The following is a 56,874-nucleotide window of genomic DNA, read 5'->3' as shown; positions in this document are numbered from 1 at the left end:
GCCGCTGGCCATCGTGGTGATCGGCGGCCTGGTCAGTTCGACGCTGCTCACCCTGGTGCTGGTGCCGACGCTGTACACCATGGTGGAGAACCGCAAGGAGAAGTCGCGGGCCAAGCGGGAGCGTCGCCGGCTGCGCAAGGCGGCCCGCGCCCAGGGTGACTCGCCGCGGCACGCGGCCCACGAGGACGGCACCCCGGCCGAGCCGGTGACCGTGCCGGACTCCAGCGGCGGCGCGCACGAGGCTCCGGCCGACTCCCTGCGGTCCGAGGCGTACCCGTCGTCGGGGGCGCTGCGCGGATACACCGACCAGTTCGAGGTGCTGCGGATGCCGCGCCGTCCGTCGCCGCCGCCGGGGGGCACGCCCGCCTGACCGGGGCCGCGAATCCTGTGCCATAGAACACCGTGCCGCGTCGGTGGGCGACCACCGGCGCGGCACATAGTCTCTTCTCGTGGCGTGGTCGGGTCGGGTGCTCCTGCACAACCGGGACTTCCGCCGACTGTTCGCCGCGGAACTGGTCGTCTTCGGCTCCGACTGGTTCGTGATGGTGCCGCTGCTGGTGCTGTTGCCCGAGCTGACCGGCAGTGGCGTGTGGGGCGCGCTGGTCCTGGCCGTCGACACCGGTCTCAACGCGCTGATGCTGCCCTACAGCGGCATCCTCGCCGACCGGCTCGACCGGCGGAAGATCCTCATCTCGGCGAACCTCCTGGCCTTGGCCGCGGCCCTGCTGCTGTTCGTGGTCCGGTCCGCCGCCACCGTTCCGCTCGCCTTGGTCGCCGTCGGCGTCATGGCGCTGGCGAAGGCGTTCTACTCGCCCGCCGCCTCGGCCGCCCTGCCCAACGTGGTGGACCCCGCAGACCTCGCCGCGGCCAACGCGGTCGCCGGCTCGGCGTGGGGCACCATGACCGTGGTCGGCGCCTCGCTCGGCGGCGTGGTCAGCAGCGTGCTCGGCCCGTACGCGAGCTTCGGGGTGACCGTGGCCTGCCTCGCGCTGGCGGCGGTCCTCACCGCCTCGATCCGCCGCCCGATGCAGGCGCCGCGCGAGTCCGCCTCGGCCGGACCACCGCGGGCCTGGCACGCGCTTGTCGAGGGGCTGCGCTACGTCGTCGCCCGGCCTCGGGTGCGGGCGCTGGTCACGGTGAAGTCGGCGGCGGGACTGGGCAACGGCGTCCTCACCGTGTTCCCGCTCCTCGCTGGCCGGTACGGCGTCGGTGCCCTGGGTGCCGGGCTGCTGTTCGCCGTGCGTGGCGCGGGGGCGCTGACCGGCCCGCTGGTGCTGCGACCCCTGGTCAGCCGCGCCGCATGGCTGCTGCCGGGGCTGGCGGTCTCGATGGGTCTGTACGGGTTGGGCTATCTCGGCGCGGCTGTCGCACCGTGGTTCCCGCTGCTGCTGGCGCTGGTGTTCGTGGCCCACTTCGCCGGCGGCACCAACTGGGTGATGTCGAACTTCGCCCTGCAACAGGCGGTGCCCGACCAGCTCCGCGGCCGGGTGTTCGCCACCGACATGATGCTGGCCACCATGGCGATCTCGGTGAGCCAGCTCGCGGTCGCGTTGGTCGTGGATCGCGTCGACGAGCGGCTGGTGCTGGCCGGCTGCGGTCTCGTCACCCTCACCTATGCGGTCGTGTGGCGCATCGCGACCCGCGGGCTCGCGTCCTCCGGGTCGGCCGGCGACCGGTCGGCGATCACGTCCTAGCATGACCGGATGGGCCTGACCTTCGTCTCCGAGCCGGTGCACGTGCGCACCCCGGCGACCAGCGCCAACCTCGGTCCCGGTTTCGACGCGCTGGGCCTGGCACTGGCCCGGTACGACGAGCTGACCGCGCGGATCACCGCGGGCGGGCACCGCGTTGCGGTCACCGGCGAGGGCGCCGGAGAGTTGCCGGCGGACGCCGAGCATCTGGTCGTCCAGGCCATGCTGGCGACCTTCGACGAGCTCGGTGCGCGGCCGCCGGGGCTGGCGGTGGAGTGCGCCAACACCATTGCGCAGGCCCGCGGACTGGGGTCCAGCTCGGCGGCCATCGTGGGCGGCGTGCAGTTGGCGCGGGCCCTGGTCGTCGACGGCTTCCAGCGACTGGACGACGCGGGCGCACTGCGGGTCGCGGCACGCCTGGAGGGACACCCGGACAACGTCGCGCCGTGCCTGCTCGGCGGGTTCACCATCGCCTGGGTGGAGGGCTCCGGCGCGCGTGCGGTGCGGATGAGCACCCACGAGCGCGTACGACCGACGGTCTTCGTGCCCGCGGAGCGTGGCTACACGGCGACCGCCCGCGCGGCGTTGCCGTCCGACGTGCCGCACGGTGACGCTGCGTTCAACGCCGGTCGCGCGGCCCTGCTGGTGCACGCGCTCACCCGGGATCCAGATCTGCTGATGCCGGCCACCGCGGACCGGCTGCACCAGGGATATCGGGCCGAGGCGATGCCCGGCACCGCCTCGCTGGTCTCGGCGTTGCGTTCGATCGGTGTCCCGGCCGTGGTCAGCGGCGCGGGGCCTAGTGTGCTGGCATTCACCGAGGTGCCCGGCGATTTTCACCCGGGAACAGAGTGGCGCGCCGAAATGTTGGGCGTGGATAGCACCGGAGCCCTTGTCCAAGGGAGTATGGTGGAACACGCCGAGCGGGGTACTGTTGCCGCAGGTCGCCAGAGTTGATTACGCTCGGGCCCTGGCACAGCCGCGAAGCAAGCGATCTCTGCGGTTCGGCGCGCACCCCTGAGGCCTTGAGCCTGTCCGCCGGTCTCATTCTCACCAGGCACGAGCCGAGCAGCAGACAAGCATCGCTGCACTCGCCGAACCTTTCCGTCAACGCCAGACGGGCGGGAAACCGTCGAGCTGCCGTGCCGCAAGTCCCGTGACGCTCTGCGGAGCGGGCTCCGAGGGCACCCGGCCACCAGATTGCAGACCCGGGTGAACTTGGTTTTTTTCGACGGAAGGAATCCATTGAGCGACACCACCGACATGACGTCGGGTGTTTCTGACGTCGCTGACGACGCCGGAACCGCGACCGCCACGAAGCGTCGACGGGGCGGCACGGGGCTGTCTGCCATGCTGCTGCCGGAGCTGCAGAGCCTGGCCGCCTCTCTTGGCATCTCGGGCACCGCGCGCATGCGCAAGGGCGAACTGATCACGGCGATCAGCGAGCGGCAGAACGGCGGGGGCGCAGCCACCACCGAGGCGCCGGCACGGTCCTCGCGGTCGCGTGCGTCGGCCCGGACCGGAGCGACGGAGTCCGCGGCAGCGGACGGCGCCCCGTCCGGAGCGGATCAGGGCGCGTCGGCGCAACCGGCTCCAGCCACCTCGGCTCCGGCGGCGGAGGCATCGTCCGGCGGCGCCGCGACGAAGGCGACCGACACCGCGTCGAACGAGCAGTCCGCCACTTCGGCGCCGAGCGAGGCTGGCGAGCGTGCCGACCGCGGTGGCCGGGACCGGCAGCGCCATCAGCAGTCCGGCGGCGAGCAGCAGTCCGGCGGCGGCGAGCAGAACAACCGCGGCCAGCGGGACGACCGTGGCCAGAACGATCGGGGCCAGGGCGAGCGGGGCCAGAACGACCGTGGCCAGGGCGAGCGGGGCCAGCGCGACGACCGGGGCCAGCAGGGCGACCGCGGCCAGCGGGACGACCGCGGCGACCGGGATCAGCGCAACCAGCGCGGTGACCGGGACGACCGGGACCAGCGTGGCCAGCGGGACGACCGGGGGGACCGGGGCGACCGCAACCAGCGCGGTGACCGGGACGACGACAACGACGGCGGTGACGGCGGTCGCCGCAGTCGCCGCAGCCGTTTCCGTGACCGGCGGCGGGGCCGCGGCGACCGTGACTCGGACAGCCAGCGTGACAACCGCGACCCGCACGTGAACGACGACGATGTGCTGGTCCCGGTGGCCGGCATCGTCGATGTGCTGGACAACTACGCGTTCGTGCGGACCACCGGATATCTGTCCGGGCCCAACGACGTGTACGTGTCGATGTCCCAGGTGAAGAAGCACGGCCTGCGCCGCGGCGACGCGGTGACCGGCGCCGTGCGGGCCACCCCCCGGGACGGGGAGTCGCGCCGCGACAAGTACAACCCGCTGGTCCGCCTGGACACCATCAACGGCATGGAGCCCGAGGAGGCCCGCCGCCGTCCGGAGTTCTACAAGCTCACGCCGCTGTACCCGCAGGAGCGGCTGCGCCTGGAGACCGAGCCGCACATCCTGACGACCCGGGTGATCGACCTGGTCATGCCGATCGGCAAGGGGCAGCGGGCGTTGATCCAGTCTCCGCCCAAGGCCGGTAAGACGATGGTGCTGCAGGCGCTGGCCAACGCCATCACCCGCAACAACCCGGAATGCCACCTCATGGTGGTGCTCGTGGACGAGCGCCCCGAGGAGGTCACCGACATGCAGCGCACGGTGAAGGGTGAGGTGATCGCGGCGACGTTCGACCGGCCGCCGCAGGATCACACCACCGTCGCCGAGCTGGCCATCGAGCGGGCCAAGCGGCTGGTCGAGCTGGGCCACGACGTCGTCGTGCTGCTCGACTCGGTGACCCGCCTGGGCCGGTCGTACAACCTGGCCGCGCCGGCCTCCGGCCGCATCATGTCCGGCGGTATCGACTCGACCGCGCTGTACCCGCCCAAGCGGTTCCTGGGCGCGGCGCGCAACATCGAGAACGGCGGCTCGCTGACCATCCTGGCCACCGCGCTGGTGGAGACCGGCTCGGTGATGGACACGGTGATCTTCGAGGAGTTCAAGGGGACCGGCAACGCCGAGCTCAAGCTGGACCGCAAGATCGCGGACAAGCGGATGTTCCCGGCGGTCGACGTGTCCGCCTCCGGCACCCGCAAGGAGGAGATCCTGCTCGGCAAGGAGGAGCTCGCGGTCGTCCACAAACTCCGCAAGGTTCTCGCCTCGCTGGAGTCCCACGCGGCGCTGGATCTGCTGCTGGACCGGCTCAAGCAGAGCCGCACCAACATCGAGTTCCTGATGCAGATCACGAAGTCGACGCCCGGCGAATAATCGCCCGCAGTATTCGAGCAAGCACCGAGAGGGGCGCGGTCATCCCGAATGGGGGGCCGTGCCCCTTTCCATCGCACCGGTTGTGCGGCTGCGGCCGTCACCGGACGTGCCAACCTCCGTAGTCAACTCGGCTTGACTTGGGGAGGCGCCAGATGACCGTGCCCGGATACCGGGACTGCCCGACACCGTCATGGGATCCGAGCGCACCGGCGGATCCGGCAGAGGCGGAGGACTTCCTGCGCCGGTGTTATGCGGAGAATCCCCGTCTGGGGCCGGTCGAGCCGCGCTTGGCGGTGGTCCGTGCGCAGATCGCGGCCACCGGCACCTACACGCACAGCACCGACGAATTGGCGTACGGGGCGAAGATGGCGTGGCGTAACGCCAGCCGATGCATCGGCCGCCTGTACTGGCGCAGCCTCGTCGTGCTGGACCGCCGCCGGGCGCGTACCGCCGATGAGATCTTCGCCCTGCTGGTGCGCCATCTGGAAACCGCCGGTGCGCGGGGCGCGGCGATCCGGCCGGTGGTCAGCGTGTTCCCGGCGGCGCGCCCGGGCCAGCCGTTCGCGCGGGTGTGGAACGAGCAACTGATCCGGTACGCCGGGTATCGCGACGCGGCGGGCCGGGTCATCGGCGACCCGCGGCAGGAGACGTTCACCGCGGCGATGCAGGGGTACGGCTGGCGGGGCAAGGGCGACGCGTTCGATGTGCTGCCGGTGGCGGTGGAGACCCCGTCCGACGGCCTGCGGCTCTACGAACTGCCCGAGCACGCCGTGCTGGAGGTGCCGCTGGGTCATCCGGAGTACCGGTGGTTCGCCGAGCTGGGGCTGCGCTGGCACGCCGTACCGGCGATCTCCAACATGCGGCTGACCATCGGCGGCGTGCACTATCCGCTGGCGCCGTTCAACGGCTGGTACATGGGCACCGAGCTGGGCGCCCGCAACTTCGCCGACGTCGACCGGTACGACATGCTGCCGGTGGTCGCCGAGCGGATGGGCCTGGACACCAGCCGGGAGTCGACGCTGTGGCGCGACCGTGCGGCGGTCGAGCTGAACCGTGCGGTGCTGTGGTCCTTCGAACAGGCCGGCGTGAAGATGACCGACCATCACACCGAATCCCACCGCTTCCTGCGTCATCTGCGGAGTGAGGAACGCGCCGGACGTACGGTCCCGGCGGACTGGACCTGGATCGTGCCGCCGATCTCGGGCGGGCTCACGCCGGTGTTTCACCGTTACTACGCCGAGCAGGACCTGCGTCCGGCGTTCTACCTCGACGACGAGGCGACGGCGCTGGCCCGCGAGGGCAGCCGGGCGGCAAGCGGGTGCCCGGTCACGCGAAGCCGTTGACCGCGAAGTCGTCGGGCATCCGCCGGTCACCGGCGGGTACGTGACCGGCGCGCACCCACTGCACCACGCGATGCTCGAAGTCGGCGGCGCTCACCCGGCCCGCGGACCGCAGGATGAAGCCCTCGGAACACCGCCCGTCCCGCGTGCGAGCCCAGGCCCTACGCGCCTCGGAGATGCTGCCGCCGCGATAGAGCACCGGGACCACCGGGAGTTCCAGCCGCCGCGCCCAGTCGACGGTGTCGTCCCAGCCCAGCAGGGTGTCGGTCTCGTCCCAGATGTCGAACACGATGAACGCCCCGGGCAGGTCGGTGTAGGCGATGCCGTGCCGCGCCCACATCGACGCGCCGCACACCCGCCAGTCGTCCGGGACCCGATGCGCGGTCATCGCCCACAACGCCTTCGCCGGCAGATCCCATGGGCGCAGGTCGCCGCCCTCGTCGGGAACCACCAAGGCGTCCCTGGTGAAGATGAGGGCATGGCCGTCCAGCTTCTCGGTGACCACCAGTTCGCCGTCAAGCCAGGACAGGTCCCGTTGCACCGCGGCGTCCGGCCCGGCACCCGGCGAATCGGGCAGGTGCGGTGCCCGCGGGTGCCTCACGCGAGTCCTCCCTCCGCCGGCCCGATCGGCGGCACCGGCAGCGGGAGGCTACGCCCCGCGAGGTACAGATCGTGCATGCGGCGGATTCCGCGCTCGCCGACCCGGTCCGCCTCCGGCCGGTGCGCGTCGCGGCGCAGGCACTCCTCGACCCCGACGCCGGTGAAGTCGCGCACCTCGAATCCGGCGCGCAGCCGGCCGGCCAGCCGGGCCCAGGCCCGCACCGCGGCGTCCGGCAGATTCGTGTCGTCCACGATCACGTCGGTGTGTGACCGCAGCAGCGTCTCGACGCAGGCCCGCTGTGCCCGCGTGACCTGGGCCTCGGCATCCGGGGTGTAGAGCCGGGCGCCGTGCAGCATGCGGCGCAGGTCGTCCCGGTTGACCCGGGTCACGGTGGGCTGCAGCGTCCGCGCAAACGTGGTCTTGCCCGCTGCGGGCAGACCCCGCGTGATCAGCAGCCTGGTCATCGCGCCCCCGGATTCCGGCATGGTCGGCAACCGTCCCCGCCGACGTCGCCGGACACCGCGAACGGACCGGGAATGCCGGGCGGGTCGTTCACGTTACCTACCCCGGACCGGCACCTGCCCTCCTGATTTCGGTTCGGGAGTCCTGACATGGCAGACTGGTCCATCGGCCAGCAAGGTTCCGGTTCACGCCCGAGCCCCGTCACCCGCCCTGCCCGGCGGACGCGGCGCGGCGCCGACGGCGACCCGGCGACCAGATCATCGAGAGGACCGAGCGACTCATGAAGCCCGACATCCACCCGGAGTACAAGACCACCGAGGTCGTCTGCTCCTGCGGTGCCACGTTCACCACGCGCAGCACCGCCAAGAACGGCGAGATCCGCGTCGAGACCTGCAGCGCCTGCCACCCGTTCTACACCGGCAAGCAGCGCGTGCTGGACACCGCCGGTCGGGTCGCCAAGTTCCAGGCGAAGTACGCGAAGGTCAACGCCGGCAAGAAGAAGTAGCTACCCCGACGGCGCCCGATCCGGATACGGATCGGGCGCCGTTGCCGTGCCGGGAAGCTCCTATGCCGCGAACCTTCGTACGCCGGGACCACCTTCGTACGCCGGGACCAAGAGTCGGGAGACGAACTGTGAGCAATGACCGGCTGGCTGCCCTGCTGGACGAGTACGCCGCGCTGGAGAAGCGCATGGAGGACCCGTCCCTGCACGCCGACCAGGCGCTCGCGCGGCGCGTCGGGCGCCGCTTCGCCGAGCTGGCGCCGCTGCACGCCGCGCACAGCGAACTGGAGGCGGCCCGCGCGGACTTGGCCGCGGCGAAGGAACTGGCCGCGGAGGATCCGTCGTTCGCCGCCGAGGTGGAATCGGTGGCCGCGTCCGTGCGTCCGTTGGAAGAGCGACTCGGCGAGATGCTGATCCCGCAGGATCCGCACGACGCCAAGGACGTGATCATGGAGATCAAGGCGGGGGAGGGCGGCCAGGAGTCCGCCCTGTTCGCCGGGGATCTGCTGCGGATGTACAGCCGGTACGCGGAGAGCCGCGGCTGGATCGTCGAAGTGATCGACGCACAGGACTCCGACCTGGGAGGCGTCAAGGACATCTCGTTCGCGGTGAAGACCAAGGGCATCCCGGAGGGCGGGCACGGCGTCTGGTCCCGGCTCAAGTGGGAAGGCGGCGTGCACCGCGTTCAGCGGGTGCCGGTCACCGAGTCGCAGGGCCGCATCCACACCTCGGCGGCGGGCGTGCTGGTGCTGCCCGAGGCCGAGGACATCGATGTGGAGGTCGACCCGGGCGACATCCGGGTCGACGTGTTCCGCTCGTCCGGGCCGGGCGGCCAGTCGGTCAACACCACCGACTCCGCCGTGCGCATCACCCACCTGCCCACCGGCATCGTGGTGAGCTGCCAGAACGAGAAGAGCCAGCTACAGAACCGGGAGCAGGCGATGCGCATCCTGCGCGCCCGGCTGCTGGCGGCGGCGCAGGAGCAGGCAGACGCCGCAGCGGCGGACGCGCGCAAGGCCCAGGTGCGTACGGTGGACCGCTCGGAGCGGATCCGCACGTACAACTTCCCGCAGAACCGGATCACCGACCACCGCATCGGCTACACCGCCTACAACCTGGACCTGGTGCTCGGCGGGGACATGAACGCGGTGCTGGACGCGCTGGCTCAGGCGGACCGGGAAGCCCGGCTGGCCGGCGACGCGGAGCTGCGGCGCGCCTGACGCGGTCCCGCGCGCCCCGGCCGCTGCGTGCCCAGCCGGTTCCCCGGCCGCTGCGTGCCCAGCCGGTTCCCCGGCAGGTGCGTGCCGGCCCGGTCAGGCGGGGGTGCGGCTGGCCGCCGCGGCGGCCAGGGCAGCGCTCAGGGTGCGCCCGTTCACGCCGACCTCGGACCAGCCCGCGGCCACCCCGATGGGAGTGCCGGGCACCAGCGACTGCCAGTTCTCCGCCGCCGCGGCGGCGCAGATGCGCCGGGACACCTCGGCCGCCTGGGTCGGGCCGGCGCCGGGCAGCACCACCACGAACTCGTCGCCGGCGAACCGGGCGACGAAGTCGCCGCGCCGCATCACCCGGCTCAGCACCCCGGCGATGCGCTGCAACACCAGGTCGCCGCAGTGCCGGCCGTGGCGGGCGTTCACCGCGGTGAACCCGACCAGGTCGCAGACGCCGACCGCGGCACGTTCCCCGCGGGCCAGCATGGCCGTCACGTACCGCTCCAGTTGCCGTCGGTTGGGCAGGCCGGTGAGCGGATCGCTGAGCGTCTCATCGCCGTAGCGGCTCGCGTCCCGCTGGTGCGACTCGTGTGCGTCCAAGCGGGCGGCCACCCCGTCCAGATAGCCGTCGCGCAGGCGGTCGATGCGCTGCGCGGCCAGCCGGAACGCGTACCGGTCGGCGGTGTGCGCGGACTCGTGGTCGCCGGCCGAGGAGTGGCAGATGCTGCGCAACCGGGCCGGTTCGGCCGCGCCCAGCACATCCGGGGAGACCGGCACCGCATCCAGCCGGGCGAGCGCGTCGGCCGGGCGCTTGGCGGCGATGGCCAGGCACACCCCGCCGAGGTGCCGCAGATCCCGGGTGCGCACGCTGTCGCCGCCGTCGGAGAGCCAGTCGGAGGCGTTCGACTCGGTCCGCTCGCCGAGCGCCGCCCGCCGCGCCAACGCGTATCCGTACACCGCCCGGCTGTGCGGCCGCAACCGGGTGTCCGAGCCGGTGGCGACGTAGCGCGACAGCTCCGCGTCGATGTCCCGGAGCACGCGCAGGCACCCGTCGGTGTCACCCTGATGATCCAGCGACACGGCGTTGCGCAGCCGGATGCCCGGCGCCGCGAACACCTCCGGCGCCAGGGCCGATGCGGCGCCCACCTGGCGAGCCTGCTCGATGGCGGTCAGGGCATGGCCGTGAAAGCCCAGGTACGAGTACGCCATGGCGAGGTCGTGCCAGCCCCACGCGGTCTCCGAATCGCCCTGCGGCACCGCGGCCAGCGCCCGCGACGCCTGCACCAGATGCGTCACGCCGCGGTCGAGTTGACCCTGCAGGTGCGCGCCGAGGGCGGCGAAGGCGTGCATCTGCCCGCGCAGATAGGGATCCGGCACCTCACGGACGGCATTCGCCGCCACGGTCATGGCGGAGGCGAACTCGGCGGCACGGCCAAGATTGATCAGCGCGCCGAAACGCTGGATGAGTGCGTAAGCCCGGGTGAGCGGGTCGGCCGTATCGGCCAGCACACGATCCAGCATCGGCAGTGCCTCCGCGGACCGGCCGTTCTGCTGCAGGTCGCCCGCCTGCCGCAGCTCTTGGACGTGATCCGCGAGCTGGTCCAGCCAACTCAACAGGCGCCTCCCACGGCAGTGCAATGTCGCTCGGCGACCCGGCCGGCCACCATCGAACACGACGTTTCATGATTATGCCGTGGACTGCGTCGACGAAGAACCCTCGGCCGGGCCGGAACGAGCCAGATTGGCGGAAACTCTGGCACGGGCCACAACGGACCTGGCCACGGTGGGGGTGGCGTCGCCACGAGTGGACGCGGAACTGCTGGCCGCGTACGTCCTGGGGGTGAACCGGGGCAGGCTGCCGCTGATCGACACGATGCGCGGCGACGAGCTGCGCCGGTTCCGCGAGCTGGTGGCCCGTCGCGCCCGGCGGGTGCCGTTGCAACACCTGCTGGGCTCGGCCGCGTTCCGGCATCGGGATCTGGCGGTCGGCCGCGGGGTGTTCGTGCCGCGGCCGGAGACCGAGTTGCTGGCCGGCTGGGGCATCGAGCGGATCCGGCCGGGTGCCACGGTGGTGGACCTGTGCAGCGGTTCCGGGGCGATCGCGCTGGCGGTGGCCGACGAGGCCGCGCCGGGCCGGGTGCTCGCGGTGGAACGGGACCCGGCCGCGCTGGCGTACCTGCGGCGCAACGCGGCCGGTTCGGCGGTGGAGGTGGTGGCCGGTGACGTCACCGATCCGGATCTGCTCGCCGGGCTGCGCGGCGCCGTGGACGTGCTGTTGTGCAACCCGCCGTACGTGCCGGAGGGGACCGCGGTGCCGGTCGAGGTCGCTGACCACGACCCGCACGCCGCGGTGTTCGGCGGCGCCGACGGGCTGGTGGTGATCCGCCCGGTGGTGGCGCTGGCCGCGGTCCTGCTGCGGCCCGGCGGGGTGGTCGGCATCGAGCACGACGACCGGCACGGCACGCAAGTCCCGGACCTGATCCGCGCCGACGGCCGGTTCACCGCGGTGACCGCGCACGACGACCTGGCCGGGCGGCCGCGGTTCACGACGGCCCGCCGCACCTGACGATCCGTGACGCACGCCATGGCAGACTGATCCGCGTGATGCTCTACGACTGCCGGACCGTGGCCGACCGTGACCGCGGCATCGCCGCTGCCGTGGACGCGGCCAAGAGCGGCGAGCTCGTGGTGATGCCCACCGACACGGTTTACGGCGTGGGGGCGGACGCCTTCACCCCGCATGCGGTCAGCGCGCTGCACAGCGCCCGTTCGGTGGACCGCCGGGTGCCGCCGCCGGTGCTGATCGGCTCCCGGCACACCCTGGACGGCCTGGTCTATTCGCTGCCCAAGGCGGCACGGGAACTGGCCGACGCGTTCTGGCCGGGTGCGCTGACCCTGATGGTGGAGCATTCGCCCAGCCTGCAATGGGACCTGGGGGACACCGGCGGCCGGGTGGGCATCCGCATGCCGATGCACCCGGTGGCCCTGGAGGTGCTGCGCGAGGTGGGGCCGATGGCGGTCACCACCGCCAACAAGCTCGGGCAGCCGGCGCCGGTCACCGCCGAGCAGGCGCGCGACCAGTTGGAGTACGCGGTGCGCATCTATCTCGAAGCGGGCGCCGCGGTGGATCCCGCCCCGTCGACGGTGGTCGACATGACCGGCGACGTGCCGCGGGTGCTGCGCGAGGGCGCGATACCGTTCGCGAAACTGCGCGATGTGGTGCCGGACATCCTGGCCGCCGAGGCATGAGCATGCCCCCGATCCGCGTGCTGCATGTCTGCATGGGCAACATCTGCCGGTCGCCGATGGCCGAGCGGCTGCTCATGCTCGTCGCCCGCCAGCGGCTGGGCAAGCTGGACGTCGCCGCGTCGCCAGAGACATTGCTGCGCAGTTCCAGCGCGGGCACCGGCGGCTGGCACCAGGGTGAGGAGATGAACCCGCCGGCCGCCCGCCAGATCCAGTTGCGCGGCGGCAGCGTCGCCGGATTCACCGCTCGCAAGCTGACCGGCGCGCACCTGGCGGACGCCGATCTCATCCTCACCGCCACCGCGGATCAACTGGACTACGTCGCCGCGCTGCTGCCCGAGGCGCTCGGGCATACGTTCGTGACCGGGCATCTCAGTCGGCTGCTGGGCCGGATGGACACCGGCGCGTTGCCGCCGGCCGGCGTCGGGCCGGAGGTGTTCGCCGCGCGGGCCACCGCGGTGATCGAGGCCGCGGACCGGTGCCGTGCCAAGATCCCGGCGACCCGCGACGACGACCTGGACGATCCGTGGGGGCGCGGCGACCAGACGTTCGCGCGCATCGCCGACGACATCGAGGAGTCGATGTACGCGCTGGTGGACGTGCTGCTGCCGGTTGCGAAGCGGTGACCGCGGAGGTGGTCCGCCCGGACCGGCCGGGCCTGCGGCGGGCGGCGGACACGCTCCGCGCCGGGTCGGTGTGCGCGTTTCCCACCGAGACGGTGTACGGGCTGGGCGCGCACGCCTTCTCGCGGTCGGCGGTCGAGCAGGTGTACCGGCTGAAGAACCGGCCCACCTGGAACCCGCTGATCGTGCACGTGCCGAGCGTGGCCGCCGCGCGGGACCTGGCGGCCATCTGGCCCGCGGCGGCCGACGAGTTGGCCGAGCGGTTCTGGCCCGGCCCGCTGACCCTCGTGGTGCGCCGGTCGCCGGGGCTCAACGACGTGGGCCGCACGCCGGCGGACACCATCGCGATCCGGGTGCCGGCGCACGAGGTGGCGTTGCAGTTGCTGGACGCCTGCGGCCTGCCCCTGGCCGCGCCGAGCGCGAACCGCTCCGAGGGCATCTCGCCGACCACCGCCCGGCATGTCGTGCAGAGCCTGCCGGAGGTGCCGTTGGTGCTGGACGGCGGCCCGTGTGCGTACGGCATCGAGTCCACCGTGCTGGACCTGACCGAAGCGGCGCCCCGGCTGTTGCGCCCCGGCGCGCTGAGCCTGCGGGCGCTGCGCGCCGTGGCCGGACCGATCACGGTGCCGGACACCACTGTGGCGGACGGCTCACAGCGGCCGTCGCCGGGCATGAGCCGACGGCACTACGCGCCGCGGGCGAAGGTCGAGCTGGTGGACGAGTTCCCCGCGGCGGCGGCCGGCGGTGTGCTCACCTACGAGGGCCACGAGGCGGACGCGCAGAGCCCGCGGGGCGGTGGCCCGCAGGTGGCGGAAGTGCTGTCCGCCGACCCGCGTGAGTACGCCGCCGACCTGTACGCGGCGCTGCACCGGCTGGACGACGCCGGGGTGGACCGCATTCTGGTGCGCCGGCCGCCGGACGGCGAGGACTGGCTGGCGATCCGCGACCGGCTGGGCCGGGCCGCCGCCTGAGGGCCCTCAGCCGTGCCCCACCGGCACCCGTCGGTGCCCGGGGTGCGGCTCGGCGCCCCGGGCGATGTTGCGCGCCATGCCGCGGAACACCACGCCGTGGAACGGCAGCACCGACGCCCAGTACGCGTGTCCGGCCAAGCCGCGGGGCAGGAAGATGGCCTTCTGGGTGTAGACGCTGCGCCCCGCACCGGCGGGCCCGTCATCGGCGGGCTCGGCACGCATCTCCAGCCAGGCCCGGCCGGGCACCCGCATCTCCGCCCGCAGCCGCAGCAACTCGCCGGGGCGGATCTCCTCCACCCGCCACCAGTCCAGCGCCTCGCCGACCTGAAGTCGCTGGCGGTCCCGTCGGCCGCGGCGCAGGCCCACGCCGCCGACGAGCCGGTCCAGCCAGCCGCGGATCGACCAGGCGAGCGGGAACGAATACCACCCGTTCTCCCCGCCGACTCCCTCGATCACCCGCCACAGGGCCTCGACCGGCGCGTTCACCTCCTGGCGGCGCTCGTCGACATAGATGCTGCCGCCGGTCCAGTCCGGGTCGCTGGGCAACGGCTCGGCGTCCGCGTCCCGGCCGGAGGCGGTCGACCAGCGGGTCTCCACGTTGGCGTCCCTGATCTTGCCCAACGCCAGCCGGACGGCCTGGTCGAAGCCGATCGGCGCGCCGGTCGACGCCGCGCCGGTCGACGCCGCGCCGGTCGACGCCGCGCCGGTCGACGCCGCGCCGGTCGACGCCGCATCGGGTGACGCCGCGTCGGCCGGTTCGTCCGGCACGTATTCGGCGATGTCGTGCTCGTGCGCCACCGCCTCGTGGATCAGGCTGCCCACCAGCGGGCGGGCGATGCTGTTCGGCACCGGCGTGACCAGGCCCACCCAGTGCGCCGACAGCCAGGGGCTGAGCGGGCGCAGCGGCATGATCACGCGACGTCGCAGGCCGGCCACCCGGGCGTAGCGCTGCATCATTTCCCGGTACGTCAACACGTCCGCCCCGCCGATGTCGAAGCCCCGGTTGACCCCGGGCGGCAGCTCGGCGGCGGCGACCAGGTAGCGCAACACATCACGGACCGCGATGGGCTGGATGCGGTTGCGCACCCAGCGTGGCGTGACCATGACCGGCAGCCGTTCGGTGAGGTGGCGCAGCATCTCGAAGGACGCCGAACCGGAGCCGATGATGATCGCGGCGCGCAGCACCACCGTGGGCACCCCGCTGTCCAGCAGGATCCGAGCCACCTCGGACCGGGAGCGCAGGTGCGCCGACGGATGCTCGTCCGCGGGGATCTCCGGACCGCCCAGGTAGACGATGCGGCGCACCCCGGCGGCACGGGCGGCGGCGGCGAAGTTGTGCGCCGCGGCCCGGTCCTTGGCCTCGAACCCGTGCTGGCCGAGCGAGTGGACCAGGTAGTAGGCCACGTCGACGCCCCGGAACGCCTCGGTCAGCGAGCCGGCGTCGCTCAGATCGCCCTCGGCCACCTCGACCCGGTCCTGCCACGGGACGTCACGCAGCCGGCGGGCGCTGCGCGACAGGCATCGGACGGCGTGACCGGCGTCCAGCAGGCGGGGGGCGAGGCGACCGCCGATGTATCCGGTGGCGCCGCTGACCAGACAAAGCATGACTGAGTCTCTGCCCGCGGATCGGCAGGTGTAAGCCATACCGGGAAGGAGAAGCCATATGCTCGACGTGCAGGCAGCGTCGCCGAGGCAGGGGAGCGCGCCATGGACACGTTCTGGGGACCGGACTTCGGCGCGCTCGCGTCGGCGGATCCGGACATCGCCGCGGTGGTCCTGGAAGAGCTGGACCGCCAGCGTGGCGGCCTGCAACTGATCGCCAGCGAGACCTTCGCCTCACCGGCGGTGCTGGCGGCCCTCGGCTCGACCCTGACGAACAAGTACGCCGAGGGATACCCCGGGCACCGGTTCTATCGCGGATGCGGCCCGGTGGACCGCGCGGAGGAATTGGGTGTCGCCCGTGCGTGTGAGCTGTTCGGCGCCGAGCATGCCAATCTGCAGCCGCATTCCGGCTCGTCGGCGAACCTGGCGGCGTATGCGGCGCTGGTGCGCCCCGGCGACACGGTGCTGGCCATGGATCTGCCGCACGGCGGGCACCTGACCCACGGCAGCAAGGTCAACTTCTCCGGCAAATGGTTCCGTACGGTCGGATACCACGTGCGCGAGGACACCGAGCTCATCGACTACGACGAGGTGCGTGACCTGGCCCTGGAACACCGCCCCGCGTTGATCATCTGCGGCGCGACCGGGTACTCCCGGCTGATCGACTTCGCCGCCTTCCGGGCGGTGGCCGATGAGGTGGACGCCTACCTGATGGTCGACGCGGCGCACCTGATCGGCCTCGTCGCGGGCGGTGCGGCGCCGTCGCCCGTACCGCACGCCGACGTCGTCACGTGCGCCACCCACAAGGTGCTTCCCGGACCGCGGGGCGGCATGATTCTCTGTCGTGATGAGCTCGCCGCCCGCATCGACAAGGCCGTCTTCCCGTTCGCGCAGGGCGGCCCGATGATGCACGTGGTCGCCGCGAAGGCGGTCGCGCTGCGCGAGGCCGCGCAGCCGGACTTCGGCCGGTACGCCCATCGGCTGGTGCGCAACGGCCGGGCGCTGGCCGGCGCGCTTGCCGATCGGGGCATGCGGCCGGTCTCCGGAGGCACCGACACGCACATGGCGCTGCTGGACCTGCGGGACACCGGGGTGACCGGGCACCAGGCCGAGCAGCGGTGCGAGGCGGCCGGCATCACGCTGAACCGGACCGCGATCCCGTTCGACCCGCGTCCGCCGGCGGCGGCCTCCGGGATCCGGGTGGGTACGCCCTGTGTGACCGCCCAGGGCATGGCCGAGGAGCAGATGACCGGCATCGCCGACCTGATCGCCACGGCGGTGCGCGCCGACCCGGGCACGTCCGAGGGCGCGGCGCGGCTGCACGAGGTGCGGCGGGAAGCGGCGGCGCTGGCCCGCAGCTTCCCGGCTTATTCCGGCGCGCCGGACCAGCCTGGCATGGTGCCGGCGGTGGTGTCGTGACCGCGTCCCGGCCGCCCGCGTCCCGGCCGCCCGCGTCCCCGCCGCCCGCGTCCCGGCCGCCCGGGGTGGTCCGGCAGATCCTCGGGCGCGACGAGGACGACGACCGTCCGCTGCCTGAGTTGCCGCCGCTGCCGGACGACCCGAAGTGGCGGATCGAGCATCTCGGCATGATCAGCGCGGTCGGGGTGGCGTTGTCGCTGTGTGTCGCCTCGGCTGGGTTCCTGACCGGCGGGCCGTCGGCCGGGTTGGGTGCCGGTGCGGGCGTGCTCCTGGTGGCGGCCGGGTTCACCTTGTCCACGCTCACCATCGCCTGGGCCGACGTGATCCGTCCGGCCCTGGTGATGCCCGTCGGGCTGGCCGTCTACGTGGTCAAGTACGCGCTGATCGCCCTGGTGCTGGTCAGCGCGGGCGCCGCCGGGTGGTCCGGGGCGCGGCCGATGGCCTGGGGCATCGCCGGGGGTGCGGTGGCCATGACCGGAGTCCAGATCTGGTGGCTGAGCCGGGTGGCCAGTCGCCGCCTGCCGGGCCCGCGACCCGCTCCGGAGGAGGATCCGGCCGGAGACGGGGCGCAGCCGCGCCCGAATCGGTGATCCGCCGGGACGGTCGTGGAGGTCCCTGGCGCGACAGGAGTACGGTGTTGCACTACTGAGAGTCGAGCCGTCGCCGGGACAACCGTCTGTTGTCCGGGGGGCGAGGCACAGCCTCGATTGTGCGGCTGATAGTCTTCGCGGCGTCATGGCCGGTCAGCAGCCTCCTTCAGAACCCCGTAAGGACGACGCTCCACCGCCCCCCGGTTCCGGGGCTGGCATGGTCGCGATCAGTTACCTCATCGGGGGAATGGTCGTGTGGGGCGGGATCGGCTGGCTGGTGGACCAGTGGCTCGGCACCGAGGGCATCGGGATGGGGATCGGTGCGGTGATCGGGGGTGCCGCTGGTGTCTACCTCGTTGTGCGCCGCCTCGGCGCCTGATCTGGAAGGGCTACGGTGACCGGTCAGACGATCGTTCTCGCGGCGGATGTTCCGTTCCCGCCTACCGTCGAGGACTTCTACCTGCCCAGTATCGCCCCGTGGGGTGGCCACGACGTCTGGTTCACCAAGGTCACGCTGCTGCTCTGGCTCAGCGTCGCGATTCTGATTCTTTACTTCCTGCTGTCCTACCGGAAGCCCCAGTTGGTTCCGACCAAGAAGCAGTGGCTCGCCGAGTCGATCTACGGGTTCGTGCGGAACAACATCGCGGTCGAGATGATCGGCCGGGAGGGCGTGCGGTTCGCGCCGTACCTGACCACCCTCTTCTGCTTCATCTTCATGATGAACCTGTGGGGGATCATCCCCTTCGCGCAGATCTCGCCGAACGCGCACATCGCCTTCCCGATCATCCTTGCGGTGATCAGCTGGGTGATGTTCATCTACTTGGGCTTCCGCAAGCACGGGGCCGGCTACATCAAGCACGCGCTGGTTCCGCCGGCGCCGTGGTTCATCCTGCCGATCCTGGTGCCGATCGAGTTCTTCTCCAACTTCATCGTGCGGCCCTTCTCGCTAGCGGTACGGCTCTTCGCGAACATGTTCGCGGGCCACATGCTGCTGCTGGTGTTCACCCTCGGCGGCTTTGCGATGATCAACGCCAACGCCCTGCTCACCCCGGTCTCGATCCTGTCCTGGGTGATGACGATCGCGCTGACGTTCCTCGACTTCGCGGTCATCGCCCTGCAGGCCTACGTCTTCACCGTCCTGACCGCCAGCTACATCCAGGGCTCGGTCTCCGAAGAGGCCCACTGAGTTTCCTTTTGCACGACCCGTTTGTCGTCCCGCGTGAGCGTCACGCGAGATCTCAGGAGGAATGCACCCAATGAACATCGCCGAAGTAGTTGGTAGCACCGCCGCCATCGGTTACGGCCTTGCCGCCATCGGCCCCGGCATCGGCGTGGGCCTGGTCTTCGCCGCGTACATCCAATCGACCGCCCGCCAGCCGGAGGCGGCCCGCATCACCCAGCCGTTCATGTGGATCGGCTTCGCCGTGGTTGAGGTTCTCGCCCTGCTGGGCATCGCGTTCGGCTTCATCTGGGCCGGCTAATCAGCGTTCCGGCTAATCAGGAGGTGTCCGTTGACATCCATCACCTATCTGGCCGCTGAGGAGAGCACTCACAACCCGATCGTCCCGCTCTGGCAGGAGCTGGTTCTCGGGACGATCGCGTTCGGGATCATCTGCTTCGTGCTGATGAAGTTCGTCTTCCCCCGCATGGAGGAGACGTTCCGGGCCCGGGTCGACGCGATCGAGGGCGGCATCAAGCGCGCCGAGCAGGCGCAGGCCGAGGCCAACGAACTGCTGGAGCGCTACCGCGCGCAGTTGTCCGAGGCACGCACCGAGGCCGCCCGCATCCGTGACGAGGCGCGCGCCGACGCCGAGGGCATTCGGCAGGACCTCCTCAGCAAGGCGCGCGAAGAATCCGACCGGATCATCGCGGCCGGTCGCGACCAGCTCGCCGCGCAGCGCGAAGCCATCGTGCGTGATCTGCGTTCCGAGGTGGGCACGCTCGCCGTCGATCTGGCCGGGCGCATCGTCGGTGAGTCGCTCGCCGACGAGGCACGCAGCCGCGGCACGGTGGACCGGTTCATCAGTGAGCTCGACACCGCCGGTGGGCGGCGCTGATGGCGTCGAGCGTCAGCCGCGAGGCGTACGCGGACGCGTCGGACAAGCTCGCCGCGGCCACCACCGCGGTATCCGCCGCGCAGCGGGCCACCGTCGCCGACGAGATTCTGTCGGTGGCCGGTCTGCTGCGCGCCGAGCCGCGGCTGCGCCGGGCGCTGACCGACCCGTCTCGTCCGGCCGACGATCGGGCCGGGCTGTTTCGGTCGCTGGTCTCCGGCAAGCTCGCGGAGATCACCGTGGACACGGTGGCCACGCTCGTCGCGGGTCGCTTCGGCACGCCGTCCGAGCTGTTGGACGCCACCGAGCGTCTGGGGGTGGACGCGGCGCTGCGCGCCGCGGACGCCGAGGGTGTGCTGGCAGACGTGGAGGACGAACTGTTCCGGTTCGGCCAGATCGTCTCCGGCAGCTCTCAGCTCGCCGTCACGCTCAGTGACCCCGGTGCGCCCGCCAGCCGCCGGGTTAAGCTGGTCGAGGACTTGCTCAAGGGCAAGGTCCGTGCGGCGACGTTGCGGCTGGTCGAGGTGGCACTCGAGGGCTTCGGCGGTCGCAGCTTCGAGTTCTCGCTGAGCCGGCTGGTGGAGTTGACCGCCGCGAAGCGCGATCGGGAGGTCGCGTACGTGACGGTGGCGAAGCCGCTCGGTGAGGCCGCGGAGCAACGCCTGGCCGACAAGCTCGCGCAGATGTACGGCCGGCAGGTGTCGCTGAAGATCGATGTCGACCCCGCAGTGATCGGCGGCGTCAGCGTCCGTGTCGGCTCCGACCTGTACGACGGCACGATCCTGCACCGGCTGAACCAGGCCAAGCAGGCGTTCGCCAAATAATCTTTCCCGCATAAGCCCCTCGGCGGCGCCAGACGTCCCCGAGCAGAGTAGAGAAGGCAGAGGATGGCCGAGCTGACCATCTCCTCGGACGAGATCCGGGGGGCGCTAGAGCGCTACGTCTCGTCCTATTCGCCCGAGGTCTCCCGTGAAGAGGTCGGCGTCGTGGCCGATGCGGGCGACGGCATCGCACACGTCGAGGGCCTGCCCTCGGCCATGACCAACGAGCTGCTGGAGTTCGAGGACGGCACGCTGGGCGTCGCCCTGAACCTCGACGTCCGCGAGATCGGCACGGTGGTCCTGGGTGAGTTCGGCGGCATCGAGGAGGGGCAGCCGGTCAAGCGGACCGGCCGCGTGCTCTCGGTGCCGGTCGGCGACGCGTTCCTGGGACGTGTCGTGAACGCGCTGGGACAGCCCATCGACGACCGCGGCGAGATCGAGAGCGAGGGCTTCCGCGAGCTTGAGCTGCAGGCGCCGAACGTGATGGCGCGGCAGCCGGTGAAGCAGCCGCTGCAGACCGGCATCAAGGCGATCGACGCCATGACGCCGATCGGCCGCGGCCAGCGCCAGCTAATCATCGGTGACCGCAAGACCGGCAAGACCACCGTCGCCATCGACACGATCCTCAACCAGCGCGCCAACTGGGAGTCCGGCGACCCGGAGAAGCAGGTTCGCTGCATCTACGTCGCCATCGGTCAGAAGGCGTCCACCATCGCCAGCATCCGGGGCACCCTGGAAGAGCAGGGCGCGCTGGAGTACACGACGATCGTGGCCGCCCCGGCGTCCGAGCCGGCCGGCTTCAAGTACATCGCCCCGTACACCGGCTCCTCCATCGGGCAGCACTGGATGTACAACGGCAAGCACGTGCTGATCGTCTTCGACGACCTGACCAAGCAGGCCGAGGCGTACCGCGCGGTGTCGCTGCTGCTGCGCCGCCCGCCGGGCCGTGAGGCGTACCCGGGTGACGTCTTCTACCTGCACTCCCGCCTGCTGGAGCGCTGCGCCAAGCTCTCCGACGAGATGGGCGGCGGCTCGATGACCGGCCTGCCGATCATCGAGACCAAGGCCGGCGACATCTCGGCCTACATCCCGACCAACGTCATCTCGATCACCGACGGCCAGATCTTCCTGGAGGGCGACCTGTTCGCCTCCGGTGTGCGCCCGGCCATCAACGTCGGCACCTCGGTGTCGCGGGTCGGCGGTTCGGCCCAGGTCAAGGGCATGAAGCGGGTCTCCGGACGGCTGCGGCTCGACCTCGCGCAGTACCGCGAGCTGGAGGCGTTCTCCGCGTTCGCGTCCGACCTGGACAAGGCGTCGCGGGCGCAGCTAGAGAAGGGCGTTCGCCTGGTCGAGCTGCTCAAGCAGCCGCAGTACTCGCCGTACTCGGTGACCGAGGAGACCATCGTCATCTGGGCCGGCACCACCGGCCAGTTCGACGACATCGCGGTCGGCGACGTGCGCCGCTTCGAGCAGGAGCTGCTGCCCTGGATCAAGCGGCACCGCAGCGACACCTACACCGCGATCGAGTCGTCGAACAACCTGACCGACGAGCAGATCGAGAGCCTGCAGTCCGGCGTGAACGAGTTCAAGGAGCTCTTCAAGCAGGGCGACACCGGGGTCCGGCTGAACGAGAACCCGGCGGAGCCGATGGCCGAGGGCAGCGAGTCGCGCGAGACGGTGACCCGCGAGGTTCGTTCCTCCGAGGACCAGGGCTAGTCATGGCTGGTCAGGTACAGGCTCTGCGGCGGCGCATCCGCACCGTCAAGTCGACCAAGAAGATCGCCAAGGCACAGGAGCTGGTTGCCACCAGTCGCATCGCCAAGGCGCAGGAGCGGGTGGCCGCCTCGCAGCCGTACGCGGAGGCGATCACCCACGTGCTCACCGCGCTGGCGTCGAACGCGACGATCGACAACCCGCTGCTGACCCCGCGTGACCGGGTCCAGCGGGCCGGCGTGCTGCTCATCACCAGCGACCGCGGCCTGGCCGGTGCCTACAACGCCAACGCGATCCGGGCGTGCGAGCAGTTGATCGCCCGGCTCCGCGCGGACGGCAAGGACGTGGCGCTGTACGTCGTCGGGCGCAAGGGGCTGGGGTACTACCGGTTCCGCAACCGTGCGGTGGCGGCGAGCTGGACCGGGTTCTCCGAGCGTCCGACGTTCGCCGACGCGCGCCGCATCGGCGAGTCGCTGCTGGAGGCGTTCGTCGCCGGGGCGGACGACACCGAGGAGTCGCACGGTCCGGACGGCATCCAGGGCGTGGACGAACTGCACATCGTCAACACCCGGTTCAAGTCGCTCATGACGCAGACGGCGGAGGCGCACTTCCTGGCCCCGATGCAGGTCGAGGAGCAGGAGCGGGAGCCGGGTCTGCGCCCGGCGTACGAGTTCGAGCCGGAGGCCGACGAGTTGCTCGACGCGCTGCTGCCGAAGTACCTCAACACGCGCATCTACGCGGCGTTGCTGGACTCGGCGGCCAGCGAGTCGGCGTCCCGGCGGCGGGCGATGAAGAGCGCCTCGGACAACGCGGACGATCTGCTCAAGCGGTACACGCGCGAGATGAACTCCGCGCGGCAGGCCGCGATCACTCAGGAAATCAGTGAAATCGTCGGCGGCGCCAACGCGCTGGCCGCGTCGGGAAGTGATGTGTGATGACTGCTGTAGCTGAGCCCACAAAGACGGAGACCAACGTCGGCCGCGTCGTCCGGGTCATCGGTCCGGTCGTCGACGCCGAGTTCCCGCGCGACGCGATGCCGGACATCTTCAACGCGCTGCACGTGGACGTGACCCTCTCTGAGGGCACCCGCACGCTGACCCTGGAGGTCGCCCAGCACCTGGGTGACAACCTGGTCCGGGCGATCTCCATGCAGCCCACGGACGGCCTGATCCGCGGCACCGAGGTGACCGACACCGGCGCACCGATCTCGGTGCCGGTCGGCGACGTCACCAAGGGCCACGTGTTCAACGCCCTCGGCGAGGTGCTCAACGCCGACCCGTCGTCGTTGGACGTGCAGGAGCGCTGGCCGATCCACCGTAAGCCGCCGGCGTTCGCCGACCTGGAGCCGAAGACCGAGATGCTGGAGACCGGCATCAAGGTGCTCGACCTGCTCGCGCCGTACGTGCGCGGTGGGAAGATCGGCCTGTTCGGCGGCGCGGGCGTGGGCAAGACGGTGCTCATCCAGGAGATGATCATCCGGGTGGCCCGGAACTTCGGCGGTACGTCGGTGTTCGCGGGCGTCGGCGAGCGTACCCGCGAGGGCAACGACCTCATCCTGGAAATGGACGAGGGTGGCGTGCTGGACAAGACCGCCCTCGTCTTCGGCCAGATGGACGAGCCTCCGGGCACCCGCCTGCGGGTGGCGCTGACCGCGCTCACCATGGCGGAGTACTTCCGGGACGTGCAGAACCAGGAGGTGCTGCTCTTCATCGACAACATCTTCCGGTTCACCCAGGCCGGCTCCGAGGTGTCCACGCTGCTGGGCCGCATGCCGTCGGCGGTGGGCTACCAGCCCACGCTGGCCGACGAGATGGGCGAGCTGCAGGAGCGCATCACCTCGGTGCGGGGCAAGGCGATCACCTCGCTGCAGGCGATCTACGTGCCCGCCGACGACTACACCGACCCGGCGCCGGCCACCACGTTCGCCCACCTGGACGCGACCACCAACCTGGAGCGGTCCATCTCCGACAAGGGCATCTACCCGGCCGTGGACCCGCTGGCCTCCAGCTCGCGGATCCTGGCGCCGGAGTACGTCGGCGCCGAGCACTACGCGGTCGCCCGTGAGGTGCAGCGGATCCTGCAGAAGTACAAGGACCTGCAGGACATCATCGCCATCCTCGGCATGGACGAGCTGAGCGAGGAAGACAAGGTCACGGTGCAGCGGGCGCGCCGCATCGAGCGGTTCCTCTCGCAGAACACCTACGCGGCGGAGCAGTTCACCGGCGTGCCCGGCTCGACGGTCCCGCTGAAGGAGACCATCGAGGCGTTCAAGAAGATCAGCGAGGGCGAGTACGACAACTACCCCGAGCAGGCCTTCTTCATGTGCGGCGGTCTTGAGGACCTGGAGAAGAACGCGCACGAGCTGATGAAGGGCTGAGAATCCTCAGCATCCCGTGAGCCGCGTCGACCGTATGTCGGCGCGGCTCACGCGTTTCCTCCGCAGGTCACGAGCTGTTTGGCCATGCGGCGTGCCGGGAAGTCGTACGTGAAGGCCATTTCCGTCGGTCGGTTACGCTGTCCGAGCCCGCGCGGGTACGGGCCTGCATCGTTTGGGGATCGAGTGGCGAAAAGCGATAAGACACGGGCCCGGCGCCGGGCACCGCTGTGGGCGCGGTTGTGCGCCATCCTCGGCTGCGTCCTCATGGTGGTCAGCGGTGGTGTGCTGATCAGCAGTCAGGTGCTCGTCGCTCGGTACGCCGGTTCGGTGCAGACCAAAGACCTGTTCGGCGATGCCGCGGAGGGTGCCACCAAGCAGCCCACGAGCGACATCAAGGGTCCGCTGAACATCCTGCTGGTCGGCATCGACCCGCGCACGGATCAGCAGGCGCCACTGTCCGACTCCATCATCGTGGTGCACGTGCCGGAGAACGGGGACGAGGCGTACGTCTTCTCCATCCCGCGCGACCTCATCGTGGAGATTCCACCGTTCGAGAAGACCGGTTTCCTCGGCGGCTCGGCGAAGATCAACGCCGCCATGTCGTACGGCAGCTCGGTCGGTGACGGCAAGCACGACGTGGCGCAGGGCTTCGCACTGCTGGCCAAGACGGTGTCGAAGCTGACCGGCATCAAGGAGTTCGACGCCGGCGCGATCATCAACTTCGGCGGGTTCAAGAAGATCGTGGACGCCATGGGCGGGGTCACCATGACCGTCGACCAGGAGGTCAAGTCCGAGCATCTGCAGCCCAACGGCAAGCCCCGGCCGCGGCTCGCCCGGTGCGCCAACAACCAGTGCGCGCACCCCTATTACGGGCCGCAGAAGGAATACCACAAGGGCACCTACCATCTGGAGGGCTGGGAGGCGCTGGACTACGTGCGTCAGCGGTACGGCCTGCCGAAGAGCGACTACGACCGGCAACGTCACCAGCAGCAGTTCATCAAGGCGATGGCGGCGCAGGCGCTGAGCAAGGACGTGGTGACCAACCCGATCAAGCTGGACAAGGTGCTCAAGGCGGCGGGCGAGTCGCTGATCTTCGACGGCGGCGGGCATTCGGTGGTGGACTGGGGGCTGGCCCTGAAGAACATCCGGTCCCAGAACATGACGCTGATCAAGCTGCCGGGCGACAGCGTGTTCGTGGGCAACGACTACCGCGGCGAGCGGTTGGAGCCGGGCGCCGAGGACTTCTTCGCCTCGGTGGTGAACGACCAGGTGGCCGACTTCGTGTTGCGGAACCCGAATTACATCAATACCTCGGCATAGGGCGGGCCGGAACGCCGGCGGTGCCGCGGCGAGGTCTCGCCGCCGGACGCGTCGTGTCGGGGCGTCCGGTTTGGCACGTGACCGCGTGCCACTTCTGGTGGCGAACACCACCCGGCACCACCGGGGATCTGTCCTGCGTCTAGACTCCGGAGCAAACAGACCCCTGCATAGAGGAGACAGCGTGGCCAACCAGTTGCAGGTCCGAGTCGTCGCCGTCGAGGAGAAGATTTGGTCAGGCGACGCGGAAATGGTTGTCGCCCGCACCACCGAGGGCGAGATCGGCGTGCTGCCCGGCCATGCCCCACTCCTCGGCCTTCTGAAGGAGCCCTCCCAGGTGCGGGTCAAGCTCACCGGTGGTGAGCAGTTGACGTACGACGTGAGCGGCGGCTTCCTCTCCATCGACGCCGACGGCGTGACGGTCCTCGCGGAGAGCGCGACACCCGGCACCCCCGAATCACGCTGACACCGCGATGCGGATTCTGGAGATCTTCGGAATCTGCGTCCTCGCGCTGTTCGTCGTCCTACTCGCCGTCTTCATCCGGCGCCGCCTGCTGATGCTCGGTGGCGGCACCATCCGCCTCCAGGTCCGGGTCACCTCGGTGATCCCGGGCCGGGGATGGTCCACCGGCATCGGTCAGTTCGTGGGCGACGAGTTGCGGTTCCACCGCATGTTCAGCTTCGCCTTCCGCCCGAAACGGGTGCTCGACCGCCGCGACCTGTTCGTGGCGGGACGTCGCCTGCCCGGGGGGCCGGAGCGCCTGACCATGCCCGGCCACTGGGTGGTGCTCTCCTGCCGGGGCGGCGCCGGCCAGGTCGAGATCGCCATGGCCGAGTCGACCGTGACCGGCTTCAGCTCCTGGCTGGAGGCGGGCCCGCCGGCCGAGCCGGGGCGCACCGCACGCCGCCGCTCACCCGGCGGACCGGCCGCCAGCAGTTCCACCCCCTAGCCGCGGCTCGGGAGCTTGCCGCGCACTCGGGAGTTGAGGCTCAGCGGAGTCGAGGCTCAGCGGAGTCGAGGCTCAGCGCGCGCCGCCGGGTACCCATGTCACGTCGCCCTGCGGGTTCGCCGTACGAGCCAGAATGAACAGCAGGTCGGAGAGCCGGTTCAGATATTTAGCCGGCAGTTCGCCCGTGCGGCCCGGCTCGGTCTCCTGCAACGCCCACGCCGCACGTTCCGCGCGCCGGGCCACGGTGCGCGCCACATGCAGCAGGGCCGCGCCCGGCGTGCCGCCCGGCAGCACGAACGAGTTCAGCGCCGCCAGCCGCTCGTTGTACTCGTCGCACCAGCCCTCCAGCCGGGTCACGTACTCCGGGGTGATCCGCAGCGGCGGGTACGGCGGATCGTCGCCCACCGGATTGCACAGGTCCGCGCCCACGTCGAACAGGTCGTTCTGCACGGTCCGCACGATCGCCGCGACGTCCGGGGACAACTCGCCGAGCGCGAGCGCGACACCCAGATGCGCGTTGCATTCGTCCACGTCCGCGTACGCGGAGATGCGCGGATCGGTCTTCCGGACCGCCTCGTTGTTGCCGAGTCGGGTCTGCCCGCCGTCGCCGGCGCGGGTGTAGATGCGGGTGAGATGCACGGCCATGGGACCCACCCTACGAAAGGGTGCTCGGTTCGTCCTCCTACCATGGCCCGCGTGGATGTAATCCGAGTCAAAGGCGGCGCTCGGCTCGCCGGTGATGTGCACGTCGGCGGCGCCAAGAACTCGGCGCTCAAACTGATGGCGGTGGCGCTGCTCGCCGAGGGGCGCAGCGTGGTGCGGAACGTTCCGCGGATCACCGACATCGCGATCATGGCGGAGGTGCTGCGCCGCCTCGGCTGCGACGTGACGCTGGACGGCACCGAGGCCGCCATCGAGGTGCCCGCCGAGCCCGGCAGCGAGGCCGACTACGACCTGGTGCGCCGGTTGCGTGCCTCGATCTGCGTGCTCGGGCCGCTGCTCGCCCGCCGCGGGTACGTGCGTGTCGCGCTGCCCGGCGGGGACATGATCGGCTCGCGGGGTCTCGACATGCACGTCTCCGGCCTGGCGCGGATGGGCGCGGACATCTCCGGAGAGCACGGTTTCGTCATCGCCTCCGCGCCCGCCGGCCTGCGCGGCTCCAAGATCTGGCTGGACTTCCCCAGCGTCGGGGCGACCGAGAACCTGCTCATGGCCGCGGTGCTCGCCAAGGGCACCACCGAGATCGACAACGCCGCGCGCGAGCCGGAGATCGTGGACATCTGCGAGATGCTCACCGCGATGGGCGCCCGCATCGACGGGGCCGGCACCTCGACCCTGGAGATCGAGGGCGTCGACACCCTGAACCCGGTGCGGCACGACACGGTCGGCGATCGCATCGTGGGCGGCACGTGGGCCTTCGGGGCGGCCATGACCCGCGGTGACGTCACCGTGCACGGCGTGCGTCCGCAATACCTCGACATCGCGCTGGACAAGCTCGTCGCGGCGGGCGCGGTGGTCGAGCCCGGCGACGACCTTTTCCGCGTACGCATGGAGAACCGCCCGCGGGCCGTCGACATCGTGACGCTGCCGTATCCGGGCTTCGCCACCGACCTGCTCCCGATGGCCATCGGTCTGGGCGCCGTGGCGAACGGATCTTCCCTGATCACCGAGAACATCTTCGACGGGCGATTCATGTTCGTGAACGAGATGGCCCGCCTCGGCGCGGACATCCGCACCGACGGCCACCACGCGGTGGTTCGCGGCCGCGAACGCCTGTCCGGCGCGCCGGTCCGCGCCACCGACATCCGTGCGGGCGCGGGCCTGGTCATCGCGGGTCTCTGCGCGGATGGCGTCACGGAGGTGGGCGAGGTGCACCACATCGACCGCGGCTACCCGGACTTCGTGGCGGACCTGGCGAAGCTGGGCGTCGAGGTGGAACGCGCGGACGTGCCGGAGCCGACGTTCGACTTCTGACGGGTCGGCGGGTGCTGGTGTGCTTGTCGGGTGCGGGGTGCGGGGTGCGGGTGGCGCTCTGCGGGTGCGGGTGCGGGTTCTCAGAGGGCCGGTGAGTCGCCGACCAGGCGGCGCGCCTCCGCGACCTGCTCGCCGAACACCAGGACCACCACCTGCCCGTCGTGGCGGACCGCATGCGTCGCCCGGATCCCCGCATCGGCCAGCAACTCGATGATGGTTCCGGCCGTGGCGAACTCGTCGACGAGCGCGGCCGGGCAGAGCAGGCCGTAGTCCTCCGGCTCGGAGAAAATGGTCAGGCCGTCGAGATACTGCTGATCGTCGTACGGATCCTGCTCCCACCACCGTCTGCCCGATCGCGACCATGCGGCCGCCGTGGTGCTCTCGCCCGCCCACGGGCCAGTGCCCGGTGACCGGCCCGTGCCCGCCCGCGGGTCTCCGTGCGGCAGGCGGCCAATGCCTGCGCGCGGGCCGTGCCAGCGTAGACCCAGCCGCCAGAACACCATGCCCAGCAGGCTCACGACCGCCACGGCAATGAGCGGTCCGAGCAGGTACCACCCGTCGATCGTGGCCATGGGCACAGTTTGACACCGAAGATCAGCCGTTTTCCGAGAATTGCCCCGATCGCGTGAGCGCTGTCGGTGCACACTTCGGCCGGATGCCTGACTTACCGTTCAGTACGGTCGATAGGCTGTGCCCGTCACGCGTACGTGTCGGTGGCATCGGACATCGATGGCCCCCGGACATCGGAGGAGAGGCACACATGGCGGGTCGGCTCGCGGTCATCGGCTCCGGACTCATGGGGTCGGGCATCGCTCAGGTGTCGGCGCAGGCCGGCTGGCAGGTCACCATGCGGGACGTGGACGATGCCTCGCTGTACCGAGGGATGGCTGCCATCCGGGAGTCCCTGGGGCGCTTCGCCGCCAAGGGCAAGATCACCGAATCGGACGCCGAGGCAACGGTGGCCCGCATCACGCCGACCACGGACATGGAAGCCGCCGCCGAGGCGGACGTCGTGGTCGAGGCAATCTACGAGCGCGTCGAGGCCAAGCACGAGGTCTTCCGCACGCTGGACAAGATCTGCAAGGCCGGCGCGGTGCTCGGCACCAACACGTCGGCCATTCCGATCACCCAGATCGCCGCGGTCACCAACCGGCCAGAATCCGTGGTTGGCATTCACTTCTTCTCGCCCGTGCCGATGATGAAGCTGGTCGAGCTGGTGCGCGGCCACCAGACGTCGGACGACACGCTGGCCGCTGCACGCCGGTACGCCGAGGAGGTTGGCAAGACCTGCGTCGAAGTCAAACGGGACGTGGCCGGGTTCGTCTCCAATCGGCTCTTCTCGGCGATCCTGGTCGAAGCGATCGCCTTGGTGGAGTCGGGCGTGGTCTCGGCGGCGGACCTGGACACCGTGATGAAGCTCGGCTTCGGGCACGTCATGGGTCCACTCGCGACGGTGGACCTGACCGGTCTGGACGTCATGCTGCACGCGGCGAGCAACATCTACCGGGACACGGGTGACCGCAAGTTCTTCCCCCCGGAACTGTTGCAGCGCATGGTGACGGCAGGCGAACTGGGTCGCAAGACGGGCAAGGGCTTCTACAGCTACTGATGCGCGCGGGCCGTGTTGTGTGCGTGTCTGTATAGCGCGTGCCCGTGTTTGCGCCTGGCCAATCCGCTCCATCGAAGCGGGAAGCTCAGTGTGAGCGCCCGAGTGTGTGAGTCCCGCGGCTCATGTGCGCGGGTGGTATCGGTTGCGCAGGGGTTGGTCTCCGAGACCCTGATGCGGTGGCGGGGTGAACTCGGGATGTCGGTCGGGGCCGAGTCCGACGTGCCAAGGTTCACGGTGCACGAGCCGATGGTGGTAGCCACAGAGCAGCACCAGGTTGTCGAGTGCCGTAGGTCCACCGTCCAACCAGGACACCCGGTGATGTGCGTCGCACCAGCGCGCCGGCCGGTCGCAGTCCGGGAAGGCGCAGCCGTGGTCGCGGGCCACCAGCGCACGGCGGATCGGTCCGGTGGCCAGCCGACGCGCCCGGCCGACGTCGAGGACCTCTCCACGGCCGCCGAGCACGGTGGGCAGGATGCGGGCGTCGCAGGCGAGGCGGCGTACGTGGTCCGCGCCGATCCGCTCGCCGGTGTCCAGGGTGCCGATGCCGAGTTTCTGGTGCAGCAGGTCGTAGGGCACCGTGACGGCCAGTTGGGGGCGGTCGCCGCCGTGGGTGGGCAACTCGGTGGTCCGCAGGGCGAGGCGGCAGATTTCGGCGAGCGCGTCGGCGCGACACTGTCCCGGAGTGCGCGCGTCGGCAATCGAAGCGTCGAGGCTTGAAGAGCGCTTCGGCGAGCGCCGTTGTTGTGGTGAGCGCCGTTGTTGCGGTGAGCGCCGTTGTTGTGGTGAGCACAGCGGATCGAGCGCGGCGGTGACCACGGCGGCGCCCTCGGCGTCCAGGATGCCGTGCACGCGGACGCGCCCGTCTCCCAGCGGGGACAACGTGAAGTAGCGGTCGCGCTCGGCGCGTTTGTCGGCCCGTGCGAGTGCGGCCTCCTCCGCCCGCTCGGCGATCTCCGGAGCGAGATGTGCCAGGATGCGGTCACCGGCGTGGCGTAACTGAACCGGATCGAGATCCGGTGCCCAGTCGACCAGGGTGGACTCGGCCTCGTCGGCCAGCGCGGCCGGCACGTCGGCGTCCTTGCCGAGCCCGTCGAGGCATCGCGCGATGACGCTGAGCTGCTCGGCGTTGACCTCGGCGGTGCACAGCGCGTGGTCGAGGCCGGGCCTGTGGTCGAGAGCGCGCGCTTGCATCACCATGGTGCGCGCCTGGGTGGGGCTCACCCGCAGCCGCCAACGCAGCCAGCTCGCCAACGACGTGGCGTGCGCCGTGGAGGGCATGTCGCGGATGTCGACCTGCCGGACCAGGTGCAGCACGGCGGCGTGCAGCGCCTGCTGGGCGCGATGCGCCGCGAGCAGGGCCGCCACGACCTCGGCGTCGGTCATCGCCCACGTCGACGCGGTCGCACAATCGGCGACCGCTGCCTGGACCACATCCCATCGCTCATCCATGAGAGCAAATTAGTACACCCGTACGACAAAGTGCCCGAGCCTGAGCCGAGCCTAGCCCGAGTTCGAGCCGAGCCGGAGTTCGAGTGGGTCGAGTCCTTGCCCTGTCGAGCGGGCGGGGTCGGACCGGGTGGGCCGAGCCGGGTGGGCCGAGCCGGGCGGGCCGAGCCGGGTGGGTCGGACCGGGCGGGCCGAGCCGGGCGGGCCGAGCCGAGCCGGGCGGGGGTGGCGTGGGGTGGCGCGGTGCGAACCGGTGCGCGCCCGCAATGCCCTTGCGCCGCTGCGGCCGCGCGATAGATTGATGGTGCTCGTCAGCCGCGACTGTCATGTCGCGGCGGTGTGAGTGGGGTGCTGGGTCCCGTCCGCACAGGAGCCGCGGCTGCCGGAGATGCTGTGGCTACGGCTGTTGGAAAGGCTGCGGCTGAGTAGGCCAGTGCGCCGCATTCCCCCGCACGAGCGTATGACGCGGTTCGAGGAGGTCATCATGGCTTGCTTGGTCAGCAGCGTGAAGCACGCCGAGGCTTCGACGCTGGGTCGTGGCGCGAGCTGAATCGCCCACCGGATACGCAGCCGACTTCTCGCACGGCGGCGTGTACGCCCCTCGCATCTGAGCAAGAGCACCGGCCTGGCAGAAGCAGCCGGCCTGGCAGATGTCGCCGGCCTGGCAGAAGCAGCCGGCCCGGCTGAGCGGTTGTCGTCGGCGCTGCTGTGGATGACATCCGCTGATCCCGTGCGCGGCAGTATGCCCGGCCGCTAGCGCCCACCTGTCTGGCGGTGGCCCGGCCGTGTGGGTGCCGCGCTGTTCGTACTGCTGATTCTTTGTGCTGACACGAGGAGAAATCGTGGATTCCGCATCATTGTTCGAGCCGCTTCCCGCGGTCGACGGCGGACCGAGTCACGTCATGCGTTCCGGCAACACCGTCCGGCGTCGGGTCGGACCGGGTACCCAAACCGTGCATGCCCTGCTGCGTCATCTTGCGGAGGCCGGGTTCGTCGGCGCGCCGCGCGTGGTGGGTGAGGGCATCGACGGTGACGGCAACGAAGTGCTGACCTGGATCGAGGGAGAAACCGTGCATCCCTACGCCTGGTCGGACGACGGGGTGGCGCACGTCGGAAGGCTGTTGCGCGACCTGCACGCGGCCACGGCCGGCTTCCGGCCGCCGCCGGAAGCGCGATGGCATCCGTGGTGGATGCATCACTCCGGTCCGGGCACGGTGATCGGGCACTGCGACGCCGGTCCCTGGAACATCGTCGCCCGCGACGGTACGCCGGTGGCGTTCATCGACTGGACGCTGGCGGGCCCGGTGGACCGGATCGACGAGGTCGTCGCCACCGCGTGGTGGAACGCCCAACTGCACGACGACGACGTCGCGCAGCGCAACGGACTGCCCGACGCCGCAGCCCGCGCCCGGCAGTTGCGGCTGTTCCTGGACGGGTACGAACTGGCGACGCCCGACCGGGCTGATCTCGTCGGCCGGATGATCGAGGTGGTCATCCGGGACTGCGCGGCCGAGGCGGCACGGGCCCGCATCACGCCGGAGTCGGATGATCCGACGCCGTTGTGGGCGCTGGCATGGCGCTCTCGCGCCGCCGGCTGGATGATCCGGCACCGGAGCCTGTTGGAACGTGCGGTCGTCGCGACCCGCTGAGCAGGCGCAGGTCGGCTGCTGCATGCCCGGCCGGGCATGCAGCATCCGGCGCGGCTGTGGCACGCGAACGGGCTGTGGCACACGAACGGGCTGTGGCACACGAACGGGCTGCGGCACACGACCTGGGCGGGGCCGAAGCGTACGGCCCGGGCGGCCCACGGCGTCCGGTCCGGTCAGCCGCTATCGGACGTATCCGGCCCCGCCCAGGGCAACCCCGTCCGCCGCCTGACGTGTGCGTATGGTTTCCGCCATGGAGGATCAGGGTTCGGCGATCGTCGTCCAGGGCCTGCGCAAGACGTACGGGGACAATGTCGCCGTCGACGCGGTCGACCTCGAGGTCGCCCGTGGTGAGATCTTCGCGCTGCTCGGGCCGAACGGCGCGGGAAAGACCACCACTGTGGAAATCCTGGAGGGCTACCGCAAGCGTGACGCCGGAACCGTCCAGGTGCTCGGCACCGACCCGGCCGTCGCGGCGGGCGGCCCCGGCACCACCGGCTCCGAACACGCGCGGCGCTGGCGTCAGCAGATCGGCATCGTGTTGCAGGGGACCGGCGAGTTCGACGAGTTGACCGTCGGCGAGGTGGTCCGGCACTTCGCGCGGTTCTACCCGAAACCCGACGACCCCGCATCGGTGATCGAGCGCGTCGGTCTTGCGGACAAGGTCAAGGCCCGTACGCACACGCTCTCCGGCGGTCAGAAACGGCGCCTGGACGTGGCGCTGGGCATCGTCGGACGGCCCGCTCTGCTGTTCCTGGACGAGCCGACCACCGGGTTCGACCCGGAGGCCCGCCGCGAGTTCTGGGGGCTGATCCGCGATCTGCGAGACGGCGGCACGACGATCCTGCTGACCACGCACTACCTGGAGGAGGCCGAGGCGCTTGCCGACCGGGTGGGGGTGATCGCGGCCGGACGACTGATCGCGCTCGACACGCCTGGGCGGCTCGGACGCCGCGACGAAGCCCTCGCCACGGTGTCCTGGCGCGCCGACGGCGGCGGCTGGGAACGTCGGCGCAGCGCCACCCCGACGGCCGTCGTGTCCGAGCTGGCCGAGCGGTACGGCGGAGAGGTCCCCGGCCTGACCGTCAGCCGGCCCACGCTGGAGGACATCTACCTCGACATGATCGGAGCATCATGAACGCGCCGACGCTCGGCCTGCGCCAGGGCGAGCTGGAGATCCGGCAGTTCCTGCGCAGCCGCGAGCAAGTGGTCTTCACGCTCCTGTTCCCGGCGGTGATGATCGTCGTCTTCGGGTCCATCTTCGACGGGACCATCGGGGACGGCGTGCAGTTCACGCAGTACTTCGTCACCGGCATGATCGCGACCGGGCTGATGACCGCGGGCTTCCAGGCGCTGGCCATCCAGATTCCGATGGAACGTGACCGTGGTGTGCTCAAGCGGCTGCTCGGCACGCCCATGCCCAAATGGGTGTACTTCGCCGGCAAGGTGCTCATGGTGGCGTTCATCGCGGTGCTGGAGACCATCGTGCTGATCGCCGTCTCCACGGCGTTCTTCGGGCTGACCCTGCCGGACACCGGCACCCAGTGGCTCACCTTCTGCTGGGTGTCGGTGCTCGGCATCACCGCGTGCACGCTGTGCGGGGTGGCGTTCTCGTCGCTGGCGCGCACCGGCCGCAGCGCGCCCGCGGTGGTCACGCCGGTGGCGCTCGTCCTGCAGTTCACCTCCGGGGTCTTCTTCGTCTTCACGAGCCTGCCCACGTGGATGCAGAATGTGGCCGCGATCTTTCCGCTGAAGTGGATGTGCCAGGGCCTGCGTTCGGTGTTCCTGCCGGCGGTGTTCGGTGCTCGCGAGCCGGGTGGCTCGTACGAGTTGGCCAAGGTGGCGATCGTTCTGGGCGTCTGGTGCGTGGCGGCGCTGCTGCTGTGCCTGACCACCTTCAAATGGACCACGAAGCGCGACGGCTAGGCCGACGACCGCGCCGCGTCAGCGCGTGGCGGCGAAGGCCAGCGACAGCATGGTGGCCGTGACCATGCCGCCGAGCAGTGTGAGCCCGATGCCCGCGATGTCCAGCCGGGCCTGCAGGGCGCGGTGGGCCACCGCCGCAGCGACCGGGACCCCGGCGGACGGCGCCACCAGGAACGCCAGCCAGCCCAGCCCGCGCAGCATGGTGGCGCCGGCGATCGTGGTCCCGGTGCCGGCCGGCGATTCGCCGAGCGTGACGAGTCCGGCCGCGACGAGCCCGGTCACCGCGGACAGCAACGCGCCGAACAGCGGCAGCGCCGCCAGGGCCCAGCCGGGCAACGGGCGCCGGTCGCCCGGCCGGACGGTGTCGTCGATGCGGTCGGCGGCGCGCGCCAGCAACACCCGCGGCGGTACGGCCCGCGGCGGGTCCCCCGGGCCGGTCCCGCAAGGAGAGCCGTCGGCGGGCTCCGCAGCGCGACCGTCGCGCTGCAAGGCGATCCGTGGTGCCGCCTCCACCGTGGCCGGCTCCGGCAGATCGCCCAGCGAGCGCATCCGTACGCCACGCGCGCGGCGCAGGTGGTCCCACAGGCGGGCGGCCTCCCGGTCGACGTCGAGGACCTGGGCCGCCGCGGCGCCCGCCCATCGGTCCGCGTCCACCGCCTCGCCCTCGGCGCGAGCCAGTTCGCCCGCCGCGCGCGCCGCGTTGTCCTGATAGGCCCGTTCGGCGGCGGACAGCGCCTCCTCGCGTTGCCGGGTGACGCGGGCGAGCGCGTTCACCATCAGCCGGTAATCGTGGTCACGTGTGGTCATTGTTCACCTCGTAGGGGATGAGCACTTCCGGCATGCGGTGCACGGTGCGGTCGAAGTACAGGGCGCGGCGGCGGCGGGGACGCCAGCCGGACGCGTCCGGCTGCGGGCCGAGCGGGCCCAGTTCCGCCGCCCGCACGTCGAGCGCGACCCAGGCGCCGATCGACTCGAAGCGGGCATCCGTCCCGGACAGCGTGCTGCACAGCCGGGACACCGACCGCCACCATCCGAGCAGGTGGACGCACCGCTCGGGGCCGTCGGTGAGCAGGGACCGCAGCACGTCGCGATGGTCGGTGCCGGCGGCGTCCAGGCCGTACCCGATGACGTAGTGCGGCAGTCCGTCCCCGTCGAACCGCGTCGCGGCGAGCAGTTCGGGCAGGCCGTCCGCGTCGTACCAGGCCGCCTCCGGCAGCTCGACGGCCAGGCGCGCGGCGGCCGGCTCGGCGCCGGGATGCAGGCAGGCGATGCTGAAGCGGGCGGCTCCCTGAGCGGCGAGCGAGAGCGAGGCGGAGGCCAGGATGTCGCACGCCTCGTCGGCCCGACCGCCCAGGACGGCGAGGTTGCGGCCGGGCATCCGGCCCAGCGGCATCTCGGCCGGGCCGGCGGTGACGTCCACGCGCTCGCCCAGCACCGCGCCCGGGGAGGGCCCGACCGGTGCGGACGGACCGGGGACCCGGCCGGACGGCCGATGCCGCGCGGGCAGCCGGGGCACGGCGTTGCCGTCGAACAGGCGCGGTGGCGTGCCGGAGGCCGGACGCTGCCGCCACACCGTGCGCTGCAGCAGGGTCCAGGAGCCGCGGTCGGCGGCGTCCGGCAGACGGACGACCCGGTTGGCGCCGGCCGCTCCGCCGTCGGTGTTGACCACCGCGTGGAAGCGGGGGATGAGCGCCGCGGCCAGGTTGCCGTCGGCGAGCAGGCGCCGCGCGCCGGGCAGGGCCAGCCGCAGCGCGCAGCGGTCGAGCAGGTCGGACCGGCCGCGTACGGCGGTGGCGCTGCGCACGTCCGCGCCGGACAGCACGAGATGGACGCCGTACGCGCCGCCACGGTGGGCCAGGTCGCCGAGCAGGGTGAGCGTCTCATCGGCCAGGGCGTCGCGTCCGGCGAGCATGTTCGTGAAGTCGTCGACCACCAGGAGGATGCGCGGCCACGGCACGGTGCGCTCGCCGGCGCGCAGTTGCGCCAGGTCGGCGGCGCCCAGGCGTTTGGCGGCCTGGCAGCGTACGCGCAGCTCCGCACCGAGCCGGCGCAGCACGGCCAGCCCGAACTCGCGGTCCTCGGCGATGTTGACGCCCGCCAGGCGCGCGTGCGGCAGCCAGCTCGGGTCGCGCGCCCCCGGGGCGAACCGGGCGAACGACGTGCCGCCGGAGAAGTCGAGCAGATAGAGCGCCAGCTCGGCGGGGCCGTACCGGGCGATCAGCGAGGCGATCCACGCGTGCAGCAGGGTGGTGCGGCCGGAGCCGGACGGGCCGCCGACGAGCGCATGCGGCGTACGGTCGTCCAGCGGCACCTCGACCGGGTTTCCGTCGGTGCCGGGGCCCAGCACGGCGTGCAGACCGTGCGCGGCGGACTCGGTCCACAGCCGGTCGGGGAGCAGGTTGGCGAGGCGCACCGGCGGCGGTGCGGCGCGCAACCGGTCGGCCACCGACCGGCACAGGTCGCTGACCCGGTCGCTCGGCGGGGGCGGGTCCAGGCGTACCGGGAAATCGCCGGTGGCCTCGGTGCGCGCGGTCCCGGCGCGGAGGGCGATGCGGTGCACGGCCGGGTCTGCGGGCAGGTCGAGGCCGCGCACCAGGAGATGGATGCCGCAGGCCGTGCCGTCGCGGACGATCCGCGCGAGCTGGGTCTGCTGGTGCCCGGTCAGCTCGGCGTCGCCGGCCGGGTCGGCGAGCAGGACGACCACATGCCAGGGCGGCGCGGCGTCGTCCGGGTCCGGCGACTCGTGATGCCGGCGGATCTGCTCCACCAGGGCGTCCAGTGCGCCGGTGAGCCGTTCGGGCCCGGCCGACCGCACGCCCAGCGGTGCGAAGGCGGCCAGCGCGCCGCCGCCACCGTCACCGGTTGGCCGGTGGTCGTGGAGGGTGAGGCGCAGATCACCGGGCCGGGTGGTGCCGACGGCGCGCAGCAGCAGCCCGGCGATCACCCCGTCCGCGGTGTGCGGATCGCCGCTGACCTGGACATGGGCCGCGTTCAGCAGCGGCACCAACGCCGGGACGGTGGCCGACTCGATCGTGATGGTGCCGATCCGCAACAGGCTGGGCGGGGTGTGCGGACGAGGTTCGGTGGGCGACCAGACGCGCCACGGTGTCCCGGCCGCCCCGGCGGCGCTGTGCGCGGCCAGCGAGGTGAGATCGCGGACCAGCGCCGCCGTTTCGGCGCCGAAGCGGCGGCGGATGTCGGTGCGTGCCGCGTGGCGGGCGTCGGCGAGCCGGTTCAGGCAGAGCGCGTACGCGTCGCGGACCACCCGGCGGCGTTGCTGCGCGTGCGCTCGGGCAGCTTCGGCGGCAGCCAGCATCGCCCGGGCGCTGCCGCGTGCCTCGGCAAGGTCCTGCCGGACGGCGGCGACCAGCGCATGGCGATGGCGACCCAACGACCCTCCCCGGGACGGCGTTGGGAATAATGTACCGTTTTGTGACCGAGAGGCCGGTTATTCGGCGCGTGTCGGAGGCGCACTCACCGACGCGCGGCCACGCCATCGGGGATCGGCGCGTGTCAGGTCCGCCCACAGCCGGTCGGCCACCTGCCGCGCGCCCTCGCGCTGCCAGCGCTGCATCGTACGGCGCGGGACCTCACCCCGGAACCACTCCAGCGCCCGCAGCGCATCCCGGTCCAGTCCCTCGGTCGACGGCCACCGGTCGTACGGCCGCAGGCCCCGCACGCAGCAGTAGTGCAAGGCGTTGTAGTGCCGCCACAGGTCGGTGGTGCCGAACACGCCATCCGGCTTGAGCCGGGTCACGCCGTCGCGCAGCACCGCGCTCAACTCCATCGCGCGGGCCAGCGGTTTCGCGGCCTGCCCGGCCAGCCGCCGGTCCACCGCGGGCAGATCGATCAGCGGGCTGCGCAGCAGACGGCCCGGATTGCCGAAGTTCTCCAAGGCGCGCCGGGTGTGCCGGTGGAACTCGGACTCGGTCAGCGTGGCCAGCCGGTGCCGCGACGCCCGGCGGGGCAGCGCCTCGGCGAGAAGCATCAGCGCGGCCCGGTCCCGGCGCAGATGATCGTCGTGCAGGAAGGCGATCCGGTCCAGCCCGCGGCGCAGGTGCGCGGCCGGCCCGATCGCCGTCAGCACCACCGCGACCAGCACGAACTGGAGGATCACGACGGTGCCCCGGTCCGGTGCGGCAAGCATGGTCAGGGTGGCCGGGCCGCCGCACGCGAGGATCGCCACCACCGCCCCCACGGCGGACCGGCGCAGGTCGGGCCCGAGGCGTTCGCCCGCGTCCACGGCATCCGCCACGGCCGCGAGGTATCCCAGGACCAGCAGGTCGAGGCCCATCGCAGCGAGGGCCAGGACCGGATGCCCGAGGTCGGCCGGGCCCAGCACGACCACCAGGGCGACCCCGTAGAGCGCCGCGGCGGTGGCCACCGCCGCCGGGAGCCGGTGGGGCGCCACCGCGTCCCGGAACCGCCACATCACCACCACGCCGCCGATCAGCGGGGCCAGCGCCACCAGCCGCCCGGCACCCGGCAACGCCACGATCATGACCAGGAAGATCGCGCTGAGCACCAGCGTGCCGCGCTCGATCTGGCGGCGCTCCGGCACGTCGTCGGAGACCAGCGCGACGGCAGCGGCGGCCCACCCCAGGGCGGGCAGGCAGAGCAGGATCTGTGCGGACGTGCCACCGGGCGCGACGGTCCAGGCCGCGACGCCCAGCGCGTAGGCGATGAGGGCCGCCGCCGCGCGCGCCGACACCGGACGCCCGGTGTCGCGCCCGAGCAGGTAGCCGGCCATCCACCAGGCCAGCGCGAACGTGAGAACGGCGACGACGGGCACGGGAGAAGTCAACCAAACGGGGCGGCGGTCCGGACATCCTCCATCGGGCGGGCGGCACGCCTGCGGCGTCGCCGGCGCACCGCCCACATCGCGGCCAGGACCAGGCCGGCCAGCGCGATCAGCACCAATGCGGGAAGCAGGATCGCCAGGATCGACAGGACCACACTGGAGAAGTCCTCCGCGGTGCTGGCCACCGGCGCGCCGAGGCCCGCGGTAGCGGTGTTCACCACCGGTCGGGACACCGCCTTGACCCCGTGCACGCACAGCGCGATGAGCACACCGGCGGCGACCGGCACCCATTGATGCGAGCCGAAGAACGATCCGGGGTCGGAGACCGTCACCGTCTGCGACGCGGAACCGGCCCCGAACGCCAGTCCGCCGGCGGTGGGCCGGACCACGGTCTGCACCACGTCGTTGACGTGGTCCACCACCGGGACTTTGTCCGCCACCATCTCCACGGCCAGCAGCAACGCGAGGATGACGAGCACCCATCCGTTGGACAGCCAGGCCCACCCGCTGGGCAGATCGATGAGATCGGAGTAACGCGCCAGCAGGCCCATGGTCAGCAACGGAATGTAGGCATTCAGCCCGGCGGATGCCGCCAGGCCGGTTCCGGTCAACGCTTCGAGCACGTTCTCAGCATGGCACCGGCGCGCACGTCTCGCCCGTTCCGCTACTGTCGTGCGGTGCGTCTGGTCATCGCGAAGTGCTCCGTGGACTATGTCGGCCGGCTCTCCGCCCATCTGCCTCCGGCGGTGCGGTTGCTGATGGTCAAGGCGGACGGATCGGTCTCGATCCACGCCGACGACCGTGCCTACAAGCCGCTGAACTGGATGAGCCCGCCCTGCAAGCTGCAGGAGGCGCCGGGCGTCTGGAAGGTGGTCAACAAGGCGGGCGAGGAACTGCGCATCACCCTGGAGGAGATCTTCCAGGACACGTCGTACGACCTGGGGGTGGACCCGGGACTGGTGAAGGACGGCGTGGAGGCGCACCTGCAGGAGTTGCTGGCGGCGCATCCGGAGACCTTCGGCGAGGACTGGACGCTGGTGCGCCGCGAGTTCATGACCGCGATCGGGCCGGTGGACCTGCTGTGCCGGGACGCATCGGGCGCCGCGGTGGCGGTGGAGATCAAGAGGCGCGGCGAGATCGACGGCGTGGAACAGCTCACCCGATATCTGGAGCTGATGAACCGGGACCCGCTGCTGGCGCCGGTGCGGGGCATCTTCGCCGCACAGGAGATCAAACCGCAGGCCCGAGTGCTGGCCACCGACCGTGGCATCCGGTGTGTGGTGGTCGACTACGACCTGCTGCGCGGCATGAAGCGCGACGAGCTGACCCTGTTCTGAGGCCGTGCCCACCCGGGGCCTGCGACGCCGTCGGCGGTCAGCGCCGCGCGGACAGCTCCACCCGGTCGACGGCGGTGGTGAGGGACAGGTACGCGGACGCGCCGCCCGCCCCGGCCACCGCCTGCACCAGGACTGTCGTCCAATCCAGCGGGTCGCCACCGGCCAGGTGCACCAGCGTCGGCAGGCCGAGTAGCAGCACCTCGACGCCGATCACCGCGGCGAGCACCGGCCCGGTGGACACCGACCCCATCGGAGTGTCCAGCGGCAGCAGGCCGCTGTCCACGAAACCGGCGCGGGCACGGCGCACCGCGGCCACCGCGCCGACCGGGCCGAGCGTCAGGCCCAGCGCCCACCAGGGACCGCCGGGCACCACGTGCGTCAGGTCGAGCAGGGTCAGCGCGGCGGCGCTCCACAGCGCGGCCAGCGCGCCGGGCACGTACAGGCGCTGGGTGACCGCCTGCCGGGAGTCGAGCCCGAGCAGCCGCAGCATCCAGGGATTGCCGGTGTCGGTGCGCACCGTGCCGGTGGTGACCCCGCCCGCCGCCATGGCGCCGAGCAGCACCGCGACGCCGAGCAACCACCCGGGCGCGTGCGTGAGCAGCAGCGGCGCGGCGGACGAACCGGCCAGCGCCAGCAGCCGCCGGGGTCGCCGGGCGGCGAGCAGCACGTCCTGCACGACCAGCACCGGCAAGCCGCGGCGTCCCGGGCCGCGCAACGGCCGCGACCGTAACCGGCGACCGGCCCAGTACCGCTTCGCGAGCATCTCGGTGACGAACGACGGCTCCACACCGAACACCGCGTCGGCCAGCGTGCCGGCGGTGCGCGAGGACTCCACGATGCGTTCGTCGGACACCGTGCCGAGCCGCCGGACGGCCACGGTGAACCCGGCGACAACGATCACCGCAAGCGCGCCCCCCGCCACCAGGAAGGCCCGCCCGGCCGGCCAGAGCACCGGCGGGGCCGCGTCGGTCACCGCGTCGGCGACCAGCGCCGCCAGGCCCGCGGTGAGGATCAGGTAGGCCACGTCGTCGCCGGTCGCCGCGCCGCTGCGCGCCTGCGCGGCCAGCGCGGTCAGCAGCACCGCCGCGCCCGACAGAGCCCCCGCCCCCGCCGCCGCGGCCACCACCCCGGCGGTGCGCGGACCGGCCCGACCGACCAGCGCGACACCCGCCGCGGCCCCGGCGAGCATGCCGCCGACCACCGCCACCAGCAGCGACGGCAGCAGCAGGCGACGCCGGCTCACCGGGGCGGTGAGCAGCCACGAAACGGCCGGGCGGCTCAGCGCCAGGGGCCCCAGGCGGCGCATCGCCAGAAAGAGGGCGCCGAGCAGCGCCGCGGCCAGCCCGGCGTCGAACAGCATCGAGGCGTCCGGCCGTGCGGGCCAGAACACCGCGGCCCATTGCCGGTGCAGCAGCGCGGCGGCGACCGCCACGAAGAACACCGCGAAGTAGAGCGAGCCGAGCATTTCGCCGCGCTCCATGTAGGCGAAACGGCGGCGGCGGATCCAGCGCCGGACCGGGCCCACCGGCACCGTGGCCGCCGTGACGGTGGTGGTCGGTGCCGCGGCGGTCACGGCGTGCCGATCAGCGCGGCCACGGTGACGATTTCGGCGCCTGCGGCGCGGGCGAAGCCGTCGTCGTGGCCCGCCATCAGCACCGTGCCGCCGGTCTCCCGATAGTCACGCAGCATCGCCGCGACGGCGGCCCGCGCGTCCGGGTCGAGGCGTTGCTCCGGCTCGTCCAGCACCAGCAGCGAGCTGGGACGCAACAGGGCCAGCGCCAACACGAGGCGTTGCTTCTGCCCGGACGACAGCGAGGCCGGGATGGCGTCGGCGTGCCCGGCCAGGCCGAACCGGTCCAGCGCCTCGTCGATGCCCGCGTCGTCCGGATCCAGGCCGTGCGCTCGGCACACCAGCTCGCCGTGCTCGCGGGTGGTCAGCCCCGGATACCACGAGGGCGGTTCCACTGTGCTCACCACGGCACGCCAGAACTGCGGCGTGCCACCGGGGGAGCGGCCGAACACGCGTACCGTCCCGGCATCGGCGCGCTGCAGACCGCTGACGCACCGCAGCAGGGTCGACTTGCCGATGCCGTTCTCGCCGGTCAGGCAGACGACCGAGCCGCGCGCCACGCGCAGCGACACACCGGTCAGGACGGGCGTGGATCCGTAACCGACCGTCAGGTCGTCGACCTCCACCGCCGGATGATCAGCCACGGCTGACGACGCTAGCAGCCCGGGCCGCCGGGCCCGCGCCCCGCGGCCCGGGGCCTGCTCAGCGCGGGGCGCGACCGAAGAGCATCCGCAGCACCCGGGCGATCCGGGCCACCTGCGCGGGCGTGCGTTCGAAGGTCATCGCGGGCAGCAGGCTGCGGGCCCGGCGGACGGTGATCGCCTTCGCCCGGGAGAACTCCCGCAGCCCGTCGTCGCCGTGGATGCGCCCGAATCCGGAGTCGGCCACGCCGCCGAACGGCAGGGTGCTCATCCCGACGAAGGTGAGCGTGGAGTTCACCGCCACCATGCCGCATGTCATCCGGCGCGCGATCCGCACCGCGTTGGCCCGGCCGAAGACGGCGCCGCCCAGCCCGTACGGCAGGGCGTTGACCTTGGCGAGGGCCTCCTCGGCGTCGGCCACCCGGGTGATGGTCAGCGTCGGCCCGAAGGTCTCCTCGCGGATGGCCGCGCTGTCCTCCGGCACGTCGACCAGGACCGTCGGCGACACGTACGGTGGGCGCACCGCATCCGCCCCGCCCAGCACGGCCCGGCCGCCGCGTTGCAGCGCGTCCTCGATGTGCCGGCGGATCACGTCGATTTGGCCCGGCATGGTGATCGGGCCGATCTCCTCGCCGACCCGCAACCGGCCCGCGCGGGCCACCACGGCGTCCACGAAGGCGTCATAGACGGGCGCCACCGCGTACGCCCGCTCGATGCCGATGCAGGTCTGCCCGGCGTTGGTCATCGCGCCCCAGACGGCCGCCTCCGCCGCCGCCGGCACGTCGGCGTCCGCGTCCACGATCAGCGCGTCCTTGCCGCCCGCCTCGATGACCACCGGCACCAGGCCCTCGGCGCACGCGGCCATCACCTTCTTGGCGGTCGCGGTGGACCCGGTGAACGAGATCTTGTCGACGCCGCTGCGGCACAGCGCCGCGCCGACGTCACCGAGCCCGTGCACCGTCTGCAGCACCGGATGCTCGGGCACCGCCTCGGCGAACGTGTCGGCGAGCCATTGACCCACCATCGGGGTGTATTCGCTGGGTTTCAGGATCACCGCGTTTCCGGCGGCCAGCGCGCCGGAGATCGGTCCGCTCGGGGTGAGGATCGGGTAGTTCCACGGGCCGATCACGCCGACGACGCCGAGCGGCTGGTATTCCACGTGGCCGGAGTGCTCGGCCAACAGCAGCCGGGTCCGGGTGCGGTGCGGTCCGAGCACCCGCCGGGCGTTGCCCGCGGCCCAGTCGAGGTGCTCCAGAGCCGCGCTCGTCTCGACGATCGCGTCCGCCTCCGGCTTGCCCGTCTCGCGGCCGGTCAGGTCGGCGAGCTCGGCCAGCCGGTTGGCCACGATCGAGCGCCAGCGCAGCAGGCGCTCCTTGCGGCCGTCGAAGCCGAGGCTCACCCACCAGGCCGTCGCGGCGCGGGCACGGGCGAGCGTCGCGGCGACGGCGGCCTCGTCGGCCACCGGCACGCGGCCCACCTCCGCGCCGGACGCGGGATGGGTGGAGATCAGGACGCCGTCGTCGACGACCGGGACACCGGGAGGATGGGTCACCGCCATAACGTGAGTTTAGTTCTCAGAAGTATTCTGGGAACCTATGAGCCCTCGCCGAAATCGGACACGTCGCGGTGCGGCGCCGCGCCCCGACGCGGCGCCGCCCGAGCTGCTTGAGGAGCGGGTGCGCCGGGGCGTCGGCGGCGTCCAGCAGTGGCAGGACGGCGAGTGGCAGGTGCGGTCGATCTCCGGCGGCGCGGCGTCGAAGACATACCGGTGCCCGGGCTGTGTTCAGGAGATCCGCCCCGGCGTGCCACACGTGGTCGCCTGGCCGGCGGACGGCCGCGGCGACGAGTCCGACCGCCGGCATTGGCACGCCGGATGCTGGCGTGCCCGGGACCGGCGCGGGCCAGCCGTGGAACGGTCGCGCAACGCCCCGCGATACGGGTAAGGATGGTCGACATGAGCCAGCAGATCCGCGCCAACTCGGTGCTGCCCGCCCGCCGTACGGATATCGAGCTGCACACCGCCGATGGGATGCGGCTCGTCGGCGAGCTCGCGGTGCCGGAGGGCGGCGAACCGGTCGCGACCCTGATCTGCCTGCACCCGCTGCCCACGCACGGCGGCATGATGGACAGCCACCTCTTCCGCAAGGCCGCGTGGCGGCTGCCCGCGCTGGCCGGGGTGGCGGTGCTGCGCTTCAACACCCGCGGCACTTCCAGCGTCCGCGGCACCAGCGAGGGCGCGTTCTCCGCGGCGGTGGACGAGCGGTACGACGTGGCTGCGGCGATCGAGTACGCCGAGTTCGCCGACCTGCCGAACCGGTGGCTTCTCGGCTGGTCCTTCGGCACCGACCTGGCGTTGATGCATGGGCTGGACCCGGAGGTGCGCGGCGCCATTCTGCTCTCGCCGCCGCTGCGCTTCTCCGGTCCCGAACATCTGCAGGCGTGGGCCGGGTCGGGTAAGCCGCTTACCGCATTGGTCCCGGAGTTCGACGACTATCTGCGGCCGGCCGAGGCGACCGAACGGTTCGCCGTGGTGCCGCAGGCGGAGGTGGTCGGTGTACCGGGTGCCAAGCACCTGTGGGTGGGTGACGCGGAGACCGTGCTGGACGAGGTGGTACGGCGGGTCGCTCCGGCGGTTCCGGTGCCGCTGCCGCGCACCTGGGACGGGCCGATGGAAGCCGGGGACGCCGGCGCGTACGCGGACCGCACGGTGGCCGCCTTCCAGGACGTGCCGGTGGCCGGCCCGGAGCAGCGGCGCGGATAGCACCGGCGACGCCCGGTGCGCCGGGGTCAGCGGCGCTGCATGCTGGGTCGGACGACCTCACGGATCAGCAACTGCACGCCGGCCACCATGGGGATCGCCACCAGCGCGCCCACCACGCCGAACAGCGCCACGCCCAGCAGTGCGGCCACCACCGCCGCGACGTCGCTGACCTGCACCGAGCGGCGCATCACGCGGGGATAGATGAGGTAGTTCTCCACCTGCTGGTAGACGATGAAGAACACCGCGCAGGCGATGCCGGTGTAGAGCGACGACGCGACGCCGACCAGGCTGACGATGACCGCGCCGAGGGTCGCGCCGATCTGCGGGATCAGATCGCAGACCGCGACCACCACGGCCAGCGCGAACGGATAGGCCAGTCCGACGATCATCGCGAACACCCACGTGCTCAGCCCGGCGAGCACGGCGATGGCCAGCGCGCCGACCATGTAACCGCCGACCTTGCTGAGGATCTCGTCGGTGAGCAGCCGCACCCGGGTACGCCGTGAGGCGGGCACCAACGCGTAGGCGCTCTCCTTGAGCCGCTCGAACGCGGCCATGAAGTAGATGGTCAGCACCAGCACGGTCAGGACGTTGAAGATGGTCCCGAAGATCAGCCGGGCGCCGCCCACCACCCCGCCGAGGGCGTTGCCGACGGTGCCGGCGTCCAGCGCGCTCTGCACCTTGTTCAGGATGTCGTAGCGCTCCACCAGCTCGTTGACCGTCTCGTTGCGCTGCAGGCTCCGGATGAAGCCCGGCACATTGTTGATCAGCTCGGTGGTCTGCGTGACAAGCGGCGGAATCAGCGCGATCACCGCACCGGCGACCAGGCCGACCATGACCAGGGCGACCACCGCGACCGCGAGCCCGCGCGGCAGGTGTGCGCGGCGCAGCCGGTTCACCGCCGGGTTGAGCCCGATGGCCAGGAACAACGCCACGAAGATGAGCACCAGGATGGATGCGGCGTTGCGCAGGCCGAGGAATGTGCCGTACGCGAGGAGCAGGCCCAGCCCGCCGACGAAGCCGATGAAGAACGGGTTGCGGCGGTTGAGTGGCGCGCCGGGCACCCCGAAGCGGCCCCGGTGCTGGTCGTCCGGGTCGGCATCGTCCGGTTCGGCATCACCCGGGTCGGCACCGTCCGGGTCGGCATCGTGCGGGTCGGCACCACCCGGGCGGGACGTCTCCCGGGTGGTGCGCTCCGGCCGGTCGTCCTCGGCGTCGGGCGTTTGCGTGGTCCCCGGGCGGGTTTGTTCGATCTCGGCGGGTTCGCGGGTGTCGACGGGTCGGGTGGCCGGGTCGTGTTCCTGGGCCGCCAAGGGTCACCTCACCTGAGGAGCCGGGGCAGCGGTCATCACGGCCGCTGCGACCACCCGAACTTCCCGGCCGGAAACCTATCGGTACGGTCGCGGGCCACGCCACCCGGCACGCGGCAGCGCCGCCCGCGGACGAAGCGCCGGTGTTACTCGGCGTCCGCGCCGACGCGGTTGCCCGCCGACGGCACGGTGACCTTGGCGGACGCGGTCACCTTGGCCGGCGGGGCGGCGGGGGTCGCCTGTCCGCCGGGGCCGGCCTGCCCGTCGCCGGCTGCCGGTGTGCTCTGGGCTGCCGGTGTGGACTGGGCTGCCGGTGTGGCCGGCTGCTTGGCCGCCGCCTTCTCCTCGCCGCCCGACACGTTGGTGTCATCGTCTGGCGCGGCGGCTGCGGCCAGCACCGCGGCGGCGGCCAGCTCGGCCACCCGCTTGGCTTCCTTCTGCACCTGGCGGCGCACGTCCGCGGCATGCCGCTCGGCGGCCTCACCGGCCCGCTTCGCCTCGGCAACCCGCTTGAGTTCGGCCTCCAGCGCCTTCTGCGTCTCGGTCAGGCGCTGCTGCACCCGCTCGCTCTCACGCTCGGCGGCCTGGGCGCGCTCGGTGGCCTCCGCCAGCTTCCGCTCGGCCTCGGTCACCTTGGCCTCGGCCGTGGCGAACCGGCGGTCCGCCTCGGCGATCTTCTCCTGCTGCGCGGCGATCTCCTTGCGGACCGACCCGGCCTGCTCGTCGGAGCGGCGAAGCACATCCTCGGCGTACTTGTCCGCCTCGCTGCGCAGGTCGGCGCACTGCTTCTCGACGTCGGTGCGCAACTGGCCGAGCTCGGCGACCACGGCCTGCCGGCGCTGGGCCAACTCGTGCTCGATCGTCGCGGACTGCTCGTCACGCTCGCGCTTGGCCGCCGTGCGCTGCTGCTCGACCTCCTGCTGGGCGGTGGTGCGCAGCGTCGTGATCTCCTGGTCGGCGCGTGACCGGGCGGCCTTCGCGTAGTCGTCCGCCTCGGCGCGCACCTTCGCGGCCTCCTCGGCGGACTTCTCGGTCAGTTGCTGCGCCTCCGCGCGGGCACCGGAGAGTGCGTTCTCCGCCTCGGTGCGCATCTGCTCGGCCGACTGGCGGCTGGCCTGCACCGCTTTCTCGGCGGCGGCGCGGCGCTGCTTGTCGGCCTTCTCCTCCTCGGCCCGGCGGGCCGCCAGCGCGATCTCGAAGTCGCGGAAGGCGTCGTGGGCGTGCGCCTCGGCTTCGGCCCGGATGCGTTCGGCCTCGGCCAAGCGGGCCGCGATGTCGTCGGTGGCGGACGTCTTGATCGCCTCGGCCTGTTCCTCGGCGAGAGCGAGGATCTGCTCCACGCGGGGTCCGAGGTGGCGGAACGAGACCTCGCCGCTGATGCCGTTCTGCCGACGGGCCTGGACGGCCTCCTGCTGGAGCCGGTCGATCTGACCCGCCATCGTCTGAATCTGCGTGTATGCCTGCTCGCGCTCGGTGGCCAGCGTGGCGATCTCGTTCTCGGCGCGGGCGACGTATCGCTCGACCTGCTTCTTGTCGTACCCCCGCAAGGCGGTCTCGAAGCTGGGCTCGGAGGACGCATCTCCGCCGAGACCGAAGATTTCACCGCCGTGCGACATGTTCTCCATCCTCACATACGCATCGTCCCGCGACATGTCGATACACACCGGTCTGGCAGGGATGCGCGTCTGGTAGTGATTTGTCCCGAGCCCGGCTGATGCCGATCCCTAGGTTACGTCTCGCAAACGAGTGGGCCGCACCGGAGGATCCTCCGGTGCGGCCCACTGTTATGCATCCGGCCACCGGACGGTCCACCGTCGGGCATCGGTGCGAGATGCCCCTTCTTACCGTTGCGCACTGCGGAGAGGCGCGCAACCGCTGGGCCGGGTGGCGAAGGACTCAGGAGTTGGTCTTCGCGGCGACCGGCTTGTCCGCACCGTCCGCCGTCTCGGCCGTCGGAGCCTTCTGCTGGGCCGGTGTCGCGGACTGAGCCGGTGCCGCGGACTGGGCCGCTGAAGCAGAGGAGGTCGGCTCGGCGGCGGACTGCGCGGAAGACTCTTCGCCCTCCGCGCCCTGCTGGGCCGCGGAACCCTGGCCACCGGAGGCGCCCGGCCCCTGGCCGCCGGAGCCCTGGCCGCCAGAACCCTGGGCCGCTGCGGCCTTGGCGTTGTCCACGGCGGCCTTGGCGGCGGCGCCGACCGACGGCACCAGGCCGGAGAGGCCGGACAGCATCTGGCCGAGCTGGTTGGTGACCGCGTCCTTCTGCCGCGTCAGGTCCTCGACCTCGCGCTTGGCCGCCGCCGTGGTGAGCTCGGCCTCGGTGCGCGCCTCGTTGAGCAGCCGGGTGGCCTCGGTGCGTGCGTCGCCGACGGCCTTGTCCGCCGCCGCGCGGGCCCGCTCCACCGTTTCGTTGGCGGTGCGCTCGGACTCCACCCGCCGGCTGTCGGCGCGCTGCTCGATCTCCTTGGCGCGGTCCTCCGCGGCGCGAGCGCGTTCCTCCGCCTCGGACACCATCTTCTGCGTGGCGCTGAGCTGCGCGGTGTGCCGCTCGGCCTCCTCACGCTCGGCCTTCTCCCGGCGCTCGGCGACCTCCAGTGCCAGCGCCTGCAAGTCCTTGTCCCGCTTGTCGCGGGCGTCGCTGAGCAGCTTGGTCGCCTCGGCGCGCTTCTCCTCGGCCTCACGCCCGGACTTCGCCCGCAACTGGGTGATCTCGCGCTCGGCGGTGGCGCGCAGCGACGAGACCTCGCGCTCAACGGTGGACTTGAGCTCGGCGACCTCATGCGCGGTAACGGTGCGCAACTGCTTGGTCTCGCGGTCGGCATCCGAGCGCAGGGTATCCGCCTCGCGGCGGGCCTGGACCCGGGTCTCCGCGGCCTCGCGCTCGGCATGCGTGCGCAACTGGCCGGACTCGCGCTCCGCGGAGGCCTTCATCGCGGCGGCCTCGGCGCGGGCCTTGTCGGTGATCTCCCGAGCCTCAAGGCGAGCCGCGGAGAGAATGCCCTCGGACTCCCGCTTCGCCTCGCTGCGATGATCGTTGGCCTGTTCTTCAGCCAGCCGCAGGATCTGCTCGACCCGGGTGCCCAGCCCGGAGAGCGTCGGTCTGTTGTTCTCCTCCAGCAGCTTGTTGGAGTCGGCCAGCTTCTGCTCAAGCGCGTTCAGCCGCTGCTCGGCCTGGCGCAGCCGGCGCTGCGCGTCGTTCATCCGCTGCTCGGCCTCGCCGCGTGCCTGCTCCGACTGGTTCAGCGCGGCGACGAGCCGACCGAGGTGCGCGTCCACCTGTCCGCGGTCGTATCCACGCAGGACAACGGTGAAATCGTGCTGAGAGTTCGCGGTCTCGAAGAACGCAAGGTTCTGATCCTGCTGCTGGGGCATTGGGCCATCCTGGCGAACCTCGGGTGCGCACGCAAGAGCGGATGCGGGCCAGAACAGCCACGTAGATCAGCTTTGAGCTGGCCGGGGAGGGTGACGTCCGCCGTTCGGCCGGGTCACTGACGGTCGGGTTTGCGAGCACGGTGAAGCGGGCCCACCTGGGGCACCGGGCCGGGCCACGGGGGACGCGTCACCGGCCGCCTGTCGGCGCTGCTCTATGCCCCATCCTGCCAGGCGCGACGGGTACAGTCAGGATCTTTCACCCGTAAGGCGTACTAATTAGGCAGGTTGCACCAATTCCACCAGGACGCCGCCGGCGTCCTTGGGGTGCACGAAGTTGATCAGTGAGCCGGCGGTGCCCCGGCGCGCCGATTCGTACAGCAGGCGCAGCCCTCGGGCGCGCAACGCGGCCGAGGCCGCCTCCACGTCGGCCACCGTGTACGCCAACTGTTGCAGCCCCGGGCCGCGCCGCTGGAGAAACTTGGCGACCGGCGAACTGTCGTCGAGCGGGGCGATTAGCTGAAGCTGGGCGCCGTCGCCGGTGCCGACGGCCAGCATCGCCTCCCGCACCCCCTGCTCCTCGTTGCGCTCCTCATGCACGCACCGCATGCCGAGGGTGCGGGTGTAGAACGCCAGGGCGTCGTCCATGTCGCCCACCGCGACACCGACGTGGTCGATGCGCAAGAATTCCACTGGAAGGTCCATGCCTTCAGTGTTCCAAGAACGCTGCTTCTTCGTGCACCCGGGAGACCCCCGGTGCGTTGGGAGATGAGATCGTGACCACCTCGGTGATCGTCAGCGGCGCCCGCACCCCGATGGGACGGCTGCTCGGAAACCTCCAGCACCTGCCGGCCACGGCGCTCGGCGGCCACGCCATCGGCGCCGCGCTGGAGCGTGGCGGGGTGCGGCCCGACCAGGTGGACTACGTGATCATGGGGCACGTGCTGCAGGCCGGCGCCGGGCAGATCACCGCCCGCCAGGCGGCGGTCGCCGCGGGCATTCCGATGACCACGCCCGCCGTCACGGTCAACAAGGTGTGCCTCTCCGGCCTGGACGCGATCGCGCTGGCGGACCAGCTCATCCGGGCCGGCGAGTTCGACGTCGTGGTGGCCGGCGGCATGGAGTCCATGACGAACGCCCCGCACCTGCTGACGGGCCAGCGGCAGGGGACGAAGTTCGGCGACGTCGTGGCACGCGACCACGCCGCGTACGACGGGCTCACCGACCCGTGGGACGGCGTGTCGATGGGGGAGTCGACCGAGAAGCACGGCCGGGACCTCGGCATCAGCCGCGCCGAGCAGGACGCCTTCGCGGCGCTCAGCCATCAGCGCGCGGCCGCCGCCCAGCGCAACGGTCACTTCGCGGAGGAGATCACCCCGATCCCCGCCGGGACGCGCGGCGCCGACGACGTGGTGGACGCCGACGAGGGCGTACGGCCGGACGCCACCCCGGAATCGTTGAGCCGGCTGCGTCCGGCGTTCACCGGCGACGGCACCATCACGGCCGGCAGCGCGTCGCCGATCTCCGACGGAGCCGCCGCGGTCGTCGTGATGAGCAAGGACAAGGCGCGCGAACTCGGGCTCACCTGGCTGGCCGAGATCGTCGCGCACGGCAACGTCGCGGGTCCGGACAACTCGTTGCAGGCGCAGCCCGCGAACGCCATCGCGCATGCCCTCGACAAGGCCCGCCGCAGCGTTGCCGACCTGGACCTGATCGAGATCAACGAGGCGTTCGCCCAAGTGGTGATCCACTCCATGCGCGAGCTCAAGGTGAGCGAGGACATCGTCAACGTGAACGGCGGCGCGATCGCGCTCGGGCATCCGATCGGCATGTCGGGTGCGCGTCTGGTGCTCACCCTGGCGCTGGAACTGCGACGCCGTGGCGGCGGCGTGGGCGCGGCCGGGCTGTGCGGCGGCGGCGGGCAGGGCGACGCGCTGATCATCGAGGTGCCGTCCAGGTGACTCGCGGCCGTGACGTCCCGGCGCTGGTCACCGGCGCCCGGGCCGGTGACCCGCGATCGGTGGCGCGGCTGATCAGCCTGGTCGAGGACGGCGCACCGGAACTGCCGCAGGTGGCGGCGGCGTTGGCGCCGTACGCCGGACGGGCGCAAGTCGTCGGGTTGACCGGTTCCCCGGGGGTGGGCAAGTCGACCACCACCAGCGCCCTGGTGCGCGCCCTGCGCGCCCAGGACCACCGGGTCGGCGTGCTCGCCGTGGACCCGTCCAGCCCGTTCACCGGCGGTGCCATCCTCGGAGACCGGGTGCGCATGCAGGACCACGCGACCGACCCCGGCGTGTTCATCCGGTCCATGTCCAGCCGCGGTCAGCTCGGCGGCCTGGCCGCGGCGACCCCGCAGGCGGTGCGCGTGCTGGAGGGCGCCGGCTGCGACGTGGTCCTGGTCGAGACGGTCGGCGTGGGTCAGGCCGAGGTGGAGATCGCCTCGATCGCGGACACCACCCTGGTGCTGCTGGCCCCGGGCATGGGCGACGCCATCCAGGCGGTCAAGGCGGGCATCCTGGAGATCGCCGACATCTTCGTGGTGAACAAGGCCGACCGTCCCGGCGCCGACGCCACCTATCGCGACATCCAGGGCATGCTCGCGCTCGGCGACCGCGCGCCGGGCGACTGGCGCCCCCAGGTGGTGCGGGCGGTGGCGGTGCGCGGGGAAGGCATCGACGACGTGGCCGGCGCGATCACCAAGCACCGCGGATGGCTGGAGTCGTCCGGCGCGCTGCGGCGCCGGCAGGAGCACCGCGCCGCGGTGGAAGTGGAGGCCATCGCGGTGGGCGCGTTGCGCGCCCGCATCGGCGACCTGCGCGACGGCACCGCGCTGGACGCGCTGGCCGCCCGGGTGGCCGACGGCACACTCGACCCGTACGCGGCGGCCGACGAACTCCTCAAAGGTCTCTGACCGTGGCGTCCTCCGCCGATCCGGCCGGGACCCCGACCGGCGCCGGGCGGAACCCCCGCAGCCGCAGGCTGTTCAGCACCACGAAGACCGAGCTGAACGCCATCGCGGCACCGGCGATCATCGGGTTCAGCAGGCCCGCCGCGGCCAGCGGCAGCGCCGCCACGTTGTAGGCGAACGCCCAGAACAGGTTGCCGTGGATGATGCCCAGCGTGCGCCGGGACAGGCGGACCGCGTCCACCGCACCGGTCAGGTCCCCGCGGACCAGGGTCAGATCCGACGCCTCGATGGCCACATCCGTACCGGCACCCATGGCCAGACCCAGATCCGCCTGCGCGAGAGCCGCGGCGTCGTTGACGCCGTCGCCGACCATGGCCACCACGCGGCCCTGGCCCTGCAGGCGCTTGATCGCGTCCAGCTTGCCGGCCGGCAACACGCCGGCTACCACATCGTCGACGCCGACCTGCGCCGCGACCGCTGCGGCCACCGCGGGCGCGTCCCCGGTGACCAGTACGGGCGTCAGGCCGAGCCGGCGTAGGGCGGCGATCGCCGCGGCGCTGTCCGGGCGGACCCGGTCGGCCAGCGCGATCCGGCCCAGCGGGTCCCCGTCGGCTCGCACCTCCACCCAGGTCGCCGACCCGGTCCCGGCACGCGCTTCGCCGGCCTCTGGCGCTGCGGCGCGTCCCACCTCGACCAGCACGCCGTCCACCCGGCCGCGGACGCCGACGCCGGCCGTCGCCCGGAAGTCGCGCACCCCGGGCAGCGGCCCGTCGTCGGCGGCGGCCCGCGCGATCGCCCGGCCCAGCGGATGCTCCGACGCGGCCTCCACCGCGCCGGCCATCCGGAGCACCTCGGACGCGGGGCGGCCGGGAGCGGGCACCACGTCCACGACCGACATCCGGCCGGTGGTCACCGTGCCGGTCTTGTCCAGCACGACGGTGTCCACGCGCCGGGCCGACTCCAGCGCCTCCACGCCGCGGATCAGAACGCCGAGTTGCGCGCCGCGTCCGGTGCCCACCAGCAGGGCGGTGGGCGTAGCCAGGCCCAGCGCGCACGGGCAGGCGATGATCAGCACCGCCACCGCGGCGGTGAACGCCTCGGTCGCCGTGCCGGTCACCAGCCAGACCGCGAGCGTCGCGAGCGCCAGGCCGATCACCACCGGTACGAACACGCCGGCGATGCGGTCGGCCAGGCGCTGCACCGCGGCCTTGCCGCTCTGCGCCTGCTCCACCAGCTTCGCCATCTGCGCCAGTTGGGTGTCGGCGCCGACCCGCGAGGCGCGCACGACCAGGCGCCCGCCGGCGTTCACCGTGGCGCCGGTGACCGGATCGCCGGGACCCACCTCGACCGGCACCGACTCCCCGGTCAGCAGGCTCAGATCGAGCGCGGACGTGCCGTCGACCACCTCACCGTCGGTGGCCACCTTCTCGCCGGGACGTACGACGAACTGGTCACCGACCGCGAGTTGGTCGGCGGGCAGCACCACCTCGTGGCCGTCCCGCAGCACCGTCACGTCCTTGACGCCGAGTTCCAGCAGGGCTCGCAGGGCGTTGCCGGCCCGGTGCTTGGCGCGGGCCTCCAGCAGGCGGCCGGCCAGCAGAAACGTGGTGACGCCCGCGGCGGCCTCAAGATAGATAGCATCGCCCCCGGCGGCGGTGAACGAGAACGGGTGCCGCATGCCGGGCATGCCGGCGTCGCCGAGGAACAACGCCCACAGCGACCAGCCGAACGCGGCCAGCGTGCCGAGAGACACCAGGGTGTCCATCGTTGTGCTGGCGCCGTGGCGCAGATTCACCAGCGCGGACCGGTGGAACGGCCAACCGCCGTAGACCACCACCGGGGTGGCGAGCGCGAGCGACACCCACTGCCAGTAGTCAAACTGGAACGCCGGAACCATGGCAAACAGAATCACCGGGACGCTGAGGACGGCGGACACCACGAGCCGGTTGCGCAGCGAATCCGCCGCACCGGTCGCGGGCCCGCCGACGTCGGAGGCGGTCCGCTCGGACGCGGTGTACCCGGTCTTCTCCACGACGGCAATGAGATCGCCGGCGCTGACCGAGCCGGCCACCGACGCGCGCGCCTTCTCGGTGGCGAAGTTGACAGTCGCGGACACCCCGTCCATCCGGTTCAGCTTCTTCTCGATCCGGTTAGCGCAAGCGGCGCAGGTCATCCCGCCGACGTCGAGTTCGATCTGCCGTTCCATGCACCCAACTTATACCCCCAGGGGGTAACTGGCCATGTGATCCGCGCGCCAGCCACACAGCCCACGCCCGCCGGCCCCAGAGTCCCGTGCCGTCCCGGGTCGTGCCGGGCCGCGCCGCGCCGGGTCGTGCCGGGTCGTGCCGGGCCGCGCCGGGCCGCGCCGGGCCGCGCCGATCTTGAGGTTGATGGGCTGACATAGCACCCATGGATGGCGTTTCCGGGCACACAATGTTCAAGATCGCCGTGAGTGCATCCGTCTTGCGGTGTCACCCGGCTGGCCGGCCGTAGCTCGCGCACCTCATCCACTGCTCAGCCGTAGTCGGCGGACGCCATGACCGTCGGATGACAGCCGTGCCCCACGGCCGAGGCAGCCGAGGGACACAGCCGGTGTCCCGCCCATCACGGATCGGATGCCATGGCAACCCAGCCCGCCGATCTTGAGGTTTACGTTCCGGCATAACGCGCCATACCGGCCTTAACTGGGCACACAAAGTCCAAGATCGACGCCGGGACGCCGGGACGCCGGGACGCCGGGACGCCGGGACGCCGGGACGCCGGGACGCCGGGACGCCGGGACGCCGGGACGC

Annotated in this window: 53 protein-coding genes (1 of these 53 cut by a window edge); 34 read left to right on the top strand and 19 right to left on the bottom strand. The window is 71.8% G+C overall.

What is annotated here, in order from left to right; translation table 11 throughout:
• The 5 genes from IEY73_RS18565 to IEY73_RS18545 all read left to right on the top strand — a co-directional run.
• Positions 1 to 370, top strand: partial view of an efflux RND transporter permease subunit gene (locus IEY73_RS18565; RefSeq protein ID WP_189080496.1) — the 3' end only. Its footprint begins 2,942 nt before the window's first position; the window shows 370 of its 3,312 coding nt (coding positions 2,943-3,312); its start codon lies off the left edge, out of view; its stop codon occupies positions 368 to 370.
• A gap of 79 nt (positions 371 to 449) precedes the next feature.
• On the top strand, positions 450 to 1,694 hold the full coding sequence (locus tag IEY73_RS18560; RefSeq protein WP_189080495.1) for an MFS transporter: 1,245 nt from the start codon (positions 450 to 452) through the stop codon (positions 1,692 to 1,694).
• Positions 1,695 to 1,703: 9 nt separating this feature from the next.
• Complete coding sequence (gene thrB, locus IEY73_RS18555) at positions 1,704 to 2,648, top strand: homoserine kinase (protein ID WP_189080494.1); 945 nt, start codon at positions 1,704 to 1,706, stop codon at positions 2,646 to 2,648.
• Positions 2,649 to 2,936: 288 nt separating this feature from the next.
• A complete protein-coding gene (gene rho / locus IEY73_RS18550) occupies positions 2,937 to 4,991 on the top strand; it encodes a transcription termination factor Rho (RefSeq protein WP_189080493.1) in 2,055 nt (684 codons plus the stop codon).
• Between the two features lie 152 nt (positions 4,992 to 5,143).
• Positions 5,144 to 6,334 carry a nitric oxide synthase oxygenase gene (locus tag IEY73_RS18545; protein ID WP_189080492.1) on the top strand — a complete coding sequence of 397 codons (1,191 nt, stop codon included), beginning with the start codon at positions 5,144 to 5,146 and terminating at the stop codon, positions 6,332 to 6,334.
• Here IEY73_RS18545 and IEY73_RS18540 read toward each other — a convergent pair.
• Positions 6,318 to 6,932, bottom strand: coding sequence for an RNA ligase family protein (locus IEY73_RS18540; protein ID WP_189080491.1), 615 nt, complete (start codon positions 6,930 to 6,932; stop codon positions 6,318 to 6,320). The two genes, IEY73_RS18545 and IEY73_RS18540, sit on opposite strands and share 17 nt — an antisense overlap.
• A complete protein-coding gene (locus IEY73_RS18535) occupies positions 6,929 to 7,417 on the bottom strand; it encodes an AAA family ATPase (protein ID WP_229715942.1) in 489 nt (162 codons plus the stop codon). Before IEY73_RS18535 ends, IEY73_RS18540 begins: the two co-directional genes overlap by 4 nt.
• A gap of 257 nt (positions 7,418 to 7,674) precedes the next feature.
• On the opposite strand from IEY73_RS18535, the gene rpmE reads away from it, so the two are divergent.
• Positions 7,675 to 7,899 (top strand): 50S ribosomal protein L31, encoded by a 225-nt coding sequence (gene rpmE / locus IEY73_RS18530; protein WP_189080490.1) that lies wholly within the window; start codon positions 7,675 to 7,677, stop codon positions 7,897 to 7,899.
• Between the two features lie 128 nt (positions 7,900 to 8,027).
• Positions 8,028 to 9,116, top strand: a complete 1,089-nt coding sequence (gene prfA, locus IEY73_RS18525; protein WP_189080489.1) for a peptide chain release factor 1 — start codon at positions 8,028 to 8,030, stop codon at positions 9,114 to 9,116.
• 93 nt (positions 9,117 to 9,209) lie between these two features.
• Here prfA and IEY73_RS18520 read toward each other — a convergent pair whose 3' ends face one another.
• Entirely contained in the window at positions 9,210 to 10,718 is a 1,509-nt protein-coding gene (locus IEY73_RS18520; protein ID WP_189080488.1) for a GGDEF domain-containing protein, read from the bottom strand.
• A gap of 79 nt (positions 10,719 to 10,797) precedes the next feature.
• Between IEY73_RS18520 and prmC the strand changes: the two genes are divergently transcribed.
• Genes prmC through IEY73_RS18500 form a run of 4 tightly spaced genes read left to right on the top strand, consistent with a single transcriptional unit; the run spans position 10,798 to position 13,944 of the window.
• A complete protein-coding gene (gene prmC, locus IEY73_RS18515; RefSeq protein WP_373292818.1) occupies positions 10,798 to 11,670 on the top strand; it encodes a peptide chain release factor N(5)-glutamine methyltransferase in 873 nt (290 codons plus the stop codon).
• Between the two features lie 38 nt (positions 11,671 to 11,708).
• A complete protein-coding gene (locus IEY73_RS18510) occupies positions 11,709 to 12,353 on the top strand; it encodes an L-threonylcarbamoyladenylate synthase (protein WP_189080526.1) in 645 nt (214 codons plus the stop codon).
• A 2-nt stretch (positions 12,354 to 12,355) separates the two neighbouring features.
• Positions 12,356 to 12,976: an arsenate reductase/protein-tyrosine-phosphatase family protein gene (locus IEY73_RS18505; RefSeq protein ID WP_189080525.1), complete on the top strand. Its 621-nt coding sequence runs from the start codon at positions 12,356 to 12,358 to the stop codon at positions 12,974 to 12,976.
• Complete coding sequence (locus IEY73_RS18500) at positions 12,973 to 13,944, top strand: L-threonylcarbamoyladenylate synthase (protein ID WP_189080487.1); 972 nt, start codon at positions 12,973 to 12,975, stop codon at positions 13,942 to 13,944. The genes IEY73_RS18505 and IEY73_RS18500 overlap by 4 nt, the downstream gene beginning before the upstream one ends.
• A 6-nt stretch (positions 13,945 to 13,950) precedes the next feature.
• Here IEY73_RS18500 and IEY73_RS18495 read toward each other — a convergent pair whose 3' ends face one another.
• Positions 13,951 to 15,549 (bottom strand): SDR family oxidoreductase, encoded by a 1,599-nt coding sequence (locus tag IEY73_RS18495; protein WP_189080486.1) that lies wholly within the window; start codon positions 15,547 to 15,549, stop codon positions 13,951 to 13,953.
• Between the two features lie 102 nt (positions 15,550 to 15,651).
• Between IEY73_RS18495 and glyA the strand changes: the two genes are divergently transcribed.
• From glyA to IEY73_RS18430, 13 genes are all read left to right on the top strand, one after another.
• Positions 15,652 to 16,965 (top strand): serine hydroxymethyltransferase, encoded by a 1,314-nt coding sequence (gene glyA / locus IEY73_RS18490; RefSeq protein WP_189080485.1) that lies wholly within the window; start codon positions 15,652 to 15,654, stop codon positions 16,963 to 16,965.
• Entirely contained in the window at positions 16,962 to 17,555 is a 594-nt protein-coding gene (locus tag IEY73_RS18485; protein WP_189080484.1) for a hypothetical protein, read from the top strand. Before glyA ends, IEY73_RS18485 begins: the two co-directional genes overlap by 4 nt.
• A 217-nt stretch (positions 17,556 to 17,772) precedes the next feature.
• The gene (locus IEY73_RS18480) at positions 17,773 to 17,934 is read left to right on the top strand and encodes an AtpZ/AtpI family protein (protein WP_229715941.1); all 162 of its coding nucleotides are present in this window, start codon (positions 17,773 to 17,775) and stop codon (positions 17,932 to 17,934) included.
• Between the two features lie 15 nt (positions 17,935 to 17,949).
• Positions 17,950 to 18,741: a F0F1 ATP synthase subunit A gene (gene atpB, locus IEY73_RS18475; protein WP_189080482.1), complete on the top strand. Its 792-nt coding sequence runs from the start codon at positions 17,950 to 17,952 to the stop codon at positions 18,739 to 18,741.
• Between the two features lie 70 nt (positions 18,742 to 18,811).
• Positions 18,812 to 19,036 carry an ATP synthase subunit C-like protein gene (locus IEY73_RS18470; RefSeq protein WP_189080481.1) on the top strand — a complete coding sequence of 75 codons (225 nt, stop codon included), beginning with the start codon at positions 18,812 to 18,814 and terminating at the stop codon, positions 19,034 to 19,036.
• A 39-nt stretch (positions 19,037 to 19,075) separates the two neighbouring features.
• Entirely contained in the window at positions 19,076 to 19,612 is a 537-nt protein-coding gene (locus IEY73_RS18465) for a F0F1 ATP synthase subunit B (protein WP_189080524.1), read from the top strand.
• On the top strand, positions 19,612 to 20,433 hold the full coding sequence (locus IEY73_RS18460) for a F0F1 ATP synthase subunit delta (RefSeq protein WP_189080480.1): 822 nt from the start codon (positions 19,612 to 19,614) through the stop codon (positions 20,431 to 20,433). Before IEY73_RS18465 ends, IEY73_RS18460 begins: the two co-directional genes overlap by 1 nt.
• A 63-nt stretch (positions 20,434 to 20,496) precedes the next feature.
• Positions 20,497 to 22,146: a F0F1 ATP synthase subunit alpha gene (gene atpA, locus IEY73_RS18455; protein WP_189080479.1), complete on the top strand. Its 1,650-nt coding sequence runs from the start codon at positions 20,497 to 20,499 to the stop codon at positions 22,144 to 22,146.
• A gap of 2 nt (positions 22,147 to 22,148) precedes the next feature.
• Positions 22,149 to 23,078, top strand: a complete 930-nt coding sequence (locus IEY73_RS18450) for a F0F1 ATP synthase subunit gamma (protein WP_189080478.1) — start codon at positions 22,149 to 22,151, stop codon at positions 23,076 to 23,078.
• Complete coding sequence (gene atpD / locus IEY73_RS18445) at positions 23,078 to 24,520, top strand: F0F1 ATP synthase subunit beta (RefSeq protein WP_373292817.1); 1,443 nt, start codon at positions 23,078 to 23,080, stop codon at positions 24,518 to 24,520. The genes IEY73_RS18450 and atpD overlap by 1 nt, the downstream gene beginning before the upstream one ends.
• Positions 24,521 to 24,703: 183 nt before the next feature.
• Positions 24,704 to 25,840 carry an LCP family protein gene (locus IEY73_RS18440; RefSeq protein ID WP_229715940.1) on the top strand — a complete coding sequence of 379 codons (1,137 nt, stop codon included), beginning with the start codon at positions 24,704 to 24,706 and terminating at the stop codon, positions 25,838 to 25,840.
• Positions 25,841 to 26,021: 181 nt separating this feature from the next.
• Positions 26,022 to 26,303, top strand: coding sequence for a F0F1 ATP synthase subunit epsilon (locus IEY73_RS18435; RefSeq protein WP_189080476.1), 282 nt, complete (start codon positions 26,022 to 26,024; stop codon positions 26,301 to 26,303).
• Between the two features lie 7 nt (positions 26,304 to 26,310).
• Positions 26,311 to 26,787 (top strand): DUF2550 domain-containing protein, encoded by a 477-nt coding sequence (locus tag IEY73_RS18430; protein ID WP_189080475.1) that lies wholly within the window; start codon positions 26,311 to 26,313, stop codon positions 26,785 to 26,787.
• A 72-nt stretch (positions 26,788 to 26,859) separates the two neighbouring features.
• On the opposite strand, the gene IEY73_RS18425 is transcribed toward IEY73_RS18430, so the two are convergent.
• On the bottom strand, positions 26,860 to 27,432 hold the full coding sequence (locus IEY73_RS18425; protein WP_189080474.1) for a cob(I)yrinic acid a,c-diamide adenosyltransferase: 573 nt from the start codon (positions 27,430 to 27,432) through the stop codon (positions 26,860 to 26,862).
• A 42-nt stretch (positions 27,433 to 27,474) separates the two neighbouring features.
• Between IEY73_RS18425 and murA the strand changes: the two genes are divergently transcribed.
• Positions 27,475 to 28,761 carry a UDP-N-acetylglucosamine 1-carboxyvinyltransferase gene (gene murA / locus IEY73_RS18420; protein WP_189080473.1) on the top strand — a complete coding sequence of 429 codons (1,287 nt, stop codon included), beginning with the start codon at positions 27,475 to 27,477 and terminating at the stop codon, positions 28,759 to 28,761.
• An 80-nt stretch (positions 28,762 to 28,841) separates the two neighbouring features.
• On the opposite strand, the gene IEY73_RS18415 is transcribed toward murA, so the two are convergent.
• Positions 28,842 to 29,333: a hypothetical protein gene (locus IEY73_RS18415; protein ID WP_189080531.1), complete on the bottom strand. Its 492-nt coding sequence runs from the start codon at positions 29,331 to 29,333 to the stop codon at positions 28,842 to 28,844.
• Between the two features lie 188 nt (positions 29,334 to 29,521).
• Between IEY73_RS18415 and IEY73_RS18410 the strand changes: the two genes are divergently transcribed.
• Positions 29,522 to 30,370, top strand: a complete 849-nt coding sequence (locus tag IEY73_RS18410) for a 3-hydroxyacyl-CoA dehydrogenase family protein (RefSeq protein WP_189080472.1) — start codon at positions 29,522 to 29,524, stop codon at positions 30,368 to 30,370.
• A 120-nt stretch (positions 30,371 to 30,490) separates the two neighbouring features.
• Here IEY73_RS18410 and IEY73_RS18405 read toward each other — a convergent pair whose 3' ends face one another.
• Positions 30,491 to 31,819: an HNH endonuclease signature motif containing protein gene (locus IEY73_RS18405; RefSeq protein ID WP_189080471.1), complete on the bottom strand. Its 1,329-nt coding sequence runs from the start codon at positions 31,817 to 31,819 to the stop codon at positions 30,491 to 30,493.
• Between the two features lie 839 nt (positions 31,820 to 32,658).
• Here IEY73_RS18405 and IEY73_RS18400 point away from each other — a divergent pair.
• The 3 genes from IEY73_RS18400 (at position 32,659) to IEY73_RS18390 (ending at position 35,388) form a co-directional block, all read left to right on the top strand.
• Entirely contained in the window at positions 32,659 to 33,465 is an 807-nt protein-coding gene (locus tag IEY73_RS18400) for a phosphotransferase (RefSeq protein WP_229715939.1), read from the top strand.
• A 250-nt stretch (positions 33,466 to 33,715) separates the two neighbouring features.
• Complete coding sequence (locus tag IEY73_RS18395) at positions 33,716 to 34,600, top strand: ABC transporter ATP-binding protein (RefSeq protein WP_189080470.1); 885 nt, start codon at positions 33,716 to 33,718, stop codon at positions 34,598 to 34,600.
• Positions 34,597 to 35,388 carry an ABC transporter permease gene (locus tag IEY73_RS18390; RefSeq protein ID WP_189080469.1) on the top strand — a complete coding sequence of 264 codons (792 nt, stop codon included), beginning with the start codon at positions 34,597 to 34,599 and terminating at the stop codon, positions 35,386 to 35,388. The genes IEY73_RS18395 and IEY73_RS18390 overlap by 4 nt, the downstream gene beginning before the upstream one ends.
• An 18-nt stretch (positions 35,389 to 35,406) precedes the next feature.
• Here IEY73_RS18390 and IEY73_RS18385 read toward each other — a convergent pair whose 3' ends face one another.
• Genes IEY73_RS18385 through IEY73_RS18370 form a run of 4 tightly spaced genes read right to left on the bottom strand, consistent with a single transcriptional unit; the run spans position 35,407 to position 40,812 of the window.
• A complete protein-coding gene (locus tag IEY73_RS18385) occupies positions 35,407 to 36,195 on the bottom strand; it encodes a hypothetical protein (protein ID WP_189080468.1) in 789 nt (262 codons plus the stop codon).
• Complete coding sequence (locus tag IEY73_RS18380) at positions 36,182 to 38,779, bottom strand: FtsK/SpoIIIE domain-containing protein (RefSeq protein WP_229715938.1); 2,598 nt, start codon at positions 38,777 to 38,779, stop codon at positions 36,182 to 36,184. Before IEY73_RS18380 ends, IEY73_RS18385 begins: the two co-directional genes overlap by 14 nt.
• Before the next feature lie 57 nt (positions 38,780 to 38,836).
• Positions 38,837 to 40,180, bottom strand: coding sequence for a hypothetical protein (locus IEY73_RS18375; protein ID WP_189080467.1), 1,344 nt, complete (start codon positions 40,178 to 40,180; stop codon positions 38,837 to 38,839).
• 8 nt (positions 40,181 to 40,188) lie between these two features.
• On the bottom strand, positions 40,189 to 40,812 hold the full coding sequence (locus IEY73_RS18370; protein WP_189080466.1) for a DUF4126 domain-containing protein: 624 nt from the start codon (positions 40,810 to 40,812) through the stop codon (positions 40,189 to 40,191).
• 54 nt (positions 40,813 to 40,866) lie between these two features.
• Here IEY73_RS18370 and nucS point away from each other — a divergent pair, with 54 nt between their 5' ends.
• The gene (gene nucS / locus IEY73_RS18365; protein ID WP_189080465.1) at positions 40,867 to 41,526 is read left to right on the top strand and encodes an endonuclease NucS; all 660 of its coding nucleotides are present in this window, start codon (positions 40,867 to 40,869) and stop codon (positions 41,524 to 41,526) included.
• Positions 41,527 to 41,563: 37 nt separating this feature from the next.
• Here the strand turns inward: nucS and IEY73_RS18360 are convergent, their stop codons facing one another.
• From IEY73_RS18360 to IEY73_RS18350, 3 genes are read right to left on the bottom strand one after another with little or no spacing between them, the layout of a single operon-like run.
• Positions 41,564 to 43,099, bottom strand: coding sequence for a DUF6297 family protein (locus tag IEY73_RS18360; protein ID WP_189080464.1), 1,536 nt, complete (start codon positions 43,097 to 43,099; stop codon positions 41,564 to 41,566).
• Positions 43,096 to 43,740 carry an ABC transporter ATP-binding protein gene (locus tag IEY73_RS18355; protein WP_189080463.1) on the bottom strand — a complete coding sequence of 215 codons (645 nt, stop codon included), beginning with the start codon at positions 43,738 to 43,740 and terminating at the stop codon, positions 43,096 to 43,098. The genes IEY73_RS18360 and IEY73_RS18355 overlap by 4 nt, the downstream gene beginning before the upstream one ends.
• A gap of 58 nt (positions 43,741 to 43,798) precedes the next feature.
• A complete protein-coding gene (locus IEY73_RS18350; protein ID WP_189080462.1) occupies positions 43,799 to 45,295 on the bottom strand; it encodes an aldehyde dehydrogenase family protein in 1,497 nt (498 codons plus the stop codon).
• 37 nt (positions 45,296 to 45,332) lie between these two features.
• Between IEY73_RS18350 and IEY73_RS18345 the strand changes: the two genes are divergently transcribed.
• Both IEY73_RS18345 and IEY73_RS18340 read left to right on the top strand, forming a co-directional pair.
• A complete protein-coding gene (locus IEY73_RS18345; protein ID WP_229715937.1) occupies positions 45,333 to 45,680 on the top strand; it encodes an Rv1322 family protein in 348 nt (115 codons plus the stop codon).
• 11 nt (positions 45,681 to 45,691) lie between these two features.
• Entirely contained in the window at positions 45,692 to 46,498 is an 807-nt protein-coding gene (locus IEY73_RS18340; RefSeq protein WP_189080461.1) for an alpha/beta hydrolase, read from the top strand.
• 26 nt (positions 46,499 to 46,524) lie between these two features.
• Here IEY73_RS18340 and IEY73_RS18335 read toward each other — a convergent pair whose 3' ends face one another.
• The 4 genes from IEY73_RS18335 to mce form a co-directional block, all read right to left on the bottom strand.
• Entirely contained in the window at positions 46,525 to 47,811 is a 1,287-nt protein-coding gene (locus IEY73_RS18335; protein WP_229715936.1) for an AI-2E family transporter, read from the bottom strand.
• A gap of 143 nt (positions 47,812 to 47,954) precedes the next feature.
• Complete coding sequence (locus IEY73_RS18330) at positions 47,955 to 49,433, bottom strand: coiled-coil domain-containing protein (protein ID WP_229715948.1); 1,479 nt, start codon at positions 49,431 to 49,433, stop codon at positions 47,955 to 47,957.
• A gap of 271 nt (positions 49,434 to 49,704) precedes the next feature.
• On the bottom strand, positions 49,705 to 51,177 hold the full coding sequence (locus tag IEY73_RS18325) for a DivIVA domain-containing protein (RefSeq protein WP_189080459.1): 1,473 nt from the start codon (positions 51,175 to 51,177) through the stop codon (positions 49,705 to 49,707).
• Between the two features lie 276 nt (positions 51,178 to 51,453).
• Entirely contained in the window at positions 51,454 to 51,879 is a 426-nt protein-coding gene (mce, locus tag IEY73_RS18320) for a methylmalonyl-CoA epimerase (RefSeq protein ID WP_189080458.1), read from the bottom strand.
• A gap of 71 nt (positions 51,880 to 51,950) precedes the next feature.
• On the opposite strand from mce, the gene IEY73_RS18315 reads away from it, so the two are divergent.
• Positions 51,951 to 53,135 carry an acetyl-CoA C-acetyltransferase gene (locus IEY73_RS18315; RefSeq protein ID WP_189080457.1) on the top strand — a complete coding sequence of 395 codons (1,185 nt, stop codon included), beginning with the start codon at positions 51,951 to 51,953 and terminating at the stop codon, positions 53,133 to 53,135.
• Positions 53,132 to 54,085 carry a methylmalonyl Co-A mutase-associated GTPase MeaB gene (gene meaB / locus IEY73_RS18310; protein ID WP_189080456.1) on the top strand — a complete coding sequence of 318 codons (954 nt, stop codon included), beginning with the start codon at positions 53,132 to 53,134 and terminating at the stop codon, positions 54,083 to 54,085. The genes IEY73_RS18315 and meaB overlap by 4 nt, the downstream gene beginning before the upstream one ends.
• On the opposite strand, the gene IEY73_RS18305 is transcribed toward meaB, so the two are convergent.
• Complete coding sequence (locus IEY73_RS18305) at positions 54,072 to 56,288, bottom strand: heavy metal translocating P-type ATPase (protein ID WP_189080455.1); 2,217 nt, start codon at positions 56,286 to 56,288, stop codon at positions 54,072 to 54,074. The two genes, meaB and IEY73_RS18305, sit on opposite strands and share 14 nt — an antisense overlap.
• Between the last annotated feature and the right edge of the window lie 586 nt (positions 56,289 to 56,874).

Origin of the sequence: Mangrovihabitans endophyticus, assembly GCF_014646155.1 — a bacterium.
GTDB classification, from domain to species: domain Bacteria; phylum Actinomycetota; class Actinomycetes; order Mycobacteriales; family Micromonosporaceae; genus Actinoplanes; species Actinoplanes endophyticus.
This window is presented reverse-complemented; position numbering and strand designations above follow the sequence as displayed.

Coding starts and splice junctions, on each gene's coding strand:
- IEY73_RS18495 (WP_189080486.1), bottom strand. CDS start 15,549: ATGCTTTGTCTGGTCAGCGGCGCCACCGGATACATCGGCGGTCGCCTC.
- IEY73_RS18545 (WP_189080492.1), top strand. CDS start 5,144: ATGACCGTGCCCGGATACCGGGACTGCCCGACACCGTCATGGGATCCG.
- IEY73_RS18535 (WP_229715942.1), bottom strand. CDS start 7,417: ATGCCGGAATCCGGGGGCGCGATGACCAGGCTGCTGATCACGCGGGGT.
- IEY73_RS18325 (WP_189080459.1), bottom strand. CDS start 51,177: ATGCCCCAGCAGCAGGATCAGAACCTTGCGTTCTTCGAGACCGCGAAC.
- murA (WP_189080473.1), top strand. CDS start 27,475: ATGGCCCGCGTGGATGTAATCCGAGTCAAAGGCGGCGCTCGGCTCGCC.
- IEY73_RS18395 (WP_189080470.1), top strand. CDS start 33,716: ATGGAGGATCAGGGTTCGGCGATCGTCGTCCAGGGCCTGCGCAAGACG.
- IEY73_RS18430 (WP_189080475.1), top strand. CDS start 26,311: ATGCGGATTCTGGAGATCTTCGGAATCTGCGTCCTCGCGCTGTTCGTC.
- IEY73_RS18510 (WP_189080526.1), top strand. CDS start 11,709: ATGCTCTACGACTGCCGGACCGTGGCCGACCGTGACCGCGGCATCGCC.
- IEY73_RS18330 (WP_229715948.1), bottom strand. CDS start 49,433: ATGGAGAACATGTCGCACGGCGGTGAAATCTTCGGTCTCGGCGGAGAT.
- IEY73_RS18460 (WP_189080480.1), top strand. CDS start 19,612: ATGGCGTCGAGCGTCAGCCGCGAGGCGTACGCGGACGCGTCGGACAAG.
- IEY73_RS18415 (WP_189080531.1), bottom strand. CDS start 29,333: ATGGCCACGATCGACGGGTGGTACCTGCTCGGACCGCTCATTGCCGTG.
- IEY73_RS18305 (WP_189080455.1), bottom strand. CDS start 56,288: ATGGAACGGCAGATCGAACTCGACGTCGGCGGGATGACCTGCGCCGCT.
- rpmE (WP_189080490.1), top strand. CDS start 7,675: ATGAAGCCCGACATCCACCCGGAGTACAAGACCACCGAGGTCGTCTGC.
- IEY73_RS18405 (WP_189080471.1), bottom strand. CDS start 31,819: ATGGATGAGCGATGGGATGTGGTCCAGGCAGCGGTCGCCGATTGTGCG.
- IEY73_RS18345 (WP_229715937.1), top strand. CDS start 45,333: ATGAGCCCTCGCCGAAATCGGACACGTCGCGGTGCGGCGCCGCGCCCC.
- thrB (WP_189080494.1), top strand. CDS start 1,704: ATGGGCCTGACCTTCGTCTCCGAGCCGGTGCACGTGCGCACCCCGGCG.
- IEY73_RS18410 (WP_189080472.1), top strand. CDS start 29,522: ATGGCGGGTCGGCTCGCGGTCATCGGCTCCGGACTCATGGGGTCGGGC.
- mce (WP_189080458.1), bottom strand. CDS start 51,879: ATGGACCTTCCAGTGGAATTCTTGCGCATCGACCACGTCGGTGTCGCG.
- IEY73_RS18425 (WP_189080474.1), bottom strand. CDS start 27,432: ATGGCCGTGCATCTCACCCGCATCTACACCCGCGCCGGCGACGGCGGG.
- IEY73_RS18390 (WP_189080469.1), top strand. CDS start 34,597: ATGAACGCGCCGACGCTCGGCCTGCGCCAGGGCGAGCTGGAGATCCGG.
- IEY73_RS18505 (WP_189080525.1), top strand. CDS start 12,356: ATGCCCCCGATCCGCGTGCTGCATGTCTGCATGGGCAACATCTGCCGG.
- atpD (WP_373292817.1), top strand. CDS start 23,078: ATGACTGCTGTAGCTGAGCCCACAAAGACGGAGACCAACGTCGGCCGC.
- IEY73_RS18350 (WP_189080462.1), bottom strand. CDS start 45,295: ATGGCGGTGACCCATCCTCCCGGTGTCCCGGTCGTCGACGACGGCGTC.
- IEY73_RS18470 (WP_189080481.1), top strand. CDS start 18,812: ATGAACATCGCCGAAGTAGTTGGTAGCACCGCCGCCATCGGTTACGGC.
- IEY73_RS18450 (WP_189080478.1), top strand. CDS start 22,149: ATGGCTGGTCAGGTACAGGCTCTGCGGCGGCGCATCCGCACCGTCAAG.
- atpA (WP_189080479.1), top strand. CDS start 20,497: ATGGCCGAGCTGACCATCTCCTCGGACGAGATCCGGGGGGCGCTAGAG.
- IEY73_RS18340 (WP_189080461.1), top strand. CDS start 45,692: ATGAGCCAGCAGATCCGCGCCAACTCGGTGCTGCCCGCCCGCCGTACG.
- IEY73_RS18385 (WP_189080468.1), bottom strand. CDS start 36,195: ATGACCACACGTGACCACGATTACCGGCTGATGGTGAACGCGCTCGCC.
- IEY73_RS18480 (WP_229715941.1), top strand. CDS start 17,773: ATGGTCGCGATCAGTTACCTCATCGGGGGAATGGTCGTGTGGGGCGGG.
- glyA (WP_189080485.1), top strand. CDS start 15,652: ATGGACACGTTCTGGGGACCGGACTTCGGCGCGCTCGCGTCGGCGGAT.